We start from the raw sequence: 54,024 nt of genomic DNA, 5'->3' as shown, positions 1-54,024 counted from the left end.
TCGCGTGGTGCTGAAAGATCCGCTGCTGCCGGAAGAGTTGCTGCCCGCGCACTGGGCGGGGCAAAGCGCCCGACAGCTCTGCATTAACATCTATCAGCGTGTCGCGCCGGGGGCGCTGGCGTTTGTCAGCGAGAAGGGCGAAACCTCCGTGGGCGAGCTGCCCGTGCCCGGCACGCTCTACTATCAACGCTTTGGTGGTCTTACAAGCGCATAAGGAGTGAAGATGCCAGTTTATCAAATTGACGGTCTGACGCCGGTCGTGCCGGACGAGAGCTATGTTCACCCGACGGCGGTGCTGATTGGCGACGTGATTCTGGGCAAAGGCGTTTACGTCGGTCCTAACGCCAGCCTGCGCGGTGATTTTGGCCGTATCGTGGTGAAAGACGGCGCCAACATTCAGGATAACTGCGTAATGCACGGCTTTCCGGAGCAGGACACGGTGGTGGAAGAGGACGGGCATATCGGCCACAGCGCTATTCTTCACGGCTGCGTGATCCGCCGCAATGCGCTGGTGGGCATGAACGCGGTGGTGATGGACGGGGCGGTCATCGGTGAAAACAGCATCGTCGGCGCGGCGGCGTTCGTGAAAGCGAAAGCGGAGATGCCCGCCAACCATTTGATTATCGGCAGCCCGGCCAAAGCGATTCGCGAACTCAGCGAACAGGAGCTGGCGTGGAAGCAGCAGGGCACGCGGGAGTATCAGGTGCTGGTGGAGCGCTGCAAGCTAACTATGCACCAGGTGGAGCCGCTGCGCGAGGCTGAGCCTGACCGGAAACGGCTGGCGTTTGATGAGAACTTAAGGCCGAAGTCGGCGGTGTAGGGCTCAGACCGTCTTTTTTCGCCATATCCATCAACAGCGCGATGCCGATGTAATTACTCCAGTTAAAGGTATTTTGCAGCACCACCACCGCATTGCCTTTTTCTTTGTCATAGCCGATAAAGCTGGAGTAGCCGCCGATATAGCCGACCTGATAGGTGATTTTTTCCAGACCGATAAAGTCGGTGGTCCAGGCAATACCCTGCACTCCGTCGGGACGTTGAATATCGGTATTTCTGACTTCGGCAAAGACATTGTCCAGCAGGGGACTGTGGGTCGTCGAGACGTGATAGCGGGCATAGGCCGCCAGATCTTCGGCGTTGCTGTACAAGCTCGCTGCCGCCACCATGTTGTTGGAAAAATGCCAGTCCGGGGTGAGCTGCCCGCGCGGGATGAATTTAGGCTGATCGCCCGCGTGGCCGAGCGCACGCTGCGGGTAGCCTTTGAGCTGCTGGGGAATAAAGCTGCTGTTAGCCATTTGCAGCGGACGGAAAATATAGCGCGAGGCTAAACTCTGGATATCTTCGCCGGTCTTGTGCTTCAGGATATAGCCGATCAGGGCGTAGCCGGTATTGGAATATTGCGGCACTTTATTCTTTGGCGCCCGCCAGTCGGCGAGGTAGCGCAGCACGTTATCGCTGTCCAGCTCGCTATAGAAATTTTCGCCCGTGCTTAAATAGCCGATGAATTTCCCAAGCATCGGAACATCCATATTCTGACGCGGCAGGCCGGAGGTGTGGGTTACCAGTTCAAGCAGGGTGATTTTTTGTGCATCCGCGCTAAGCGGCGTCCCCGGCGGAAGCAATGTCGCCAGGTTATCGTTCCAGTTCAATTGCCCTTCATTGACCAGACAAGCCACCACTTCCGCCGTGATCCCTTTGCTGAGCGAGCCGAGCGCAAACAGGGTGTCGGGCCTGACCGGATAGCGATTGACCGCATCGGTTACGCCCCAGGTGTAAAACTGCGGCGAGCCGTGATTATGGATCACCGCGACCGTCATCCCGGGAACGGATTTTTGCGCCATATAGTGACGCACCACGCTGTCAACGTCGCCATCCAGCGAATCATGGGTGAGAAGTTCCTGAGTACCTTCCGGGGAGGACATCTGTGAGAGCGTGCCACAACCGCTGAGGAGTGGGAGAGTAAGCAGAAGCCAGCGAATTTTTTTTGTTATGTTCTGCATACCTGATAGCGAGTGTGGGGGTCATTGGCGCGCCAGGAATGTATCACAAATAGCCTGCCTGAATGTAAACTTTCTAAACGGCGGCGGCCCTGTTGATGGTCACCGTGAATTTTTCGGCCAGCCTTGAGGGATTTCAGTATGACTCGCTTTTATCAACTTACCGCCACCCGCCTGGATGGCCGCCTTATCTCAATGGACGACTATGCGGGAAAGGTGGTTTTGGTCGTCAATACCGCCAGCCAGTGCGGCTTTACGCCGCAATATGCTGGCCTTGAAGCACTATACAAGAAATACGCCGATCGAGGATTAGTGGTGCTGGGCTTCCCCTGCAACCAGTTCGGTAAACAGGAACCCGGCGGCGCCGACGAAATCTCGAAAACCTGTTACATCAACTACGGCGTGAGTTTCCCGATGTTTGAGAAGGTTGAAGTTAACGGTAGCGCAGCGCACCCGCTGTTTCGTTATCTGAAAAACGAATTGCCCGGCGTGCTGGGAGGGCGGATCAAGTGGAACTTTACTAAGTTTCTGATCGGCCGCGACGGTAAACCACTCAAGCGTTTTGCACCGATGACCACGCCAGAGAAAATGGAGAGGGTGATTGTCGAGGCTTTGGGGAGGTGAGAGTTTTGGTGAATGGAATTAACCATGAGTCGGGCACTTCCGGAATACCCGATGTCCGCTTTGTGCCAGGAGCGGACTTTTAGTTCGCTATAGTACCGTTTATAACCGTATGAGATGGAAAATAAAGAAGCCGCCAACTGGCGGCTTTTGTGCAGGAAGGTAAATTTAGCAGTATTCGATAATATCAAACCCTTCATCAGCCGTTGGCTCTTCGAAATAGCGCGTTATGATATCAAATTGTTGATCTGAGGCAGAAAATTCATGCACGCCTTCTGCATTACGGGCGCGCAAGCGGGATTTACATACTTCATCAGAAACTTTCAGATAGTGCAGCTGATTACTGGCACCTGACTCCTTAATAATGCTCATCATCCATTCACGATTTGTTTGTGTGTTTGCCGGGAAATCAAGAACTACTGATAAACCAGCTTTGAGTAGTGAAACCAGATGAGGCTTCATGGCATTTCTTAGTCTTAATGAATACTGCACATAATCAGATATGGATTGCATTTCATTGGTAAAGAGGGCAGCCAGCCAGCGATCCTCGCTGACAATTACAGTCCCAGGTGATGATCCTAATTTTGCTGACAATGTGGATTTTCCTGATGCAATTTTTCCACATAACAAGTGCAAGACAGGTTTTTCAGGCGTCGCTACTGCATTTGTGTCCATTCTTTACCTCACTGAATTGTTACCGGTAAGGCCCGCCTTACCGGCGGGAAAATGGCGAACGTTATCCCACCTGAGTCAGACAGGTGATAATAATCATTGAATAGGTTAGGACTGAGTGTGTTTTCATCGTCATTCAACTTAACAGGGCCTGAATGCAAAATCAGCAATTATTTCACTTATATACTGAGTGTCCGCTCCGAGCTCAAAACTGCTTCAGCAACTATGAAACAACTGCGTTATTTAACAATTTGCGGTAGTAACCTTTATTGATATAGCTTTATTGCTTTTGTGTTAATTTAAATTGGTACTATTTGCTTAAGGAGATATGCGTGAACATCACCATCTGCAAGCCAGACGAATATCCTGATTTGGTTGATATTTTTATCGAGATGGAAAACTATTATAACCAGGATGTTTGCTTGTCCAGGAGTGACATGACCGCATATCTGAGGGATAAGGTCCTTGCAGTCGACTCTCATACTGAAGTTCACAAAGTGGTTTGTGAAGGAGTAATAGCTGCGTTTTCATGTGTCTCAGTGATGTACCCTTCACCACGTTTCAGCGGGCAAATGTTTATCAAAGAGCTTTTTGTTTCAGCACCTTTCAGGAGGGCTGGAGTGGGTAGAAAGCTGATGAGTTTTATAGCCAGCCGGGCTCAAGAGCGGGGATGTTTACAACTCGATTGGTTATCTGTGGCAGCAGACCCATTGGCACAAAAGTTTTATGAGTCTTTCGGTGCTCAGGTTATCAAGAGTGTTAACTATCATCGGGTTTTTGGCACAAAAATAGATGAGCTTGCCCGCAGTGCCGGCTGAAGTACCCAGAAATAGAGTCACACCGTTGGTGAAAATAGCATAAGGGTACGCCCACTGTTCGCTCAAAGCAGGCGTTTCCCACTACAATGCTGCTTTCCAATAACCCATTTACCCCCGCAGCCACGGCGTAATCGTCAGCCCGGTAAGCAAGCCTTCCGGGCTGAGCAGGCGAGTGACGGTTTGCCCCCACGGTTCCAAACGGTTAGCCACCAGCATCCGATAGCCTTTTTCGCTCAGAACGCGTGTAGCCGAGTCCAAATCCTGTACCTCATACTCAACCCATCCCTGCGGTATCGGGTGCTCAACTGGCCACTGTTCCTCTCCAAAACAGGATGCTGCCGCCTGTGCGAGCGGCCAGACGGCGAAATGCTTCACGCCTTCCAGCTGATCCTCCTCAGTGAGCAGATAATCGGTGTTTCCCTCCATCGGCTTCAGCGGAAGGCCGAGTGTCTGGACATAAAACGCGGTGCTGGACTCCGTATCCCGCGAAATGGGCCCGAACCCGGCGACGAACAAGACATCAATTTCCGGTAACGTCTGCGGCATATCCACTCCTGAATGAGGTGAAATTCACCCTGAATTTATCTTACGATCGGCGGAAATACGACTCTCAAAACTGGTATCGCGTTCACCGTGCCTGCACGTCCACGACGGGATTAAAATTTAGCGCGATAACGATCAGCAGCACGACTCCCGCACTCATGATCAGCCATGCGCTGGTCAGCGAGACCGAACTGTCGCGAACGATCCCCGCAATTAACGGCATAAGCGCGGCGATCGTGTATCCGCCTCCCTGAACTTTAGACAGCAACTTCCCGGCCTGTGCGGGCGTTCGCGCATGATCGAACGTGACGATGAGCGACAGCGGGAAGAGGGCGCCGATCCCGGTACCAAGCAGCAACGTGGATAATACCGGCGTCGTACCCGGCGCAAAGACCAGACACAGTAATCCTGCCAGCAGCAACAGCAATACGGCGATCAGCGGCACGCGACGATCGGGGAATTTACCGATCAGCGCGGAGACGGCAAACCCGGCGACAACCTCGGTTAACGTCAGCCAGGCCAGCATGTAGCCGCTGCTGCGTGCGGACCATCCCGCCTGAATATAGAGCGGGGGCAGCCAGGCCAATACCAGCGTGTAGGCGCCCGTTCCCACGCCGAAAAAGAGCAGCAGTAACGCTGTCCGGGAGGACGAGAGCGTAACGGTTTCGCGTGCTGTTTTTTCCCCTTGAGGATGCTTAACCAGGGTTAACCACAGTATCAGCGCAAGCAGCGCTAACAGCCCGGCCATTGCCAGCGCGGGCTTCAGCGTCAGCCATGAAAACAACGGCTCGGCGCTGGCGGCGGCGACTGCCGCACCGGCCATAATGCCCGTGCTGAAAAGCGACATTACCGTGCTGGACGTTTGCGTATATTCCTTTTTAATCAGGGCAGGCATTAACGCCTGGATCGTGCCTATGCTGGCCCCGCCCAGTAGCGCGGTGCCCATAAGACTCTCCGGTGAGGCGCTAAAACCGCGCAGCAAACAGGCCGCAAGCAGGATAAAGAGCCCAAACATAATTCCCCGTACGGCGCCGACTCGGGCTAAAAGCCAGGGGCCACACAGGGCGGCAAGCCCCATCATCGCGACCGGCAGGGTGGTTAGCAGGCTGAATTGCGTAGCGGTCAGCCCCGCTTCGCGCTGCAGCACGGAAAACAGCGGTCCGACAGAAGCCAGAATGGGGCGCAGGTTCAGCCCGACGATAAAAGCGATAACGGCGAAGAGTAAAGGCGACGTGCGTTTCAACATGGAGTCCTTTTCGGTTGTGAATGGCCCGGACAAATTGCCACGAGCATTTATCTTAACGTTAAGATAAAATATGTTTTTGCGTAAGATGTACCGCACAACAGGATAAATTCGCACGCCATCAGGGGTGAAAATGCAAGATCACGTAGACTTCGTTGTCGGCCAGTGGAGCCGCGCCATGCCGGAGCTGGACGCCTCGTCGATGAAAATTTTTGGCCGAATGCTCAGGCTGATGAAGCATCTGGGAAAAGAATGGGCGCAGGCGATGGCGCAGTTTGGCTTTCGCGAGGGCGAGTTTGACGTGCTCGCCACGCTGCGTCGCGCCGGTGAGCCGTACCGCCTTTCCCCCACGCAGCTCTATAAATCGCTGTTGGTAACCTCAGGGGCGATGACGAACCGGCTCAGCCATCTCGAACAGCTTGGGCTTATCAGGCGAATTGCCGATCCGGATGACAAGCGCAGCACCCTCGTAAGCCTGACACCGCACGGGCAGGAGCGCATCGAACAGGCGCTGATCGTCCATACGCAAACGCAAAATGCGCTGCTGAGCAACTTGTCTGACGCGCAGCGCGCGCAGCTTGAGTCCCTGCTCAGGGAGCTGCTGATGACGTTCCCGTCTGAGGACCTGAGCGACAAGTCACCGAGTGCCGATAATACAAAAACTGCATAGCTAAACCTCACAGAAAGGGAATGTATGTCTTTACCACCACTGTATGCGCTGCGCGCTTTTGAAGTTGCCGCGCGGCTGAACTCCTTCAGCAAAGCGGCTGAAGCACTGAATATCACGCCGGGCGCGGTCAGCAGGCATGTCCGGACGCTTGAACAGTGGTTCGACTGTGAGCTCTTTAAACGCCAGGGGCCGCGAGTGGAGGTCAGTGATGCCGGACGTATTCTGGCCGGACAGCTCAGCGAAAGTTTCTCGAATATTGAGTGGGCCTGTCGCGCATTCAGAAGCGAAAACCACCTTCTGCGCCTCAAAGCCCCCAGCACCCTGACGATGCGGTGGCTGCTGAATGTGCTTAAATCCTTTCGCGAGAACCACGCGAAGCCAAAAATTGAAATTGCCAGCGTCTGGATGGACTTCGACACCGTTGACTTCAGCCGTGAGCCCTACGATTGTGCGATCCTGCTCGGTAATGGCTATTTCGGCGAGTCTACGGAAAGCCGGCTGCTCTTCAGTGAATGGCTCATTCCGGTTTGTACCCCGTCGCTGCTTGAGTCTGCCCGGCATCAGCTCCCAGAGTGCGATCTTATCCATCCCTCTCCGGACAGACGGGACTGGAAGCGATGGCTGAAAAGAACCGGGTCATTCCCCGGGCTCGACGTGAGTCGTGGAATCGTGTTCGACACCCTGGAGCAGGGAAGCCTGGCCGCCATGCACGGTCACGGCGTGGCGATGGCCGACCTCCGCCTCACGCTCGACGCGCTGAAAAGCAGCCTGCTCGCGCTGCCCTTCAGGGAAGCTATCGCAACCGGCGATGGCTACTACCTCGTCTGGCCGAAAAATTCGCTCAGAAGACAGAGTATTGAACGGTTGCTGGCGTGGCTTAACCTTAATGCGCCGGTACTGCCTTCGTTGGATATCGTCTGTCTTGATTACAACGAAAAGCGGGTTTAGTAAATAGCGGAATATTTAGTGAAGGATATTCCGCATATAGAACATATTTATGCGTAGGGAATATTTGCCATCTGTTTATATCGCTCCGGCAGGGCGCTGTTCAGGTTGAGTAATTTATCCAGAATATAAAGCGCAGGCGTTCCCTTTGCTCGCTCGGCGTCGATCAGCGCCGTGCGTAACAGATTGGCAGCCGAGGTCATGTCACGGAAATACTCCTGCGATTCACGCGTCTGAGCTTCGCCTGACGTGGCGTAACGCACCTTTGGCCAGTCCGCAAAGTCCAGCAGCGGAAGGATCCCACCCTCTTTTGGTAAATGCGCTGAGAGCAACTCTTCGGCGTTACCCGGATTGCTTTGGGCGAAAGCCAAAAGATGCAGTCGATGTATGAAAGGCGATAGCGCTTCTGAGCTTTCCTTTTCTGCTGAAAGTAACGTTATCAGCTCATGCACATTTGCATCAGGGCTATATTTATGAGGCGAGATAATATTCAATACAGGGAATAAAACATCGAGTGTCATAGGTGCTCCATACAGGCTTAGTATTATTTATTTTTCTATCCCAGGGGTGAATGGATGGTATTTCAGGTGCGTCACTTTTTAAAAACGATAAATAGTTGGAATCAATGTGAGTTTTACTCAACGTTGCGCTTTGGGGGCGATCGCGCGCATCCTCACGCTGCAGCGATTTGTTTCACAAATGCCATCGCTCATCGACCGTCCAGAATGGTATAACGTCGTGCGGCTAAAGGGTTGCCGTCCGCTGACTCCATTCACAAAGGTGTATATGAAACAAATTACGTTCAGTGACCTGCAGCAACAAAGCGAGCAGGCTGCCAATTCTCCTCGCTTACGCGCGCACCGCAATTTACATCCCGAGCTGAGCGACCCGGTGCAGCGCCTGGCTATCGCGATGGAGCCTGGCACCTATGTTCGCCCTCATCGCCACCCGCACACGTTTGAACTGCTGACGGCTCTGAGCGGTCGCTTTCTGGTGTTGAATTTTGATGACGGCGGTAACGTGACCCAGCGCGTGGTGTTAGGTGAAGACTGCAAAGTGCTGGAGATGGATGCCGGTACCTGGCATGCCGTGCTGTCGCTGGATAAAGGCGGCGTCATTTTCGAGGTAAAACACGGCGGCTATCAGCCTGTTCCGGAGCACGATACCGCCCCATGGTCACCGGCTGAGAACGCGCCCGGTTGCGCGGAGCTGATGAAATGGTACGCCCAGGCGCAGGTGGGTGACGGGGGTTTTACCCTGTAAACCGGTGAATTTTGATAAAAATAATCACAAAAAGGATGTGCGTATGTTGAAAAGATTAGTCGTGGGGCAGATGAGCTTACCGATGACTTTCTGGGGATGGGGATTCTGCGGAGGTTTTCTGCTGGGTATCATTGGGCTTGCTGGAGTGCATACCGGTCACCCGGCAATGGTTCCGCTTTCCTATATCCTTAAAGCCATTCTGTTCAGTGCTGTACTTTCCGGCATTACTTTCATTCTGCGTCGAAAAATCACAGTCTTGGGTGGGGTCGCTTTTTTTATTATTTTGATTCAGGTGATTATGAGCGTAGTGATGGCGATTGGCCTTTTCTCGTTATTTTTTGAATAATCGCTGGAAAGAGAGTTCCGGTTAGCCAGCAGGATTAAAAGATCGCCCCTGACGGTGGTAGGTGATAACGAGACACGCGCTTCCTTCTGGCGAAGGAGGCGCGCCTTTGCTGTGACTGGATAGCCGGGATTATTTAAGACTCTCTAGCCCCTGCAGGAAATCCTCTACCTGCTCAGGCGTCGCCGCGTCTGCCTGGTAAAGGATATCGAGCTTAACGTTCTTCAACCCGCAGAAGCCAAACACGCCTTCGATTATCTGCGTCTGAATCGCCGTCGAATAGCCGTGTTTGTCGAATCCGGTGAGATCGCTGCCGCCGGTGGCGATCAGGCGGACGGGAACGTCGCGTAAGCTGCCCACAATCCGGCCGTCGTCGGCCACCTTATACGCCCAGTTCAGGGTTAATACGCGATCGAACCAGCCTTTCAACAGCGCGGGGACCGACCACCAGTACACGGGGAAGACAAACACCAGCATATCCGCTCGCTCGACGCGCTGCTGCTCGCGCAGAATATCGTCGGGAAGGGCGTTCGGATCGCCGTGATACAAATCGAGATCGGCGCGGGTCATCGCCGGATTAAACCCTTCAGCATGCAGATCGGCAATCTCAACCTGCGTACCTTGCTCGCGTAATTTTCCGGCAATACGGGCTGCCAGCGAATGGGATAACGAATTGTCGACAGGATGAGCCGTCACGATCAGTGCGTTATTAATGGCATTTGTAGCAGACATAGCGACCTCGAATGGGTGAGAACTGACGCCTATATTACTATTGGTAACTTAGGTGTCAATCCGCCCCCAGCGATCATTTTGTGCTATTCACGTAGGTCTCCAGCACGCCGGTCATGGCGCCGCTGAGCGTATCTTCCGCCACGTTCCGGGCGAGCACGCCGTTGCCCGCGGCGGTGCTGAGCGCGTCCGCCGCGCCAATGATTGCCGTCAGTACCGCTTCTCCCTGAACGCCTTTCAGCGCGACGAACGGGGAAAGCGCGGTACGCAGGCAGTCGGCGCATTCGGCCACGCATGCCTCACGAAACGTCTGCAGCGCGTGGGATCCGGACAGCGCTGCGGCAATTGGCCCGGTTTCAGGTCCGGCACTAATGGCGCAGTCAATATAGGCGGCGCTGAAAAAGCGGATCGTCTTCTCCAGCGTTTTGCTGTCGACCGCCAGCGTCTCGCGGAACTTCGCCAGCTGCCGGTCGCTATAATCCTGGTACAGCGCCATCAGCAGCCCTTCACGATCGCCAAAGTGATCGTAGGGGATAGGCTTGGTCACGTTGGCTCGTTCGGCCAGGTAGCCAAGGGTCAGCGCCTCCGTGCCTTGCTGACGAACGATTCCGCGCGCAACCTCCAGCAGCTGCACGCGGCGGTCCTCTTTTCTTAAGCGCTTAACAACCATGCTTTCCTCAGAAGTGTTATCTACTCATGGTAGTTTACACGTTTTCTGCAGGGGGCTGCACCCGTTGTTCCGCAGGGCGGATCCGGAACCAGATCGCATACATCGCGGGCAGGAAGACGAGCGTGACGATCGTCCCACCCAGCGTTCCGCCTATCAGCGTGTAAGCCAGCGTGCCCCAGAACACCGAATGCGTCAGGGGAATAAACGCCAGCACGGCGGCCATGGCGGTCAGCAAGACCGGGCGCGCGCGCTGGACTGTCGCTTCAACCACCGCCTGGAACGGCTCGAGGCCCTGCTTCTGGTTATGATCGATTTGACCGATCAGGATCAGCGTATTGCGCATCAGAATGCCGGAAAGGGCGATCAAGCCGACCAGCGCGTTGATGCCAAACGGCTGATTGAAAATCAACAGCACGGGCACCACGCCAATCAGCCCCAGCGGCGCGGTTAAGAACACCATCACCATCGCCGAGATTGAGCGCACCTGCAAAATGATGATCAGCAGCGTCAGGGCAATCATTATCGGGAACAGCGGGATCATTGCCTGCGTGGCTTTGCCCGATTCCTCAATCGAACCCGCCATGTCGATACGGTATCCGGCCGGCAGCGCGTCAACAATCGGCTGGAGCTGCTTCATGACGGCGACCGACACATCCGGTGGCTGAAGATGGTTAGCGATATCGCCCCGCACGGTAATCGTCGGGGTGCGATCGCGGCGGCGAAGGATCGGATCTTCCATACCGATCTCAATCTTGCCGATTTGAGACAGCGGAACGCGCTGTCCCGCATTGCCGACAAGGGTGAAACCCTCGATTTTTGCCGGATCGAGACGTATGTCTCCCGCCGCACGGCCAATAACCTCTACCGAGCGAATATCCTCCCGCACGGAGGTGACGGGAACGCCTGAGAGCAGAAACTGAAGCTGATTGGCAACGGCACTGGAGGTCAAGCCGGTCGCCTGCAGGCGGTTTTGATCGAGGGTGAAATGCAGGACAGGAACGCGTGAGCCCCAGTCGGTGTTGACGGTTCTCATCATCGGGCTCGCCTGGAGCACGGCTTTCACCCTGTCAGCGATGTCATGCACCTGTTCGACATCCGGCCCCGACACGCGCCAGGCAACCGGGAAGGGCGAGTACGGGCCAAACACCAGCTGCGTTACCCGCACGCGCGCTTCGGGGGCAAGGCCGTTGGCGACAGCTTCTCTCAGCCGGAGCTTAAGCGCCTCGCGCGACGTCTCGCTGTCCGTCAGGATCACGATTTTCGCAAAAGACGGGTCGGGCAGTTCAGGCGCCATCGCCAGATAAAAGCGGGGTGAACCCTGACCAATATAGGCCGTGACAATTTTGGCTTCAGGCTGCTGGCCCAGCCACGCTTCGATTTTTGCGGTGGCGGCGCTGGTTTGCTCAATCGAGGTACCGTAGGGCATCTGCACCTCAACCAGCACTTCCGGGCGATCGGAGGTCGGGAAGAATTGTTTTTTAACCAGCCCCATGCCGAGCACGGCCAGGATGAAAATGGCGACCACCAACCCGGCCACCCGCCATTTTCTGGCGATAACGCGGGCCAGCAGCCGGCGAAAACGGTTATAGCGAGGCGTGTTATAGATGGCGGCATGACCCCCTTCGACTTTCGGGATCGCCGGCAGGATCTTCACCCCAAGATAGGGCGTGAACACCACCGCGACAAACCACGAGGCAATCAGGGCGAGGCCGACGATCCAGAACATATTGCTGGTGTATTCCCCTGCGGTCGACTGGGCAAAACCATTCGGCATAAAGCCAATGGCCGTCACCAGGGTACCGGCCAGCATGGGCGCGGCGGTATGGCTCCAGGCGAAGGCCGAGGCTTTGATTCTGTCGTAACCTTCCTCCATTTTCACCACCATCATTTCGATGGCGATGATGGCATCATCAACCAGCAGGCCGAGGGCGAGGATCAGGGAGCCCAGCGTAACGCGGTCAAAGTTTATCCCCGCGGCTTCCATCACCACGAAAACGACAGCCAGCGTCAGCGGTACCGCCGCCGCAACGACAACACCCACGCGCCAGCCCATGCTGACAAAACACACCACCATGACCACAAGCAGGGCGACGAAGAATTTGATCATGAACTCATCGACCGACGAGCGAATATTCACGGACTGGTCGGTAACTTTGGTCAGGGACATGCCAAGCGGCAGGCTATCATTTATTTTTGCCGTTTCCGCATCCAGCGCTTTCCCCAGCGCCAGACCGTTCCAGCCTTCACGCATCACGATGCCCAGCAGAAGGGCGGGCTCATGCTGATTGCGTATCAGCATCGCCGGGGGATCTTCGTAGCCTCGCTCAACCGTTGCCACATCGGACAGCTTGAGCGTTTTGCCCTGAGCCACAAAAGGCGTATCGCGGATTTTCTGCAGTTCATCGAACGCGCCGTCCAGGCGGATAAAAATCTGCGCGCCTCGGGTCTCAATAGAGCCCGCTGCAGCTAACGCGTTCTGGCTGTTGAGGGCGTTGAAAATGTCCTGGGGTGAGAGCCCTATCGTCGCCAGACGGTCATGGGAGAAGGAGATGTAAATCCGCTCGGCCTGTTCGCCGATAATGTTCACTTTCTTCACGCCGGGAACGTGCAGGAGCTGCTGGCGCAGGCCTTCGGCATCGCGTACCAGCTGCCGCTGCGGTTCGCCTTTCGCTTTCAGGGCAAAGAGGGCAAAGGTGACATCCGAGAATTCGTCATTGATCATCGGGCCGATGACGCCCGCCGGAAGACGCTGAGATTCATCTCCAAGCTTCTTCCGCGCCTGATAGAACTCCTCCTGCACTTCGGCTGGCGGGGTCTTGTCCTGCAATGACAACGTGATAAACGCCATGCCGGGACGGGTATAGGTTTCGGTACGGTCATACCATTTGAGTTCCTGCAGGCGCTTTTCCAGCGGCTCGGCGACCTGATCCTGAATTTCCTGCGCGGTCGCGCCCGGCCAGACGGTTATCACCGTCATTTGCTTTACCGTGAAGGGCGGATCTTCCGCGCGCCCGAGCCCAAAGAAGGCGTAAATTCCGGCAATCGTGACCAGAACGATCAGAAACAGCGTGACGGAACGTTCGCGTACGGCCAGCGCCGACAGGTTAAAGCGGCTTCCGCTCATGGTGTGTTCTCCGCCAGGGCGGCATTGCGCTGCTTAGCAAGCCTGACGACCTCACCTTCGTGCAGAAGATGGGCGCCTAACGCAACAATCTTCTCACCGGGCTTCACGCCGCCCGTGACCTGCGCCGCATCTTCACCCACGCTCAGCACCCTGACGGGCGTCCATGCGACCTTTGCCGGCTGGGCGGAAATGCGCCAGACGCCGGGACCTTTTCCTGCATCATAGAGTGAGGCCAGCGGGACCTGCATGACCTGACCTTCCGCTTTATTGTCCTGAACGTTCAGCGTGACGGTCGCCCCCAGCGGCGCGTTCGCCAGCAGGCCATCCAGCACGTAGCGGGCTTCATAAGTGCGGGTCGCGGCATCGGCCGAATCAGACAGCAGGCGCAGCGTTGCGGTGACAGGATGTTTTTCATTGCCATACAGCGTGGCCTGCGCTTCGCTGCCGACGGCAGGGCGCAGCGTTTCCGGAAGCTGGACGAGCGCTTCACGCTGCCCGGCTCTGGCGAGCCTGATCGCCACCTGTCCGGCACTGACGACCTGGCCCGGCTCGGCGAGCGTCTCCATGACCACGCCGTCTGAATCCGCCAGCAGCACGGCATAGCCCGTGGCGTTTTGCGCCACGCTGGCCTGCGCCCGGGCGGCGCTGAGATCGGCCCTGGCCGTATCGGCCGCCGCTTTGATCTGGTCATACTCCGAGGCAGACACCGCGCCGGACGCCACAAGTCCACGATAGCGCGCCTCATCGCTGGAGGCTTTGCGCGCGCGCGCCTGAGCCGCATCCACCGCGCGCTGCTGCGCCTGAGCCTGTAACTTCAGGTCAACCGGATCCAGGCGCAGCAGGGGCTGGCCCTGTTTGACGGTCTGGCCCGTATCGACCAGCCGCTCAAGGATTTTTCCCTGAACCCTGAAACCTAAATCGCTTTGCGTTCTTGCGACCACCACGCCCGTGAAGGCGCGGGCGCTATTGTTCGCTAGCTCGACGGAGACGGATCTGACGAGCGGTGGCTTTGTGCGCGGATCGTCACTCGCGGAAATATCGCCGCACGCCACCAGGGCAAACGGCAGGAGACAAACGGCAACGCGGGCTGAAGTGAGCCTGATCATGGGAAACCTTTTTGACGTAACAGGACGGTATCCGCATTCTCTGACTAGTGACCAAAATTGTCAATGGTCACAAATTAGGGGGCCAGGCTTCTTAAAATCAGTGAAGAGAGAAGCACCGCCGCGGTGGGGGCCATTTCGAGGTTGTACTGAAGCTGAACGGGGTTAATGTAAGGGCACATCACCATGTAGACGGCACAGGTGACTTCATCCAGCGGCGTTTTTCTTTCAAACTCGCCGGCCTGCCTGCCTTCGATAATGATGCTCTCAATCAGCTTCATCAGGCTTTCGCTGTACTTTTGCGTGGAAGGCCACTGCTCCTGCGCGGCGACGGCGGCGATGTCGTATAGCTTACGGTCGTGGAAAAACAGCTCGCTTCCCGCCTCGGTGAGCGCTTTGAAAAGGCGGCGTAATTTTTCGCTTGCCGACGGCGCACCCTCGATGGCGGAAAGCACTGCCGCCATGATCAGCTCCAGGCGGTTAGCGCAGATCACCTCGCCGATAGCCTGTTTGGAATCGAAAAACTTATAAATGTAGGACTTTGAAAAACCAATGGATTTAGCCAGTTCGGCAACGGTGGTTTTTTCATAGCCGTAGTGGCCGAAGTGCTCAAAAGCCGCTTCGACGATTTGCTCTCTGACAGCGTGGTCAAGGGGACCACGTGATGATGGGGGATTCATATTTTTAGTCATTATTTAAGCTTAGCGTGACAGGCTACGATTAACAACGAGTGACCATTTTGAGATTTGGTTACCGTCATTCATCATGCGCCGTTCAGACGGGACGATCAACCAGGTGCGGTAAGTGTATCACTGTTTTTCGTGCACTATGGCATCTATCTGCCTGCGATAAGCGTGGATTTCAGCGCAACTCCCTTGCGCTGAACGGAGCCGTTTTTGCTCAGGCCGAGCGCGGACGCAATATTTTTTCAACGATAAGCACCAGACGCCTGCGCGTCACGAACCGGTGTAGCTGCCCCAGAAGCCAGTTACCGCATCCGGTAATCAGGTAGTTACGGTTACTCTCCACGGCCTTCAACGCCAGGGTGACCACCTTGTCAGCGGGCATTCGTTTACCGACCGAGGCTTCCTCAGCATTCACCACATCAAAAAAGGCCGTATCCGTTGCGCCGGGGCAAAGCGCCAGGACGCGGATGCCCTTTGAGCGATACTCTCCCCACAACGCGTTCGAAAACGAGAGCAGGAAGGCTTTGGTTGCGCCATAAATCGCCATATAGGGATCCGGCTGCATCGCGGCCGTTGAGGCAACGTTAATAATTACCCCGGAGCCCTGCTGCAGCATTCCCGGCAGCAAGGCGTGAGTCAGCTCCACGGGGGCCATGCAGTTTACGTTTATCTCATCACGCTGCCTGTCGATGGACAGCTTTTCGAATGGCCCGTAGGTGGCGAAGCCGGCGCAATTGATCAGAATGTCGGGGACACGTCTTAAGGTTTCAAGCCGTTCCACAATGTGGGGAATGGCTTCCGGCTTCACTAAATCCTGCACGATAATCGTGATGGAGACGCCGTGCTTTCTGACTAACTCTACGGCAAGCGCCTGCAGCTTTGGCTCGCTGCGGGCGACCAGGATCAAGGCCACGCCGCGGGCGGCGAGCTGCCGGGCAAAATCACGGCCTATGCCCGACGACGCTCCGGTAATCAGCGCTGTTTTACCTGTATAATCAAAAGAATTCATATGTTTAATCCCGTTTCCCTAATGTATGCTGCACAGCATAAACCGTGCACTTAGGTACACGGTCAAGCGTGATTTTTACAAGGTGAGGGCGACGCGATGCGAATTGGTGAACTGTGTGCGAAAACGGGATTGTCGAAAGAGACGGTGCGTTACTATGAGCGACAGGGGCTGTTAGAGAATATCCCGCAGCCCAATCGCAGCAATAACTATAAAGTCTATTCCGCCGTCGATTTACAGCGTTTAAACATGATCAAGCATGCCAAAATGCTGGGTTTTACCTTAGCTGAAATTTCAGAGGTTTTGGCTGTCTGGGTTGACGACAAATTTACCGCTGAGCAAAAACAGGCTTCACTGCGCCGCAAGCTGCAGCAGCTTGAAGAGAAAGAAGCGGCGTTAATTGAACTCAGAGCCAGGTTGAAAAACGCCCTTAATAAGGTCGGCCAGCCTTGTGTCGACACGTTTTGAACGCCGGGTGAGAGGAGGCCGCAAAACCGATGCGGCCTTATCTGTCAGGCAGCCAGTTCAGGCATCTGCTCCTTCACGAAATTCAATACTTTCCTCGCGTCGAGAGAGGCATAGGGCAGGCTCTCAATAATGGCGATTGAACGCGTATTGCCCACCGTTTCTTTTATCTCATCGAGTTTGTACTGAATGTGCGGCGCGATGAGGAAACCATCGAAAGCGGGAGCGACGCTGGCGAAGTTATCCAGCCCAACAGCGCTAATCATCAGCGGATAGCCTTCGCGTTCTGCCAGAGACTGCATTTTTTTGGCGAGAGAGTTTGCGGTATTACCAAACAAACAACAGATCAGAAGCTTTTTCATATTTTGTACCTCCTGAAAACCGCACACAGAGTAGTCCTGAGGTTGTCACCGAAATGCGCGCCATCTCTTATTTTGGCGAGAAATTAACCGCAGATGCCTGACGCGATTTAATTTTACTGTTTTTTTAGCCAGTCGAGAAAAAACTGGCTAAACGCCGTGACCTGAAGCGGCTGCAGTTTGCGCTGGGGGTAAACAAGCTGCAGGCCGACATCTTTGCGATCGTATCGGCTAAAGCCGGTGAAGCTGTCGGCAAACAGTACCGTGAGCCTTCCGGTTTCAACATCGTCTTTGACGTCCCACCACGATTTCCCCGCGATGCCAGCCCCGCTGAGAGCCCACTGACGAAGCAAAGCCCCGTCGTCGCACACCATGGCTGGCTCTACGCGAACGACGCTTTCATCGCCATCTTTTTCAAAGCGCCATTCGTTCATCACCACACCCTGAGACTCAAGCGCCAGGCACCGGTGCTGAGCTAAATCGGCAAACGTGGCGGGGATGCCGCGTTCGTTAAGATACTCCCTGGAGGCGACCAGCACCCGATGGTTCGGGCGGATATTTCTGACGACAAGGCTGCTGTCCGGCAGGTTGCCGAAACGCACGCTCATATCCAGCCGGTTAGCGACCAGGTCCTCAACGTGTTCTCTTAGCGAGATGAAAAATTTAACGTCGGGATGGCGTCGGGAGAATTCCACGACGGCGGGGCAGAGATACTGTCTGCCAAAGTCCGAGGGCGCAGAAAGGCGAATGTTGCCGCTGAGCACGCCTTCCTTTTGCGTCAGTAACGACTCGGCGTGATGCACTTCTTCCAGCACGCGCAGCGCGGCATGGTAAAACTCTTCCCCGGCGCGGGTCAGCGCGATCGATCGCGTTGAGCGGTGAAACAGGCGCGTCTGGTAACGCTCCTCAATCGCCTTCAGCCTGGCCGTCATGGTGGCGGGAGAAAGCGACAGGCGTCGCCCGGCGGCAGAAAGACCGCCAGCCTCGGCAACTTCCACCAGTAACGCCATGTCTTCGAGTTTACCCATTATTCATATATTCCGAAAAGTGCATCTGATTTTAGCGTAATTATCAAAATAAGATGCCGACTGTAAAGTGATTTCATCCAAACCATAAGGGATGAAAACATGCAACGTACCTCACTTTTTGAACGCTACAGGCTGGGTCAGCAAGACCTGAAAAACCGTATCGTCATGGCGCCGATGACTCGCGCGCGCTCCCTGCAGCCGGGAAATATTCCCTCGGCGCTGATGGCGGAGTATTACCGGCAGCGGGCCAGCGCCGGATTAATCATCACGGAAGCCACCCAGATTTCGCCTCAGGGCCAGGGATACTCCTGGACGCCCGGCATCCATTCACCTGAGCAGGTTTCAGGATGGCAGCTCACCACGGGCGCCGTGCATCAGGCGGGCGGGGTGATTTTTTCGCAGCTCTGGCACGTCGGGCGAATGTCGCACGCCAGCTTTCATAAGGATGGTCAGCCGGTCGCCCCGTCAGCACTGGCGCCGGACGCGCAGGTGTGGGTGGTGAATGAAAAAGGCGAAGGCCAAATGGTTGACTGCCCACAGCCGAGAACCCTCTCGCGCAAGGACATTCACAGCATCATCGCGGACTATCGTCAGGCGGCACTGAATGCCGTTCAGGCCGGGTTTGACGGCGTGGAGGTTCACGGCGGAAACGGCTATCTGATCGACCAGTTTCTTCGTCAAACCTCCAACAAACGCACGGACGAGTACGGCGGCACGCTGGCGAACCGGATCCGCTTTGCTCAGGAGGTGTTAAGCGCCATTGCCGAGGCCATTGGCAGCGAGCGTACGGGCATTCGCCTTTCCCCGTTTATTACCCAGCGCGGGATGAACGATCCGCAGGTGACGGAAGCCATACTCGCTCTCGCGGCCTGGTGTGAACAAGAAGGGATTGCGTTCATCCACCTGGCGGAGGCCGACTGGGACGATGCGCCGCAGGTGCCTGAGCCGTTCCGACAATCGCTACGCGAGACATTTAGCGGAACCCTTATCGTCGCGGGGAACTATGACCTTCAAAAAGCGGAAAAGATCCTTGCTGCCGGCTATGCCGATTTGATTGCCTTCGGACGGACGTTTATTGCCAACCCGGATTTACCCCACCGGCTGGCGCACCAGCTGCCTCTGGCCCAGGTGCGCGACCCCGCCACGCTGTTTGGCGGCACCGCCACGGGATATACCGATTACCCCATTTACACCCTGCAGGAGAAAACGTTATGACCCGTAAGACCTTAATTATCGGCGGCGCTTCCGGCATCGGTTTCGCCGTAGGCAGCCTGCTTGCCGGGCGCGGCGAGGACATTATTCTTGCGGGCCGCGACGGCGCGAAGCTGGACGCTGCGCGGCAACGGCTGAGCGCCCACGCCGCGTCTGTTCATACCCTCGTGCTGGATATCAGCCGTGAGGCAGAGTTGGTTGCACTCGGTGAAACGCTGGGTGAGGTCAATAATATCGTCGTTACGGCGGGTTCACAGGCTCCGGGAGGGCTTCTTTCCGGGCTGGATCTCCGCGCGGCAAGGCTGGCCTTTGATACAAAATTCTGGGGAAGCATCAATGTCGCCCGCTATCTCAGCGGGAACATCGCGCCCGGTGGTACGCTGACGTTCACCAGCGGGTTCGTGGCGCGACGCACCGTGGCGGGCGCCATTGTTAAAACGACGATGAATGCCGCCATCGAGGCCGCGACAAAAGTGCTGGCGAAAGAGCTTTCACCGCTGCGCGTCAACGTCGTGAGTCCGGGGCTGACCGACACGGAAGCGTACGCGGGCATGGACGCCGCCGCGCGGAAAAAAATGCTCGCTGGCGCGGCGGAAACCCTGCCAGCCAAAGCCTGGGGAAGGGCGGAGGATATCGCGCAAGGGTATCTTTTCGCCATTGATAATCCCTTTGTTACGGGGTCGGTCATTGATATTGAGGGCGGGGCGTTAATTAACTGACCCTCTCTGATTTGAACCGCAGGAAATCGTCTGCGGGTAATGTAATACTCTATTGAGAGATATCATGAAATATTCTACGTATTTTCATTCTGCTGTAGCGATGGTTATTTTTGCAGGTCTGTCGGGCAATGCGATTTCCGCGCAGGGGGAATGGCTGCAGCCAAAACAGCTTATTGCAGACAACAGCCTTCCGCAGGCGAAATTAAAGGTGAATGAAGCCGTTGCCAGAGAATATGCTTCATTCTGGAACACGGGTAATGAAACCCTGGCGCGTGATGCCCTGGCGGCAGGTTTTATTGATAAAACGCCTCCGAAAGGGCGTAGGCAGGGGCCGGAAGGCGCTATTTTAGCGTCCCGCGCGTTTCGCGCAGCCGTGCCTGATTTGCGCTGTGACGTTGAGCAAATGATTATTTCAGGCGATCGCGTGGTTTCGCATTTACATTTTCACGGCACATTCACCGGAACATTTGGCAAGCTGAAAGGACAGGGGCAGAAAATAGATTTCATCGCCACGGATCTTTATAAGATTGCTGACGGTAAAATTGTGGCTAACTGGCATATTGAGGACAACCTGACGCTGATGAAACAGCTGGGCGCCCTGTAAATTCACCACTCCGGGGCGGCCCGGAGTGATGCGAAAATCCTATAAGCCAAGATCGCTCAGCGAAGGGTGATCGTCCGGACGTCTGCCCAGCGGCCAGTGGAACAGACGCTCAGAGGCTTTGATTGGCATATCGTTTACGCAGGCAAAGCGGCGCTTCATCAGTCCGTCCGGCTCAAACTCCCAGTTTTCATTGCCGTAAGAGCGGAACCAGTTGCCGGAATCATCATGCCATTCATAGGCATAGCGCACCGCGATCCGGTTCTCCGTAAATGCCCAGAGCTCTTTAATCAGACGATAGTCCAGCTCTTTTTTCCATTTCCGCTCCAGAAACGCCCGGGCTTCTTCACGGTTAGTGGCGAACTCAGCGCGGTTGCGCCATTGGGTATCCAGCGTATAGGCGAGCGCGACTTTCGCCGGGTCGCGGCTGTTCCAGCCATCTTCTGCCAGTCTGACTTTTTCGATGGCGCTTTCACGAGTGAAGGGCGGTAAAGGAGGACGTGTGTTCATTGCGATTACCTCAGTGTTATATTATGTAGACAGACCTGTCTACTTGCGTTAATCTATGCCTGTAAAATAACGCTGTCAACATTCTTTTTGAGGCTACCCAAAAGTGAAAACAGAACCTGCAGGCAACGATACAAAAATCAGCGTCAGAGATAAGATATTACTCACGGCGCACGACCTGTTTTATTCCACGGGCTTCAGGGCGACGGGGGTGGATACGCTGATTAAAGCGTCTAAAGTGACCAAGGTGACTTTCTATCGCCATTTTCCGAGTAAGAGCTTGCTTATTCTCGCCTATTTGCACTATCGGCATGAAATATGGATTAACTGGTTTGAAACCACCCTGCGTCGACATCTCGATGAAGGCGAAATACCTGCTGATGCGATATCTGCAACGCTTTACGAATGGTTTATTTCACCCGAGTTCCACGGCTGCGCGTTTATTAACGCCAGCGCAGAGGCGAAATCGGAAGATATTGAAAGCGAAATTAAAGAGATATGCCGCAGTCATAAGTCAGAAACAAAGAAAATTATTGCCTTGCTGACGAAGAGTGCTGATGAGCGCGTCGTCAATGAAATCATGCTGCTCATTGACGGCGCAATTATTCATGCACAGATGGGCATGGATACGGATGATGTCGTCACTTCGTTGAAGAGGGCATTAGCCGCAGCGTTATCAGTGGGCAAATAATGTTTACACCTGTGACGACTGACAAACGTCCACAACGCAACAACACTTAGCGTTGAATAACCTTCACACCGGGAATGAGCAAATGGCCTATAACCGTACTTTCGCCCTCGATATAAGCTGGAAAACGCTGCTGAAAGACGCGGGGCTTGAGCCAGAACGCATTCTCCGCAGGGCAGGATTACCTGACGATCCCTTTTTGCAAAAAACGCGCGGACTCGATACGGATGAATACATCCGCTTCTGGAACGCGCTGGAGGCCGAAACGAACGATCCCGCCTTTCCCGTACCACTTATTGAATCGATCTCTGCGGATATATTTGATCCGCCACTTTTTGCCGCACTCTGTAGTAGCAATATGATGCAGGCTGTCCAGCGTCTGGCCAGATATAAACAGCTTATTGCCCCCATGGTTCTGGAGACAACGGTCGACCAAAACGGCAACCTTACCGTTTCACCGCGCTGGCTTTTTGCGACGGATCTCCCGGTGTTTCTGCAGGTGGCAGAGTTGGGTTTCCTGCTCAAGCTTCTGCGGCTGGGAAGCCGCGAACGGGTTAACCCCTTACGGATCTGCGTTTCTGCGCTACCCTCAGCGGTTCAGAACAGCCACTTTTCTCGTTTCTTTGGTACTGACGTGCAATACGGAGAACAGCCCGCCATCAGCTTTTCCGCAGCCGATGCGCTTCGGCCCTTTTTAACGGTAAATGAGGGGATGTGGCAGGTATTTGAACCGGAACTGCAGCGTCGTCTCGGTCAGTTAAATGACACGGCCTCGACCGCCGAGCGCGTGCGTTCGGTACTCCTGGAACTTATTCCCGGTAACGAAGCGACAATTGAAAAAGCGGCGGAGCGCCTGGGAATGAGCAAACGCACACTCCAGCGCAGGCTTGAGCAGGAAGGGGATAATTTTCGTAACCTCGTCAACGCCTGTCGTAAACACCTGGCCCGTCATTATCTTCTCAATACGCGCCTGTCCGGGTATGAGATCGCATTTTTGCTGGGGTTCGAAGATCCTAACTCATTCTATCGCGCATTTATGGCCTGGACGGGCCAGACCCCTGAAGCGGCCAGGATGGCCATGCGTCATGAGTAAACACGGGCGTATTTATCGCTCTGATGGCGCAATTTGCGAGTCATGTGGCGCGATGCGCTAGTTAACGTTGGGCCGAAGGAGGGCAAACTAACGACAGTCTACTCACCGAGGTATTTATGTTTACTCAGGACAAGAAAACCGCGCTGGTCACCGGTGCATCGTCAGGTATGGGCAAAGTCATCGCCCGTCGTCTTATTCAGGATGGCTATCAGGTTTATGCCGCTGCCCGTAGCGTTGAGAAAATGAACGATCTCGCCCAGCTTGGCGCGCGCCCTCTGCGGATAGATATCTCACGTGATGAAGACATTTTGGCTGCAGTGGATACCATCGTGTCGCAGACGGGTGGGGTTGACGTCCTGGTCAACAATGCGGGTTTTGGGCTTTATGGACCGGTAGAAGAGATCGGTATTGATGAAGCTCGCTATCAGTTTGAGGTTAACGTGTTTGGCGCAGCCCGCCTTACGCAGCTGCTGCTCCCGGCCATGCGCGCCAGACGCAGTGGTTACATTATTAACATCACTTCTATAGGAGGGAAGATTTACACCCCTCTGGGAGCCTGGTACCACGCAACGAAACATGCGCTCGAAGGATGGTCTGACTGTCTGCGTCTTGAAGTGGCTGAATTTGGCATTAAGGTTGTGATTGTTGAACCGGGTTTAATCGAGACTGGCTTTGGTGATGTGGTCAGCGGCAATTTTGTCAAACGTTCAGCAAGTGGCCCTTACGGTCATCTGGTAGCGAACGTGGCTAACTCGGTCAAAAATGCTTATGGAAATGGCAGAGGCAGCGACCCGAAAGTGATTGCGGACGTGGTTGCCCGCGCGGTTAAAAGCCCGCATCCGCGTACACGCTATGCAGCCGGCAAGTATGCCAGGATGCTCATCGGCATGCGCGTCTGGTTGGGTGACCGTCTGTTCGATCGCATTATTCTTAGCCAGACCCGATGACCCGAGCGCCGAGGATTAAAAACCCTCGGCTCCGCATGTGCCGCTACACAACGCTGTAAACACCCGCTCCCCAGTACCCCTTACCCGTACGAGTCTGTTCTTTCCAGCCTGATGCGATCAGTTCCTTTGCAATAAACCGGTTGATGATCCCATGCCCCATGAGCAAGACGGGGCCATCGGAGCCCTTAGCCGCCGTCACGAGGATCTCAGCCGCCTTAGCGGCACGTTTTTTAGCGATGCTTACGCACTCTGCCTCGCCAGACAGGCCGCAGAGCCAAAGAACGCGAAACAGCGCCACCCAGTAAAAAGGCGAGAGCCGTAACCCGGGGATACGAAATACCGGCAGTTCCGCTTCCCGAAAAACCTCATCAATTAAGCCCGGTTCACACCCCAGCGTTTTCAACGATGAGAGGGCTCGCGGGAGAGGGCTGCTGAGAAACGTGAGCGCGCGGTACGCGAGGATTTGAGCCATTTCAGGCGGCCTGTCGCTGCCCGTTGAAGAGCGGTTATAGCTCTCGATCCACTCCGCCATTTCCCTGTAGGACACTTTTGGCTCACCTCTGTGCTGAGGTTCTCCATGCCGCATCAAAATAATTTCCATATGTTTTTTATCATCCATCCTCCCTTCATCAGAGGCAGAGTAGCGCGATCGGATGAGGTTTTTCACCCACCCGATTTGGTGTGTCTGAACCTGGAGCGGACTTAGCAGACTTATCAGTCTGTGAAATATTTTCATGCGCGCGTATTCTGTGGGAATGCGCTGAGCATAACCATTTAGGCTAAAGGAAACGAAAAATGAGAACACAGAAGCGATGCCTCGGCTGCGTGGCTATTGTGGTTGATGACTACGATCGCGCCATTGAATACTACACAGATAAGCTGGGTTTTACCCTCGTAGAGGATACGCCTCAACCGGGTAAACGCTGGGTGGTCGTCTCACCCAACCCGGAAAGTAACTGCAACATTTTGCTGGCTCGCGCTTCTAACGAGAGGCAGGAAAGCTTTATCGGCAATCAATGCGGCGGCAGAGTTTTCCTCTTCCTCCAGACGGACGATTTTTGGCGCGATTACCGTGCCATGAAAGACAAGGGCGTCCATTTCTGCGAAGAGCCTCGTGAGGAAGAGTACGGTACGGTAGTGGTGTTTGAAGATATTTACGGCAACCGCTGGGATCTCTACCAAAATGCCCAACGCGGGTGATTACCAGGGAGACTTTCCATGACGCTTCGAATTCGACAGGCCACCGGGGCCGATTCAACGCTCTTAAGCGAACTTGGATACCGCATTTACCCCGCCCATTTTCAGCATCTGTGGGTGTCAGAGGCAGAGATGAAGGACTTTCTGCACGGCGAGTACGCGCTTTCCGTACTTGGACAGAGCCTGAAAGATAACGCTGTTTCCTGGTATGTTGCCGAGACCGATCGGCCAGTGGGATTCATGAAAGTGACCTGGGAAGCCCTGCTCCCGGAAACGGACATGAAGGGCGTTCTCCTCAACAAGCTCTACCTCGATCCCGCCGAGACCGGCAAGAACTATGGCCAGGTGATGTTCAACAGCATCACCGACATGGCCCGGAGCAGGGGAAAAGACTATCTCTGGCTGGAAGTGCTTGAGCAGAACGCGGGAGCGTACCGGTTCTACCAGAAGCAGGGCATGCTCTGCGTTAAGAACGTCCTTTTCGAAACCGCATCACAGCAGAGCATAATTAGGATTATGGGGATGTCTCTTTAGGGCGAGAGCTCTCGTCGCGCTGTGCCAGCGATAGCGCGCTGGCGCTGGCGGGATCGAACAGCGAGAGGCTCTCAATCTGATTGAGTAAAATCACCTTCCGGAATGACATGGCGCTGCGGGGTTCGGAGTCGAGCGTGATGTCATGCTCCGCATACCACTTGCTGTAGTTATTCTCGATTCGAAAGTTCATCGTCTTCGCATCTCTGTACCCGCTTAACATCGGGATCAGCACGATATTGGCCGTTTTTTCATATTCCAGCGTCGCGGTGTGGATCATGCCGACGTAAATCCGCCTCGACCGCAGCGTAACCTGCGCCAGTTCCCCTTGCTCCATACACTGATACAGCAGCTGTTCAATACCGCTCGACTGCGCCAGACGTTTGTAGAGCTTTTTCCGGCTTTCGCCGTCCAGCCTGGCGCTGCCTGCCCAGTTAGAGCGGTAGAGGCAAAACAGGATGGCAAACGCCAGCATCACGACCACCGGCGCCTGAATGCCTAAAAAGCTCCAGTTCATAAAGTCGATTTGCCAGTCGGTATATTTCGGCGAGGCAAAGTGAAAAGCGTTGTTGGCTGCAGAAAGAGCGAGCAGGAGCAGCCAGAGCAGACCGGTGGCAATCACGCCCTGCAGAACGAAAATACAGCCGTACAGCGCCACAAGAAAATAGACGTCCCAGCCAAAGGAGCGCTTGATTTTAAAGCGTGTTGAGAGATCGCGGCTGGTGTACCAGTACCCGCATACCATCAGCACCATAAATATCGCCGTTCCCATGTCAGGCCCTCTTCAGCATGTTGACGTGACGCAGAAAATCCTGCCGCACCTCGTTGCTTTTGTAGTTCACCGAGGCGTTCCCATCCTGGTCGATAATGATGCGGTCGCCATCTTCGACGGCTTCTATGATTTCCTGCTGGCTCATCACCTGCAGTAAGGATTCCGGGCTTGAGAATAGGGAGAGAAAGAAACGTTTCATGCAGGCATCCTTATGAATAAAAAGGATAAGCCTGGAAGAAGACCGGCGAGTTTGCCTTAAGGAAATCCTGAAAGTTAAAGTCGGGTGGCGGCCACTCCTTACCCGGTCTACAAAACTCACTTTTTTAATTTTATTAAGTTATTGATATATAGTTAAAATAAAAAATAAACCATCACAAACTTGGACAAATAACGTTAATTGTGTAAGTTATAATTATGCGATTACGCCACGTTGTTTACAGCCAGGATGTGACCCATGAGCACTTTGCCCTCTGTCGTGAGTCGGTTTGTTGAGTACTACGCCGCACTGGATAGCCAGCCGCCGTCCGCGCTGGTGGGGCTTTACCATTCGAATGCCACGCTTATCGATCCGTTTGGCGAGCATGACGGGATTTTCGCGCTTCAGCGCTATTTCACCCATCTGCTGGCCAACGTCGAGCATTGCCGTTTTACCATCGATACGCCGCTGTGCAGCGGAAACCGGTTTGCTGTGACCTGGGTAATGCACTGGTCGCATCCGCGCATTGCCGGGGGAGAGCCGCTCGAACTGCCGGGGTGTTCGGTGGTGAACACGGAAAACGATCTCATCACGCACCAGCGCGACTACTACGATGCGGGAGAGATGATCTACGAACACCTTCCTCTGCTGGGCTGGGCGGTACGCGGCGTGAAGCGGAGGGTCAAATCATGAAAACGGTACTGATCACCGGCGCAAGCTCGGGCATTGGCGCCGGGCTGGCGAAATCCTTTGCCGCAGACGGCTACCACGTGATTGCCTGCGGACGCGATCCGGCGCGTCTCGAAGCGCTGCATCAGACCTGCCCCAATCTCACCGTTCGCCTGTTCGATATGACAGACAGGGACGCCTGTCGCCAGGCGCTGACCGGCAGCTACGCCGATCTGATTATTCTCTGCGCCGGTACCTGCGAATATCTCGATGGAGGCGTGGTGGATGCGGCGCTGGTGGAGCGGGTTATGGCGACAAATTTCCTCGGCCCGGTGAACTGTCTTGACGCGCTGCAGCCCCAGCTGACGGCTGGCAACCGCGTAGTGCTGGTGAGTTCCATGGCCCACTGGCTACCTTTCCCACGGGCAGAGGCCTACGGCGCGTCCAAAGCGGCCCTGAGCTGGTTTGCCGAGAGTTTGCGCCTGGACTGGGAGCCAAAAGGAATTGCCGTCACGGTGGTCTCGCCGGGCTTTGTTGATACGCCGCTGACGCGCAAAAACGATTTTGCCATGCCGGGCAGGGTGAGCGTCGACGAGGCGGTCAAGGCGATCCGTACCGGGCTGGCGGCAGGGAAAATGCATATCGCGTTTCCTGACGGGTTTGGCTTTATTTTGCGGTTGCTCTCCGGGCTGCCTGCGTTTCTTCAGCGCGCGCTGCTGCGCAGGATGGTGCGTTCATGAACATTGCGATTATCGGCAGCGGCATCGCCGGGCTGACCTGCGCCTGGCGCCTGGCTGGGCACCATCAGGTGACCCTGTTTGAAGCGGGCGCCACGCCCGGCGGCCATACCGCAACGGTTGACGTCCCGACGCCACAGGGCACCTACGCGATCGATACCGGGTTTATCGTTTACAACGATCGCACCTATCCGCGCTTTATGGGCCTCCTCAGCGAGCTGGGCATCAGTGGACAAAAAACGCAGATGAGCTTTTCGGTGCACAACCCGGCGACGGGGCTGGAGTACAACGGACACACCCTGACGTCGCTGTTTGCCCAGCGCCGAAACCTGGTGAATCCGGCATTCTGGCGGCTGCTCGGGGAGATCGTCCGCTTCAATCGTCTGGCGAAACAGGCGCTGGACGGGGAGGTGGACCCGAACGCCACGCTGCAAACGTTTCTGGAACAGCACGGCTTCACGCCGTTTTTTGCGCGCCACTACATTCTGCCGATGGGGGCCGCCATCTGGTCCTCGTCGCTGCAGGAGATGAAGCGTTTCCCGCTGCCGCTTTTCTTACGTTTCTTCCAGAACCACGGGCTGCTGGATATCACCCAGCGCCCGCAGTGGTACGTGGTGCCGGGCGGCTCGCGGGAGTATATCCGCGCCATGCTCGACAAGCTGGGCGACCGTCTGAATCTGCATCTCAATTCTCCGGTGCAGCGGGTGAGCCGCCACGAGCACGGGGTTACGCTTCAGCTTGAAAACGGCAGCCATACCTTCGATCGGGTGATTTTTGCCTGCCACTCCGCCAGCGCTCTGGCGATGCTTGATGACCCGACGCCCGCAGAGCGCGAGGTGCTGGGCGATATCGGCTGGCAGCGCAACGAGGTCGTTTTACACAGCGATCCGCGCTGGCTGCCGGAGCGGCGGCGCGCGTGGGCCAGCTGGAACTACCGCCTGAGCGCTCACGAGCAGGCCAGCGCCTGCGTCACCTACAACATGAACATCCTGCAGGGGCTGCCTGCGGGCAGTCCGCTATTCTGCGTCACCCTCAACCCGGACGCGCCGGTGGATGAACGCTTCGTTCTGCAACGCTTTGTCTATGAACATCCGCTGTTTAACCCGCAAAGCTGGCGGGCGCAGGCGCGGCGCGGCGAGATCAACGGTCATAACCGGAGCTGGTACTGCGGTGCCTGGTGGTACAACGGCTTTCATGAAGATGGCGTGCGCAGCGCGCTGGACGTGGTCAACGCGATAGCGGCCGGAGAGGGGAACTGAGATGAACAGCTGCCTCTACCACGGCGTATTACGCCACCGCCGCCTTCAGCCGAAAACCCATGAATTCAGCTACAGCGTCTTTATGGCCTGGCTGGATCTCGATGAACTGCCGCTGCTGCCGTCAGTCGGCGTGCGGCGCAATCGCTTTGCCGGCGCATCGTTCCACGACGCTGACTATCCGCTCGGCACGCCGCTTAAAGAGAACGTGCTCAGCAGGCTGGAGAGCCTGACCGGGGAACGTCCGGACGGGCGGGTGATGCTCCTGACGCAGCTGCGCTATTTCGGCTTTCATTTCAATCCGGTCAACTTTTACTACTGCTACGACGGGAAGGGAACGCTGCGCTGGGTGCTGGCGGAGGTCCGCAACACGCCGTGGAATGAACGTCATTACTATGCCGTCAACGGACAGGATGCGCAGCCGACGGAAAAAGCGTTTCACGTTTCCCCCTTCAACCCGATGGACATGATCTACCACTGGCGCTTTAACGACCCGGATAACACGCTGCATATGCACATTGAAAATCATCAGGAAGCGAAGGTTTTTGACGCCACGCTGGCGCTGCGCCGGGAGCCTTTGACGCGCTCCGCGCTGCGCTCGCTGTTGCTGCGCATTCCGCTCATGACCCTGAAAACCGTTTTTGCCATTTACTGGCAGGCGCTGCGCCTGTGGCTCAAGCGCGTGCCGCTGTATAACCATCCCGTCAGCAGGAGTGAACGCTCATGACCGATCCCGTCTTTGCGTTAGAACCCGATATTCCGCGCAACGTCCGCATCGCGCGATGGCTGCTGTTTCGTCTGTTAAGCGGTATCCGCGGCGGCTCGCTCACGCTGCGTGAAGGGGCGCAGACCTTTCATTTTGGCGAGACATCCTCCGCGCTGCACGCCGACGTGCAGATCCTCACGCCCGGCGTCTACTGGCGCGTGTTAACAGGCGGGAGCCTTGCTGCGGCAGAAGCCTGGATGGACGGCGAATGGGAAACTGCGCACCTTACGCCGCTTCTGGAGCTGCTCGCGCTCAACGGCGAGGTGCTTGGCCGTCTGGAAAACGGGTTCCGTCTGCTCGGCAGGCCGCTGGAGCGGATACGCCACTGGACCCGGCGTAACTCCCGCATGCAAGCGCGCGAAAATATTGCCGCCCATTACGATCTGGGCAATACCTTTTATGCCCATTTTCTGGATAAGGAGCTGCTCTATTCCAGCGCGCTGTTTACTGGTGACGAGCAGGATCTCACGGCGGCTCAGCGGGCCAAAATGGCACGGCTGTGTGATCAGCTGGCGCTAAACCCGGGTGACCACCTGCTGGAAATAGGCACCGGCTGGGGCGCGATGGCGGAATACGCGGCGCGTCATTACGGCTGTCGGGTAACGACCACCACGCTGTCGCAGGAGCAATATAGCTGGGCGACCGAGCGGATCGCCCGCGCCGGGTTGCAGGATCGCGTTGAGGTACTGCTCTGCGACTATCGCGACCTCACCGGACAGTACGACAAGCTGGTCTCAATTGAGATGATTGAAGCCGTCGGGCAACGCTATCTGCCCACGTTTTTCCGCACCTGCCAGGCGCGGCTGCGCCCCGGAGGACGGATGGCGATTCAGGCCATTACCATTCAGGACCAGCGCTATCGCGACTACAGCAAAAGCGTCGATTTTATCCAGCGCTACATTTTTCCCGGCGGCTTCCTGCCGAGCATTACCGCGATGAACGAGCTGATGACGCGCCACACCGATTTCGTGGTGCGCAATCTTTTCGACATGGGCCCCGACTACGCCCGCACGCTGGCCCACTGGCGGCAGCGCTTTGTCCACGCCTGGCAGGAGATTGAAAAGCTCGGCTTCGATGAACGGTTCCGCCGCATGTGGCTGTACTACTTTGGCTACTGTGAGGCCGGGTTTAACGCTCGCACCATCAGCGTGGTGCAGCTGACCGCCGAGCGCGTATGAGACGTTACCTTCAGGTCTTCCTGCTCGCCGTCGCGTTCGATCTCTACTGGGCGCTGGTGGTGCTCTTTCGCGAACAGGGCCTGATTATCTGGCTCGCGCTGGCGATCCTGGCGTGCCTGCTCTTGCCGCCTGCTTACCGGTTTTACGCCATTGGGCTGGCCGCGGCGGGCAGTCTGCTGGACGCACTCTGGGCCCTGACCGGGCTGATTGCCTTTACGGGCGAGTCCCTGATGCCGTTATGGATGGTGGCACTGTGGCTGATGTTTGCCACGGTCTGGACGCAGCTGACGCGCACCACCACGCTACCCGGCTGGCTGCTGACCCTGCTGGCCGCCGTGGGCGGGCCGGTGGCCTACCTGTTCGGAGAGCGGCTGGGGGGCATCACGTTTCTGGAACCGACCTTTATCGTCGTCAGCTGGATGGCGCCGGGCTGGCTGGTGTTGATGCTGTTTTTCCACCTGCTGATGGGGAGACAAAAATGAGATCTGTGGTTTTGCTGCTTTGGCTGACGCTGGTTGTTCCGGTTGCGCAGGCCGCCGACTGGCTTGCCTGGCGGAAGGTGGGTGACGCCACGCTCACCTGGGGACCTTTCACCGTCTACACCTCCCAGCTGCGCACCCCGGACGGCCGTTACAGCCGGGACCAGGATCAGGCGCTCATTATTACCTATGCGCGGGACATCGATCGCGATGAACTGGTTGAGGCGACCCGCGACCAGTGGCAGGCGCAGGGGATACTGGCCCAGGAACCGCAAAGCGAAGCCTGGCTGCGGATGCTCCGGTCCCTTTGGCCGGATGTCCGCCCGGGCTCACAGCTGGCGTTTGTTCTCAACGAAAAGCAGGGGCAGTTCTGGTATCGCGCGTCAGCGGCGCAAACATCCTTTATTCCACTCGGACCGCGCCAGTCGGAAGCGTTCAGCACCCGTTTTCTGGCCATCTGGCTCGATCCCCGCACGCAATATCCTGAGCTGCGTCAGCAGTTAATCGGAGGCCAAAAATGAAACGTATCCTGATGATGGCGCTGGCATTCACAATGCTGCTGGCGGGCTGTAGCACTGAGGTGGCCGAGTATCGCCAGCAGCAGCCGCGGCTTGATATCTTTCACTACTTCCAGGGCAAAACCGAAGCGTGGGGGATGGTGCAGGATCGCAGCGGCAAGCAGATCCGCCGTTTCCACGTTGAGATTGCCGGAGACGTTATCGGCGATACGCTGACGCTGAATGAGCACTTCGTCTACGACGATGGCGAGAAGCAGCAGCGGGTCTGGCACATCCGGCGCGTGGGGAACGACCGCTACGAGGGAACGGCAGGGGACATTGAAGGGGTTGCCATGGGGCAGGCCGCAGGCAACGCCTTTAACTGGCATTACAGCATGAACGTGAAGGCTAACGGCAGCCCCTGGCTACTGAACTTCGACGACTGGATGTATTTGCAGGATGAGACGCATCTGTTTAATAAAACCGAGATGAAGAAGCTGGGCGTCACCGTCGCCACGGTGACGCTGTTCTTTACCCGTAAAGAGTGATGATGCGAGCAGTGAACTATCCCCTCGCCCCTATGGGGAGAGGGTTAGGGTGAGGGGAACATAGGGCGGCTGTGGTCATTCGGTACACTCTATGTTCCTCAATATTTTTTAGCTTTCGGCGCGGGATTTGCTTCCCGAGTATATAAAGGCCAGGGCAATCCCCAGGCACACCACCGCGCTCAGACGGCTCGGTGAAAACGGAATGGCGGGATTGCCCAGCCAGCCAAAGTTATCAATCAACATACTCATGGCGAGCTGGCCGAATATCACCGCCACCGTGGCGACGGCGGTGCCGATGCGCTGCACCGCCACGACCATGATCACAATGTAGGGCACGCCGAACATCGCCCCGATGAGCTGCCATTTCGGCACGTCCAGCAGCGTGACCGCCTGCTTCGGTTCAAAGAAGAAAATGAGCAGGGCGGTTATCAGCGCGCCGACGGAAAACGTCAGAAACGCGCTTTTAAATACCCCGACATTGCTGCCGAGCTGCCCGTTAATCGCGGCCTGAATGCTCAGCGTTGCGCCGCCGCAGACGGCCAGGAGAATCATTATCAGCGTCATATCATCACCCCTGCGCGACCAGAACCAGTGCCGCAATAATAAAAACCAGCGCCACGATACGTTTTGCGTTTATCTTCCTGTGCGGTGTACCCAGCAGGCCAAAGTGGTCAATGATCAGGCTTTTAAAAACCTGACCAGCCAGAATGCCAATCATCGTCAGAGCGATGCCGATGGTCGGCGTGGCGATCGTCAGAATGACCACGTAAACAGGGCCAAGCACGCCGCCGAGCAGCTGCCAGCCGGGCTGGGCGAAAAACGACGGGCTGTTACGCGGGCTGAAAAACAGCATCAGCAGAAACGTCAGCGCGGCGCCGACGCCAAAAATGCTGAACGTCGCCCATAAATCGCCCACTTCTCCCCCTAATGGCCCCAGTAGCCCCGCCTCGACGGAGAGGCCCATCCCGCCGGCAATCACCAGTAAAATCAAAACAAACTGCATTACGCTTCCTCCGTTTTCAGGCGAAGAAGATTACGTCGGTAGACCCGTGAGAAAAATGCCATACTGCAGGAAACACCTTTGCAGGAAATGCATTAATGTCAGATGCCGGAAGCATAAACCTTCGCTCACTGCTGCTGTTTATTGCCGTCTATGAAACGCAGAACTTTTCCGTCGTCGCGCGACGAGAGGGAATATCCGCCTCGCAGGTGTCGCGCATTGTTCATCAGCTTGAGGACGCGCTCGGCCAGCAGCTGTTCTATCGCAATACCCGTGCGGTGATCCCCACGGAAAGCGGGCATCTGTTTATCCGCTATGCCCGGGCGATGGTCGATAACTTCGAAGAGGCGCGTCGTGAGCTGGATGAACGTTCGACCGAACCCTCCGGCACGGTCCGCATAAACGGGCCGGTATTTTTTGGACAGAGACACGTTGCGCCCGGACTGGCAGGTCTGGCCGAGCGTTATCCACGGTTAACCATTGAGCTGACGCTGACCGATGACTTTATCGACCCGCACCGGGATGCCGCCGATCTCATCTTCCGCATCGGCACGCTGACGGATTCGACGTTCCACGCCCGTGTTTTTGGGCAGCAGCGCTACCACCTCGCCGCGTCGCCTGCGTATCTGCGTCAACACGGCGTCCCGGCCGACCCGACCGAACTGAGCCAGCACAAATGTCTGGTCTACCGCGGTTCGTCCGGGCCTAACCGCTGGCTCGTGCGTCGCAAAGGGGAGAATTGGGTGCATTATCCCGTCGCGCCGCTGATGACGTCCAATAATGCGGAGTCGCTGCTCATTGCCGCGCTGGGTGGGATGGGGATCGTCCTGTTTCCGGACTGGCTGATTGGCGACAGGCTGAAGCGGGGGGAGCTGGTCGCCCTTTTGCCGGAAATGGCGTGCGCCATCAACACGGAGCAACTCAATATTGCGGCGATCTATCCTAACGCACGTCATCCGCCCCTGAACGTCAGGGCGGTGATTGATTATTACGTGGCGTTTTTCGGTACGCCGCTCTACTGGCAAACGTAAGGGATTACGCGCCGAGCTCCTTGCGGATAATCTCTGCGCCGGCGCTGAGCGCTTTCAGCTTGCCGTTAGCCACCTGACGTGAAAGCGGAGCCATGCCGCAGTTGGTTGACGGGTAAAGCTTGTCGGCATCGACGAACTGCAGCGCTTTACGCAGCGTATCGGCGACTTCCTCCGGCGTTTCAACGGCGTTGGTTGCCACATCAATCGCGCCGACCATCACCTTTTTACCGCGGATCAGCTCCAGCAGATCCATCGGCACGCGGGAGTTGTGGCACTCCAGGGAGATAATGTCGATATTAGAGGTCTGCAGCTTAGGGAAGGCCTCTTCGTACTGGCGCCACTCTGAGCCGAGCGTCTTTTTCCAGTCGGTATTGGCTTTGATGCCGTAGCCGTAGCAGATGTGTACCGCGGTTTCGCACTTCAGCCCTTCAATGGCGCGCTCCAGCGCGGCGATACCCCAGTCGTTCACCTCGTCAAAAAAGACGTTAAATGCCGGTTCATCAAACTGGATAATATCCACGCCCGCGGCCTCTAACTCACGCGCTTCCTGATTGAGGATTTTGGCGAATTCCCAGGCCAGCTTTTCGCGGCTTTTATAGTGCGCGTCGTAAAGGGTGTCGATCATGGTCATCGGCCCGGGCAGGGCCCATTTGATCGGCTTGTCCGTGAGCTGACGCAGGTATTTCGCATCGTCCACGAATACCGGTTTCTGACGCGCAACGGCTGAAACCACGGTCGGCACGCTGGCGTCGTAGCGGTTACGAATGCGCACCGTCTGGCGATTTTCAAAATCCACGCCGCTCAGGTGTTCAATAAAGGTGGTGACGAAGTGCTGGCGGGTCTGTTCTCCGTCGCTGACGATATCGATACCCGCGCGGATCTGCTCATCCAGAGACAGGCGCAGCGCGTCCTGTATACCCGCCAGGAGTTCCTGATCCTGTAATTTCCAGGGCGACCACAGCGTTTCAGGTTGTGCAAGCCAGGTCGGCTTAGGCAGGCTGCCAGCCGTAGAAGTCGGGAGCAATGTTTTCATAATAAAAGACCTTTTTTGATGAATTAAAGCGTGTAGTTATCAGACCACTGCTCAAGAATGTGTTGGTAAGGCTTAATAAAGTACGCTTCGGTAAAGCGACCCTGTTCAATCGCCAGTCGGCTACGCTCTTCCCGGTCATAAACAATTTTGGTTAAGGAGTGATCCTGCTGGTTCAGATCCGGTCGGTAGCACAGTCCCGCCGCCGAGTTTGCGTTATAAATTTCCGGGCGATAGATTTTCTGGAACGTCTCCATCGTGCTGATGGTGGCAATCAGCTCCAGATCGGTGTAGTCACTCAGCAAATCCCCTGTAAAGAAGAACGCGAAAGGCGCCACGCTGTTTTCCGGCATGAAATAGCGAACCTGCAGGCCCATCTTCGCGAAGTACTGTTCCGTTAGCGACTCGCCATCCGGCTGATACTCAACGCCCAGCACAGGATGCTGGTTACCGTTGCGGCGATAGGTGTCTTTGCTGGAGACGCTCAGGCAGATCACCGGACCCTTGCTGAAGTTCTCTTTGTATTCCGGCGAGCTCACAAAGTGGCGGAAAATATTGCCGTGCAGTTCGCCAAACTTTTCCGGAATGCTGAAGTGCTGCTGGTTCTTGTTGTGTTCCAGCAGGCGCACGCTGAAATCATAATCCCGCACGTAAGAAGAGAAGTTATTTCCGACGATGCCAGGGATACGCTTGTTATTTTTTTTGTCGACAATCGTGGTTTGCAATATCTCAATGGCCGGGAACGGTTTTTCCGCGCCAATGTTCAAATCGACAGAGATGATTTCCAGCTCAACCGCGTAGCGATCGGCGGTTGGGTTATCCCAGCGCGCCAGGGCGTTAAAGCGGTTGTTGATCATCACCAGCGTATTGCGCAGGTTTTCCTGACGCTTTTCCCCGCGCGCCAGGTTGGCAAAGTTGGTGGTCGTACGCGTATTTTCTGACGGGTTGTAATTCTCATCGAAGCAACTGCGCTTAAGGGTATATGTGAAAGCTTTGCTCATTGTGGTTATGCATCCTAAGTTCATGTTGCTAAGAAGTTACCGATGCATAATTTATGCCTGAGCCCGTGGCGCAGGGGAAGTGACTTAATTTCAATGCAACATGAGCGAAGTTCATGAACAGTGTTGCGCACAGGCTGGAGAGGGCAGTGAGAGAAGAGGTATCGGAATGCTTTCGTTATACCTCCTTATTAATGCGATCCAATAGGCTGGTTGAAAATACAACCAGCAATTGATGTTGCGGATTTCAGCTCAACGTATCAATCAGCGTGGACAACAATTCGCTGAGGTTAGCATGTGTTTCAATGGCATAATCCATTGATGCTTTATCACGGATCTCGAAACAGTCATCTGTGAAGTTGTAGGCAAACACGGTCATACCATCTTCACCAATGATTACCTTGTCAGTAAGGTTCGGATCAACATAGCTTTCGTTGTCACGTATTTCAAAGTTACGAATGTAGATATTCGACCATACGGGTACACCGTTCTCCGCCTGCACCAGGCTGTACAGCATCAAACCGTTATACTCAAGGCCATCCATGATTTCGAACATACCAGAGTAGTCCAGCCGGTTAACCATCAGGCGTTGGATATCCTCGTAAACTCTTCTCTTCTGAGCATCCCATTCAGCAGGGGCGGCTTTGTACATCAAGTCTGTCATTACGTCATGATCTACTGGGTTGGCTACCGGGAAATGATTGTCAACCAGCAGTGTTTTAAGGATACCTGGAGTGAAATAACTCTTTAGTTGAGCAGGAAGCAAAGCAGGCATTGCGATTGTTCTTCCTTCCTCATCGCAAAACTCGACAAGATAGCCACGCGTAGGGGTGTCGAAAACCATAACAATGGTACCAATAGTCCCTTTTACCAGTCCTTCATCCGGTAAATCCTCGCCTAAAACCACTACGTCTAATTCGGCTCTTTTCATTTGTATTTTCTCATTTAACGAATATGGTTGTCAGGCGAGGAACTAACGCGTCTGTTTCATACATCCAACCTGTACGCACGATCGCTGTTTCATCATTGACGCCTAAAATGGACATATCGACAGCCATTGTTTGGCCGTAATTATTTGCCTGCAACACTTTTGCTGGGGCCGATAATACGCCTTCCTGAATTCTTGCGGCTAAAACATCTGCATTAGTTGGGTTGTATCCCAGCGCTGATTCAAATACCCTGGCTTTGTGCCCCCCTGTAGGATGTGTTGAATCTAAAGCATAAGCCGCGAGTTTTTTTGGGTCGATAACGGCGTGTTCAGCATTCACTAATGTACCATTCTCAGAGGTGAAACCTTTTACATATGGGTTTTCAAGTGCTGGTATCTTACTGAGACCCGATATTTCGTCTATTTCGCTTAAAGGGTTCAACCTGCCAATTGTCAATCCTGCTGCAATGGAGGCACCCGTAATCATTAACCCTTTGTTGTTCATGATTTGATCGTAACCCGCTGGAGCATCCCCACCAAGCTGCTGTGCGGTTTCATGAAAAGCTTCAATATTGCCGTTATACACCCCACCAGCGGCGAGCAGTCGACCAACAGCTTTACTATTCAGCGTTTTCCCCGACGGTGAAGTTGTTGGCCCGTAATAATCATAATGCATCCGTTGAGTGGGAGCAGGCTTCCTGCCTTGCCGATCGGCAATAACGTGCCGGTAAGCGCTCATGATTTCGTCCTTATACCATGCATGCCACGATGAGGAAGTAGGGGTAAAAATTAGCTCGCCGTTATTGTCGATATAAAACGGGTTCCGGTCGCTGCTCCAGCGCCTGGAGGTATCTACTCCAACAAGCCAGCCAATTTGAAGTTCGCGTTCTACTTGATCATAAATGGGATCTGCGTAGCTGCATTGCCTTCGTTCATAGGGTCTTTGATGTGGAGATATTCTGTATTTTCTTTTGGGAAGACCAAAAGAGAGGCTATGACCGTTTGCTTCATAAGACAGATCATAATGTTTACACGCCTCTTTCAGTGAACCTGCTGGAGTAAGAATGTATTGAAAATCTTCAGGGTTTAATTGCCGTGTTAAATCATGTGACCGGTAGAGTCGAAACATGCGGAATCCTTATCGTTAAGCATCATTGTTCCTTTTAAGGGCATATTTTTTTTCATTCTCTTAATAAGAAAAAACAGCCTACGCCTGAAGCGATCGCAATTATTCAATCCGCATCATATTCACGAACTGCTCATTTTTTTTAAGAAAATGACCTGACAATTTTTAATCACTCTTGCGGCTATAACGTTAGAAAACGCTGAATAAATAATAAACAAGACTCAGGCGACAAAGCGCCATGCCTACTTCTCTGGCACACTTTCCGCAATTCCCGCTATAATCGCCAAAATTTCCAACCGGTTTAGAAACAATCATGACAAAACTCACCTTACAAGAGCAGATGCTGAAAGCGGGCCTGGTCAGCAGCAAAAAAGCGGCAAAAGTGCAGCGCACGGCAAAGAAATCACGCGTTCAGGCGCGTGAGGCCCGGGAAGCGGTAGAAGAGAACAAAAAGGCACAGATCGAGCGCGACAAGCTGCTGAGCGAACAGCAGAAGCAGGCCGTGCTGGCGAAAGAGTTTAAAGCACAGGTGAAGCAGCTGATTGAGATGAACCGCATCACCGTGGCGAAAGGTAATATCACCTTTAACTTCACCGACGGCAATCTGATCAAAAAAATCGACGTCGACAAGCAAACCCAGGCTCAGCTGATTAATGGCCGTCTGGCGATTGCCCGTCTGGTCATCAACGCCAGCGGCGACTGTGAATACGCGATTATTCCGGCGGTGGTGGCCGATAAAATTGCCCAGCGCGATGCCGACAGCATCGTGTTAAACAGCGCGCTAAGTCAGGAAGAGCAGGACGAAGACGATCCGTACGCGGACTTCAAAATCCCTGACGATTTGATGTGGTAAACCGCATTCAGAACGGGGCGGCGTGACGGGCGTTAACCGGCTCTCCGCTCACGGGATGAATAAAATTCAGTTCGCTTGCATGCAGCATCAGCCGGGGCGTTTCCTCCGCCCCCGGCGCTTCAAGACCGCCATACAGATCGCAGCCCAGAATCGGGTGCCCCAGCTGCTGACAGTGAATACGCAGCTGATGGGTTCGCCCGGTCTCCGGCGTAAGCATCACCCGCGTTAACGGCAGTCCCGTACCCTGATAAAACCGTTCCACCACCCGATAGCGGGAGCGGGCGGGTTTTCCGTTGAGGGCGCAGATCGACATCAGCGGGAACAGCGCCGGGTCTTTGGCAATCGGCGCGTCTATTATTCCCTCGTCGTTTTCCACATGGCCGCAAAGCAGGGCGCTGTAGACTTTCTCCACGCTGCGCTGGCTGAACTGCTGGCACAGCGCCGCGTTGATGGCCTTATTGCGCGCAACCACCATCAGCCCGGACGTGCCGAAATCCAGACGGTGTACCAGCGTGCAGCCGGGGAACGTCTGAACCAGACGATAATGGACGGAATCAAGGTTTTGCGGATTCTTGCCCGAGAGGCTGAGCAGACCGGAAGGCTTATCGATCAGCAGAAGATGTTCATCCTGCCAGAGGATCTGAATGTCGTCGTGACACGGTGGGGCTATAAAAGAATCAATAATCGCAGACATCAGGCCGCCCGGCTGGAGAGTGGGAGCGGATGATAACGAAATGCGGGGGAAAAGAAAAACCCTCCCACCAGGCGGTGAGAGGGCAAAATCTTAGGCTGCTACCAGGCTGTCGATGGCGGCTTTCGCATCGGTCTGCGCTTTGGTCGCCACTTCCGGACCGTAAGCGATACCTTCAGCGAACACGAAGTTCACGTCAGTGATGCCGATGAAGCCCAGGAACAGGCTCAGGTACGGTGCAACCAGGTCGGTTGGGGTGTCTTTATGGATACCGCCACGGCTGGTAAGTACGATCGCACGTTTACCTTTCACCAGACCTTCAGGGCCGTTCTCGGTGTAACGGAAGGTTACGCCAGCGCGCGCCACCAGGTCGAAGTAGTTCTTCAGCTGGGTAGGGATGTTGAAGTTGTACATTGGGGCGTTGATGACGATAACGTCGTGCGCCTGCAGCTCAGCAATCAGCTCGTCGGACAGGGCCAGGGCTTCCTGCTGACGTGGAGACAGCGGTGCATCGCTTGGGCGCAGCGCGCCAACCAGCTCGCCGTCCAGCACAGGAATTGGGTTTGCAGCCAGGTCACGCACGGTGATTTCGTCAGCGGAATGCTGTTCACGCCACTGTTCAACGAAGTAATCAGACAGCTGACCAGACTGAGAGTACCCTGCCAGAATACTGGATTTCAAAACTAATACTTTGCTCATGGGTGATTCCTGTTGTTGCATTTGATTGAAGGGGGTTGCCCCGTTGCTTGTTGACACTCTATTCACAATCCTGCCACAGAGATAGCGCAATATATCGAAGCCTATGTTCGAATTTTTTGAATAAGGCGCGAAAGGCGTCGATGTGGTACTCTATAGCAATCATTAAAAAGAGAGTTTATCAGGGCGTGTACTGCCCTTTAACGCTATGACAGAACAACAAAAATTAACCTTCCCGATGCTCCTGCAACAGCTTGATTCTCTGATGCTGCGCGATAAACAGCGCGTTGCCCGCCGTCTGCACGGCGTGAAGAAGGTTAAAAATCCTGATGCACAACAGGCCATTTACCAGGAGATGGCGAAAGAGATTGAACAGGCGGCAGGGAAAGTTGTGCTGCGCGAAGCCGCACGTCCGGCAATTACCTACCCGGAAAACCTGCCCGTCAGCCAGAAAAAACAGGACATCCTTGAGGCCGTCCGCGACCACCAGGTGGTGATTGTTGCGGGGGAAACCGGCTCGGGGAAAACCACCCAGTTGCCGAAAATCTGTATGGAGCTGGGACGCGGGCTAAAAGGGCTGATAGGCCACACCCAGCCGCGTCGACTGGCGGCGCGCACCGTGGCGAACCGTATTGCCGAAGAGCTGCAGACGGAGCCGGGCGGCTGCATCGGTTACAAGGTGCGATTCAGCGACCACGTTAGCGATAACACCATGGTCAAGCTGATGACCGACGGTATTCTGCTGGCGGAAATCCAGCAGGATCGCCTGCTGATGCAATACGACACCATCATCATTGACGAAGCGCACGAGCGCAGCCTGAACATTGACTTCCTGCTCGGCTACCTGAAAGAGCTGCTGCCGCGTCGCCCGGATCTGAAAATCATCATCACCTCCGCGACCATCGACCCGGAGCGCTTCTCGAAGCATTTCAACAATGCGCCGATTATCGAGGTGTCAGGACGCACGTATCCGGTGGAAGTGCGCTATCGCCCGATTGTGGAAGAGGCGGACGATACCGAGCGCGACCAGCTGCAGGCCATCTTCGACGCCGTTGACGAGCTGGGCAACGAAAGCGCGGGCGACATTCTGATCTTCATGAGCGGCGAGCGCGAAATCCGCGACACCGCCGATGCGCTCAGCAAGCGCGACCTGCGCCACACGGAGATCCTGCCGCTTTACGCGCGCCTGTCAAACAGCGAGCAGAACCGCGTATTCCAGCCGCACGGCGGGCGACGCATCGTTCTGGCGACCAACGTGGCGGAAACCTCGCTGACCGTGCCGGGGATTAAATACGTTATCGACCCGGGCACGGCGCGCATCAGCCGCTACAGCTACCGCACGAAGGTTCAGCGGCTGCCGATTGAGCCGGTCTCCCAGGCGTCCGCGAACCAGCGTAAGGGCCGCTGCGGCCGCGTGTCGGAAGGGATCTGTATTCGTCTCTATTCGGAAGATGATTTCCTGTCGCGTCCGGAGTTTACCGACCCGGAAATTCTCCGCACCAACCTGGCGTCCGTTATCCTGCAGATGACCGCGCTGGGGCTGGGCGACATCGCGGCGTTCCCGTTCGTCGAAGCGCCGGATAAACGCAACATTCAGGACGGCGTGCGTCTGCTGGAAGAGCTCGGCGCCATTACCACCGACGAGCAGGCGACGGTCTACAAGCTAACGCCGCTGGGCCGCCAGCTCAGCCAGCTGCCGGTGGATCCGCGCCTGGCCCGTATGGTGCTGGAAGCGCAAAAGCACGGCTGCGTGCGCGAGGCGATGATCATTACCTCGGCGCTCTCCATTCAGGATCCGCGCGAGCGTCCGATGGACAAGCAGCAGGCGTCTGACGAAAAGCACCGTCGCTTCCACGACAAAGAGTCCGACTTCCTCGCCTTCGTGAACCTGTGGAACTATCTCGGCGAGCAGCAGAAAGCGCTCTCCTCGAACCAGTTCCGCCGCCAGTGCCGCGTGGATTTCCTCAACTACCTGCGCGTGCGCGAGTGGCAGGATATCTACACCCAGCTGCGCCAGGTGGTGAAAGAGCTGGGCATTCCGGTCAACAGCGAGCCTGCGGAGTACCGCGAGATTCATATCGCGCTGCTGACCGGCCTGCTGTCCCACATTGGGATGAAGGACGCCGAAAAGCAGGAATATACCGGCGCGCGCAACGCCCGTTTCTCCATCTTCCCCGGTTCCGGCCTGTTCAAGAAGCCGCCGAAATGGACCATGGTCGCCGAGCTGGTGGAAACCAGCCGCCTGTGGGGGCGCATTGCCGCGCGTATCGATCCGGAATGGGTCGAGCCGGTGGCGCAGCACCTGCTGAAACGCTCGTACAGCGAACCGCACTGGGAGCGCGCGCAGGGCGCGGTAATGGCGACCGAGAAAGTGACCGTTTACGGCCTGCCGGTGGTCGCCGCGCGTAAGGTCAACTACAGCCAGATTGACCCGGCGCTCAGCCGCGAGCTGTTTATCCGCCATGCGCTGGTGGAGGGTGACTGGCAGACGCGCCACGCCTTCTTCCGCGAAAACCTGAAGCTGCGCGCGGAAGTGGAGGAGCTTGAGCACAAGTCCCGCCGCCGCGATATTCTGGTGGACGACGAGGCGCTGTTTGAGTTTTACGACCAGCGCATCAGCCACGATGTTATCTCCGCCCGCCACTTCGACAGCTGGTGGAAGAAGGCCAGCAAAGAGACGCCTGACCTGCTCAACTTCGAAAAGAGCATGCTGATTAAAGAGGGGGCGGAGTCGGTCAGCAAGCTCGACTACCCGAACTTCTGGCATCAGGGCAACCTCAAGCTGCGTCTGACCTATCAGTTTGAACCGGGTGCCGACGCGGACGGCGTGACCGTTCATATTCCGCTGCCGCTGCTAAACCAGGTCGATGAGGGCGGTTTTGAATGGCAAATCCCCGGCCTGCGCCGCGAGCTGGTGATTGCGCTGATCAAATCCCTGCCGAAACCGGTGCGCCGTAACTTTGTGCCTGCGCCAAACTATGCGGAAGCGTTTTTAGGCCGCGTCACGCCGCTGGAGCTGCCGCTGCTGGACGCGCTGGAGCGTGAATTCCGCCGCATGACCGGCACCACCATCGACCGCGAAGACTGGAACTGGGATCAGGTGCCCGATCACCTGAAAATCAGCTTCCGCGTAGTGGATGATAAAAACAAAAAGCTGCTGGAAGGACGTTCGCTGAGCGAGCTGAAAGAGTCGCTGAAAGGGAAAGTTCAGGAGACGCTGTCTGCGGTGGCGGACGACGGTATCGAGCAGAGCGGGCTGCACATCTGGAGCTTTGGTCAGCTTCCGGAAAGCTACGAACAGAAGCGCGGTAACTATAAGGTCAAAGCCTGGCCGGCGCTGGTGGACGAGCGCGACAGCGTGGCGATCAAGCTGTTTGATAATCCGCAGGAACAGCAGCAGATGATGTGGCGCGGGCTGCGTCGCCTGCTGCTGCTCAACATCCCGTCGCCGATCAAGTATCTGCACGAGAAGCTGCCGAACAAAGCCAAGCTCGGGCTGTACTTTAACCCGTACGGCAAGGTGCTGGATCTGATTGACGACTGCATCTCCTGCGGCGTGGACAAGCTGATCCACGAGGCGGGCGGTCCGGTCTGGACGGAAGAGGGCTTTGCTCAGCTTCATGAAAAGGTGCGCGCCGAGCTGAACGACACCGTGGTGGAGATAGCCAAACAGGTCGAGCAGATCCTCACCGCCGTGTTCAATATCAACAAGCGCCTGAAGGGGCGCGTGGATATGACCATGGCGCTGGGGCTGTCGGACGTGAAGGCGCAGATGGCGGGGCTGGTCTATCGCGGCTTTGTCACCGGCAACAGCTTTAAGCGTCTGGGCGATACGCTGCGCTATCTGCAGGCGATTGAAAAACGTCTGGAAAAAATGGCTATCGACCCGCACCGCGATCGCGCGCAGATGCTGAAAGTGGAGAGCGTGCAGCAGGCGTGGCAGCAGTGGTTAAACAAGCTGCCGCCGGCGCGCCGCGACGATGAAGACGTGCAGGCGATCCGCTGGATGATCGAGGAGCTGCGCGTCAGCTTCTTTGCCCAGCAGCTCGGTACGCCGTATCCGATTTCGGATAAACGTATTCTGCAGGCGATGGAGCAGATTTCCGCTTAAAACCCTTGCCCGGTTTTCTCCCTCTCCCTGTGGGAGAGGGTCGGGGTGAGGGCATCAGGCCGCACAATTTTCACCCGTTCACCATTGCCAGCGTAAACCCATCCCATCCCTTAACCCCCACCGTTTGCAGCGCGGTGGCGGTTAGGCGCGGGTTATCCCCAATCATTTCGATAAAACGCCGCACCCCCAGCACGCGCGCGTCGTCGCTTTGCCCGTTAATCACTTCGCCATCGCGCACCACGTTATCGCCAATGATTATCGTGCCGGGACGTGAATAGTGCAGCGCCCACTCCAGATAGCCGGGATTGTTTGGCTTATCGGCATCAATAAAGATCAGGTCGAACGGCGGAACGTCACCGAAATTCTCCAGCGAGCTCAGCGCCGGGCCTTCAATCAGTTCAATGCGATCGTTCAGCCCCGCGAGGTGAATATTCTGGCGGGCCACATCGGCATGCGTCGGGTCAGCCTCGAGCGTAATCAGCTTTCCGTCCGGCGGCAGGGCGCGCGCCATCCAGATTGAGCTATAGGCGCCCAGCGTCCCGATCTCAAGAATGCGTCTTGCCTGGGTCATGCGCACGAACAGCGCCAGCAGCTGCCCCTGATTGGCCGCAACATCGTGTTCGGGTAGCCCGGAGCGCTTGTTGTTTTCCAGTACCTGACTCAGCACGTCATCGTCAGGGATAAGCGAAGAAATCATGTAATTATCTACTGCAGACCATTGTTGTTGCATAGATTGACTCCCTGGATTTTTCTCCCTCTCCCTGTGGGAGAGGGTCGGGGTGAGGGCATCAGCGCGCAAGGCGGTTCATGCGTTCTTCCAGCCGCCGCCCAGCGCCCTGTACAAATCGATCTGCGCCAGCAGCAGGTTATTTTTCACCTGCACGACGCTGGTCTGAACCGAGTACAGCGTGCGCTGCGCGTCCAGCACGTCAAGATAAGAGGAGTAGCCGTTGCGATTACGATTCTGCGCAATGCGCAGCGTCTCCTGCGCCACATCCTGCTGGGCAAGCAGCTCCGTCAGCTGTTCCTGATAGCGCGTAATAGCATCAAGGCTGTTGTTCACTTCGGCAAACGCGTTACGCACGGTTTTTTCATAGGCATACAGCGCCTGGTTCCGCTGGGACTGGGAAATATCCACCTGCGCATTCAGCGCCTGGCGGTTCAGCAGCGGGGCAAGAATACTGCCCCCGACGCTCCAGAGCTGAAGCGGGTTGTCCAGCAGGCCGGACAGGGTGCGATCCTGTATCGATCCTGTTGCGGTCAGGTTGATCGACGGCAGCAGGCTCGCGCGCGACGCGGCAAGCGAGGCGTCTGCCGCAACCAGCTGGCGTTCGGCCTGAACGATATCCGGGCGACGGTTCAGGAGCGTAGAAGGCAGCTGTGACGGCAGGGTCAGCGGCGTTAGCGACTCAAAGCTTTCGCTGCGCGCTACCGCGCCGGGATTGCTTCCCAGCAGCAGGCTGAGGGCGTTCTCCTGCTGTGCAATCTGATGCTGCAGCACGGGAACCTGCGCTCGCGTCGAGCGGAGTTCGGAATCCGACTGCATCAGCTCCAGACGCGAGCTGTAGCCCGTTTCAAACTGACGTTTCGTGAGGTTAAATGCCTCTTCGCGCGATTTCAGCGTGGATTCGGTCACCCGCAGCTGTTCGTCAAGCGAGAGCAGGGTGACATACCCGGACGCAACCGAAGACGCGACGGTCAAATCCGCGGCGGCAGCGGCGGCTTTTTGCGCCTCCAGCGAGGCTTCGGCGGCACCGGCAGTGCTGCGGTTGACGCCCCAGATATCCACATCGTAGCTCGCCGTCAGGCTACCTCTGTACAGCGTGCCGTAGACCGGCAGCCCGGTCGCGGCGGATTGCGAACGGGCGCGCGTCCCCGTTACGCCCGCGTCAAGCGACGGAAACAGGCTGCCGTCGGCCGCAAAGACCCGCGCCTGATACTCGTTAATCCGTTCGCGGGCGATCAGCACGTCGCTGTTGTTCTTTAGCGCCCGATCCACGTAGCGGTTGAGGTTGTTGTCATGAAAATTGCGCCACCAGAGCTGCTCCGCCGGGCTGGCAGGACCGGCGTCAGCACGCCACTGGGCGGGGATTTGCAGCGTCGGCTGCGCAGGTTTTACGTCGACGGACTGGCATCCGGCGAGCATTACCGCCAGCACCAGACCGGCTATCGGGCGAAGGGGCATTGTTTGCCCTCCCGCGTATCAATGGTCACCTGCACCGACATGCCCGGACGCAGCAGGGCGGACTCCTCAGGCTTGCCGAGCACCTCGATGCGCACCGGAATACGCTGGGCGATTTTGACAAAGTTGCCGGTGGCGTTGTCCGGCGTGATGGCGCTGAATTCAACCCCGGTTGCCGGCGAGATGCTCTCCACGCGGCCCTGATACGCTTTGTTGTTCAGGGCATCGACGGTGAATTTTACCGGCTGGCCGACGCGCAGCTCCGCAAGCTGCGTCTCTTTGATATTGGCGATCACCCAGTGCTGCGGCGGAACCAGCGTGGTGAGATGGGTCCCGGCAGTCACGTAGGCCCCGAGACGCACGGCAATCTGGCCGAGCTGGCCGTCGCGCGGGGCGATGATGCGGGTGTTTTGCAGGTCAATTTGCGCCAGCTCCAGTGCCGCTTTCGCATTTTCGACATCCGCCTCCAGCGCGCCGCGGTTCACAATTACCGTCTGCAGATCCTGACGCGACATCTCAAGCAAGGCTTTGGCCTGCTCGATGTCGGCGCTGCCCTGGGCCGCGCTGGCCAGCGCCGCGTCGCGCTCGCGAATGGAAAGCGAGCCGTCCGCCGTCAAATCCTTCACGCGCTTTAAATCCGCCTGGGTTTTCAGGCTCTGGGCGCGGGCATTTTTCAGCGCCGCGTCGTTTTTGGCGATCGTCGCTTCGGCGCTTTTACGCTGCTGCAGGTTGTTATTAAGCGCGGCAATTTTCATCGCCAGCTGTGCCTCGGCCTGATGCACGCGCTGACGATAGATACGGTCATCAATCTGCAGCAGCAGGTCGCCTTTTTTAACCTGCACAAAGTCCTGAACCTTCACCTCGGTGATATAGCCATTCACCTGAGGACTGATGAACGTCGTCTGACCGCGCACGTAGGCGTTGTCGGTAAACTGCGCGTGGCGGGTGAACGGCGGCAGCTGCCACGCGTAAAGGATCACCAGCACGCCGACAATACCGATGGCAGCGGCGGTGAAAACGGAAACAATGCGCACATTTTTGCGGGTGTTGGCCTGCTCTTTAGCGGCATCCTGCTGACTCATAAACTCTCCAGAAATATTTCAATTATTTGTTGCCGGTGGCGTTCTTAAGCGCCATACGGGCAGTGATGCGCAGGCGCAGCAAGCGCCATAAAATCCAGACCAGCGTGGCGGCAGCGATGCCCGCCGTCAGCAGATAAGTATCGTTGTAAGCCAGAATATTCGCCTCAAGCGTCGTCACCGTTTGCAGCTGCGTGATCGCCTGCGTTCCCAGCAGCGAACTGTCGCCAATCAGGCTCCGGTACATCTGGGTGTAAATCTGGATACGCTCGTTGACCAGCGGATTGAGCGTGGTGAGCTGGTCCGCCAGCAGGCTGGAGTGGTACTTTTCGCGCCAGGTCTGGAAGGTTCCGAGGATCGCGGAGCCCAGCAGGCCGCCGAGGTTCTGACTCATGCCGAACATCACCGAGAAGCTGACCAGGTTGCGCGGGTCGGCGATCACCCCGCCAATGGCGGCCAGCATGGCGGGCGCCAGGAAGAAGGCGCTGCCGAAGCCCAGCAGAAACTGGCTTAGCATCAGCTGATCCGGCCGGGTCAGGTTGTTGGACTGGCTGTCCAGCAGCGAGGCAACAATCATCAGCGCCAGGGAGGTGATAATCGGCCACGCCAGTTTGGTCGGCTTAATCGTGAGGCAACTGGTGACAATCCCGCAGACGATCCCGGCGAAAATGGACCACGCCAGGTGGGTCATCTGCTCGTTCTGTAACCCCACGTACTGCAGCCAGCCGATGACCCCGGTGTTTTGCTCTGCCAGCACGATACGGATCAGCAGCATGATGAGCCCAAGACGGACGATGCTGCCGCTCGACAGCCAGCGGGTGTTCAGCAGCGGGTTGGCGCGGTTATGTTCAAAGACGATGGCAGCCACAATTAATACAAGCGACAGCGCCAGCGACCAGCCGATCCACGGCGCCTCGAACCACCAGTCTAGGCGGCCCAACGAGAGCACGGCGCAGAGCAGGGCCATTCCGGGGGCCATTAAAAAGAAGGTGATGAAGTCTTTCTTCTCAAAAACCTTGCGCCTGTCGCCCGGGGGCAGTTTTAAGGCTATTACGCAGGCCAGGGAGATCAGCGCCAGCCCCAGCTCGAAGAAATAGAGCCCGCGCCACTCGTCCAGCTGCAGCAGTTCGGTGGAAAACAGGCGGGCAAGTGGGATAGCGAGCGACGACCCGGTAATCCCGATGGTGAGCGCCTTCAGGCGGTGCTTCGCAGGCCAGGCCTGGATCTGATAGTAAATCCCCAGCGAGCTGAGCGCGGCGGCCACCATCCCGTGCGCGGCGCGCACCATCAGCGCCGAGCTGAGATCGTTAACGAACAGGTGGAAAAAGGTCACCAGCACGTACAGCACCAGAAAACCTTCCGTGAAGGCGCGCAGACCGTACTGCTGGCGGAACTTTACCAGCAGCAGGTTGATAGAGATGTTGGTCATGACGTAGACCGCGGGAAGCCAGGCGATCTCGGTCGACCAGGCCCCAAAGGTCCCCTGCAGGTTTTGCAGGTTGGCGGTCACCACCGCATTTCCCAGCGCCCCCGTCAGGCACACCAGCAGGCCAACGACGCCGTAGGCAATGCGTTTTGGCGTACTGTGCTCGGGTGTGGAAGGCGAACCCAGCAGGGCGGGTTTCTCATGTGGCTGCCACTCGCGAGGAGCATAAGGGTCGCGTTCGGGCAGGCGCATAACGTCGTTTACCTTAGAAATAATTGAATAATTAGCGGGCTAGCGATTCTACGTCTGCCGCAAATGATAATTCAAGTGAATATGATTTACGCATGTTAATCAAATGTAGAAGGGAAGTTTAAGGAAAAAGAGCGGCCCGATGTCGCCGTTGTGTTGAGAACCTGAAGTCGCTACCCTGAAGGGATAGAGAGAAGGAGTTCATCATGGAACAGCCCCATTTTCCCATCCTGCCGGATGCCACGCTGGCGGCTATCAATACTGTCGGTGAATGGCTGGCGCAGGACGACCTGAGCGACAGCCGCCAGCCCCCGGACGTCGATGCGGTGATCCTGGCAGGAAACGCGGTGATCCCGACCATTGAGGCGGCCTGCCGTATTGCCGCGCAGAGAGACATCCCGCTCCTGATTAGCGGCGGTATTGGTCATTCAACCGCGTTTTTATATTCAGCTATCGGCAGTCATCCGCGTTATCACACCTTGCCCGTCGAAGGGCGGGCGGAAGCGAGCATTCTTGCCGACATTGCGCGGGAGTTCTGGCAGATCCCCGATGCGCGCCTGTGGATTGAAGATCGCTCCACCAACTGCGGTGAGAACGCGCTCTTTAGCTGGAACATGCTGAAACAGCATCAGCGAGCGACCGGGCGGGTGCTGGTGGTGCAGGACCCGACGATGCAGCGCCGTACGATGGCGACGTTTGCCCGCGTTTGTCGGGATGAGCCCGTGTCACCGCAGTGGATAAGCCATCCCGGGTTTACGCCAACGCTGCACAATGGCAAAGAGGGCGTGGAGTTTAGCGCGGGCAATAGCGGACTGTGGCCCGTTGACCGCTACCTGTCACTGGTTCTGGGGGAGCTGCCGCGTTTGTATGATGACGTTAACGGCTATGGTCCGGCCGGGCGGGATTTTATCGCGCACGTTGAATTCCCGGATGCTGTGATTGCCGCATGGGAACAGTTACAGCAGGACCCGGTTCTGAAGGGGGCGCGTAAAATAATCTAAGCACGGAACCATTCCCTCGCCCCATTGGGGAGAGGGTTAGGGTGAGGGGAAAATCACAGCGCCGCAAACTTATCCAGCGTCCGCACCATCTGCGTCACGAAACCATATTCGTTGTCATACCAGGCTACCGCTTTCACCAGCTGCAGCTCTCCCGCTTCTGACACCTCCGTCTGCGTGGCGTCAAACACCGAACCATAATGCGAGCCAATCACATCGGACGACACAATCTCTTCGTCGGTATACCCGAACGATTTATTGCCCTGCGTCGCCTTTTTCAGCGCGGCGTTGATCTCCTCAACGGTCACTTTCTTGCCCAGAATCGCCACCAGCTCGGTGACTGAACCCGTCTTTACCGGCACGCGCTGCGCGTGGCCCTTCAGCTTGCCGCTGAGCGCAGGGATCACCAGACCGATGGCCTTTGCCGCACCGGTGGTGTGGGGAATGATATTCTCTGCCGCCGCCCGCGAGGCGCGAAGGTCTTTCCCGCGCGGGCCATCCACCAGCGCCTGCGTACCGGTATAGGCATGGATGGTGGTCATGGTGCCCACTTTTATTTCAAACGCATCGTTCAGGGCTTTTGCCAGCGGGGCGAGGCAGTTGGTGGTGCAGGATGCGACGGAAATAATGGTGTCACTGGCGTCAATGGTGTCGTCATTCACGCTGTAGACGATGGTTTTCATCTCGCCCGCAGGCGCAGAGATCAGCACTTTCTTCGCCCCGGCGTCCAGGTGCGCCCGTGATTTCTCTTCAGAGGTATAAAAGCCGGTGCACTCCACGACGATATCCACGCCTGCGGCTTTCCACGGAATGTGCTTCGCCTCTTTTTCGGCGTACACCGCAATGGTTTTACCGTCGACAATCAGCGCATCCTCGGTGAAATCGACGCTCCACGGGAAGCCACCGTAGTTGGAATCATGCCTGAGCAGGTAGGCCAGCACTTTCGGTGAGGTGAGGTCGTTGATGGCGACGACGGTATTGCTGTCCTGGGTTTCAAGAAGGCGACGCAGTACAAGGCGCCCAATGCGTCCAAAGCCGTTAATGCCAATTTTACTCATGGTGTTCTCCTGTAAACGTGTCGATGCGACAGTTTGAACTCATCCAGGCTTAGAACATCACGGGCAGGGCGGCAATTGAAGATGCTTCATGCGGGAGGAAGTATTTGAAAAACCATACAGAAAAGTTAATGAATTTTTAAGGAAAGGAGATTATGTTGGCGCGGTAACTGTTTTTAATCGGGAAATCACATGCGCACTAAATATACAAGCCTGCAAATCGGCATCCACTGGCTGGTGTTTCTGTTAATCATCGTCGCCTACTGCGCCATGGAGTTCAAAGGTTTCTTCCCGCGCACCGCGCGTCCAGCGATCAATATGATCCACGTCTCGTGCGGTATCAGTATCCTGGTGCTGATGGTGACGCGTCTGCTGGTTCGCCTGAAATTCCGCGCGCCGCCGATTCAGCCAAAGCCAAAAGCGATGGTGACGGGGATGTCCCATCTGGGGCACCTGGTGGTGTATCTGCTGTTTATTGCGCTGCCGCTGATTGGCATTGTGATGATGTATAACAGGGGCAGCGACTGGTTTGCTTTCGGCCTGGCGATGCCGCATGCGGCGGAGTCCAATTTCGACCTGGTTGATATGTTGAAAGAGTGGCACGAGACGCTGGCGAACCTGGGCTACTTTGTGATTGGCCTGCACGCGGCGGCGGCGCTGATGCATCACTATTTCTGGAAAGATAATACTCTTCTGCGCATGATGCCGAAAAAGCGTCAGTAGTGCTGAAACATTGTCGTCGCCTTTCTTGCCCGGCGGCGCTTCGCTTGCACGGGCCTACAAACGGCTCTGAATCGTAGGCCGGGTAAGCGCAGCGCCACCCGGCTTATTTTTTAACCCAGCAGCGCACGCTCTTCGGCAGTTAACGCCAGCGCCTGCGTTGATCCCGTCTCCGACGACTTCACCGCCGCTTCCAGCACGGCCATGACCGCCAGTGCCTCAACAGGGTGGACAGGATTGGTGATTTTCCCGAGCAGCGCATCACGTACGTTGACGTAATACTGGCGCTGATCGCCTTTCGGGGTAGGGATCGTCTGCGGTGCGCCGTCGGCCCCAAAGAACACCATGCTGTCGTCGTCTTCGCCCCAGGTTTCACTGCCGGGGATCACCCCTGCGAGCAGCTGCGCTTCCTGCTGGTCAATTCTGGCTTTCACCACGCTGCCCTTGTCCCCGTGGACGCTAAAGCGCGCCGTACCGCCAGCAACCAGCATGCTGGCGTGCAGAATGACCTTATGCTCCGGGTAGTTTAAGACCACGTGCGCCCAGTCGTTAATTTCTGCGCCGTCGCGCAGCGTCGCGATATTCCCCTGAACCGACTCCGGCAGGCCAAAGAGCTGAAGCGTCTGGTCAATCAGGTGAGGGCCCAGATCAAACCACAGACCGCTCCCGGGGACGTTCTGCTCGCGCCAGCGCACGCGCACTTCCGGGCGGAAGCGGTCGATGTGCGATTCCAGGTGTTTAACCTTGCCGAGCGTGCCTTGCTCAATAATCTGCTTAATGCCGAGGAAATCGCTGTCCCAGCGGCGGTTGTGGAAGACGGAGAGCAGCAGCTGCTTTTCATCCGCCAGCGCAATGAGGTCGCGGGCTTCCTGCATATCGAGGGTAAAAGGCTTGTCCACGACCACGTGTTTCCCCGAGTTCAGGGCCAGCGTCGCCAGCGGGGCGTGCGTGGCGTTGGGGGAGGCAATCACCA

Annotated in this window: 61 protein-coding genes (2 of these 61 running past the window's edge); 30 read left to right on the top strand and 31 right to left on the bottom strand. The window is 56.3% G+C overall.

Annotation, left to right across the window (positions count from 1 at the left end; translation table 11 throughout):
* A protein-coding gene (gene paaX, locus QMN93_RS08275) for a phenylacetic acid degradation operon negative regulatory protein PaaX (RefSeq protein ID WP_033145431.1) crosses the window boundary here: on the top strand, positions 1-214 show its end. It extends 722 nt beyond the left edge of the window; the window shows 214 of its 936 coding nt (coding positions 723-936); the start codon falls outside the window, past its left edge; its stop codon occupies positions 212-214.
* 9 nt (positions 215-223) lie between these two features.
* On the top strand, positions 224-820 hold the full coding sequence (gene paaY, locus QMN93_RS08270; protein WP_023335575.1) for a phenylacetic acid degradation protein PaaY: 597 nt from the start codon (positions 224-226) through the stop codon (positions 818-820).
* Here paaY and QMN93_RS08265 read toward each other — a convergent pair.
* A complete protein-coding gene (locus QMN93_RS08265) occupies positions 729-2,000 on the bottom strand; it encodes a serine hydrolase (protein WP_193139200.1) in 1,272 nt (423 codons plus the stop codon). The genes paaY and QMN93_RS08265 overlap by 92 nt on opposite strands.
* Before the next feature lie 138 nt (positions 2,001-2,138).
* On the opposite strand from QMN93_RS08265, the gene QMN93_RS08260 reads away from it, so the two are divergent.
* Entirely contained in the window at positions 2,139-2,621 is a 483-nt protein-coding gene (locus tag QMN93_RS08260) for a glutathione peroxidase (protein WP_193139201.1), read from the top strand.
* A gap of 165 nt (positions 2,622-2,786) precedes the next feature.
* Here QMN93_RS08260 and QMN93_RS08255 read toward each other — a convergent pair whose 3' ends face one another.
* Entirely contained in the window at positions 2,787-3,293 is a 507-nt protein-coding gene (locus QMN93_RS08255; RefSeq protein WP_069302768.1) for an ATP-binding protein, read from the bottom strand.
* Positions 3,294-3,622: 329 nt separating this feature from the next.
* On the opposite strand from QMN93_RS08255, the gene QMN93_RS08250 reads away from it, so the two are divergent.
* Complete coding sequence (locus QMN93_RS08250) at positions 3,623-4,108, top strand: N-acetyltransferase (RefSeq protein WP_193139202.1); 486 nt, start codon at positions 3,623-3,625, stop codon at positions 4,106-4,108.
* Between the two features lie 108 nt (positions 4,109-4,216).
* Here the strand turns inward: QMN93_RS08250 and QMN93_RS08245 are convergent, their stop codons facing one another.
* Together QMN93_RS08245 and QMN93_RS08240 are read right to left on the bottom strand one after the other, a co-directional pair.
* On the bottom strand, positions 4,217-4,654 hold the full coding sequence (locus QMN93_RS08245; protein ID WP_193139203.1) for a VOC family protein: 438 nt from the start codon (positions 4,652-4,654) through the stop codon (positions 4,217-4,219).
* Between the two features lie 82 nt (positions 4,655-4,736).
* Complete coding sequence (locus tag QMN93_RS08240) at positions 4,737-5,897, bottom strand: MFS transporter (protein ID WP_033145437.1); 1,161 nt, start codon at positions 5,895-5,897, stop codon at positions 4,737-4,739.
* A 130-nt stretch (positions 5,898-6,027) separates the two neighbouring features.
* Here QMN93_RS08240 and QMN93_RS08235 point away from each other — a divergent pair, with 130 nt between their 5' ends.
* The gene (locus tag QMN93_RS08235) at positions 6,028-6,564 is read left to right on the top strand and encodes a MarR family winged helix-turn-helix transcriptional regulator (RefSeq protein WP_182383495.1); all 537 of its coding nucleotides are present in this window, start codon (positions 6,028-6,030) and stop codon (positions 6,562-6,564) included.
* A gap of 24 nt (positions 6,565-6,588) precedes the next feature.
* Positions 6,589-7,512 (top strand): LysR substrate-binding domain-containing protein, encoded by a 924-nt coding sequence (locus QMN93_RS08230; protein WP_182383496.1) that lies wholly within the window; start codon positions 6,589-6,591, stop codon positions 7,510-7,512.
* A gap of 47 nt (positions 7,513-7,559) precedes the next feature.
* Here QMN93_RS08230 and QMN93_RS08225 read toward each other — a convergent pair whose 3' ends face one another.
* The gene (locus QMN93_RS08225) at positions 7,560-8,030 is read right to left on the bottom strand and encodes a hypothetical protein (RefSeq protein ID WP_182383497.1); all 471 of its coding nucleotides are present in this window, start codon (positions 8,028-8,030) and stop codon (positions 7,560-7,562) included.
* A 265-nt stretch (positions 8,031-8,295) separates the two neighbouring features.
* Here QMN93_RS08225 and QMN93_RS08220 point away from each other — a divergent pair, with 265 nt between their 5' ends.
* Complete coding sequence (locus QMN93_RS08220; RefSeq protein ID WP_182383498.1) at positions 8,296-8,772, top strand: WbuC family cupin fold metalloprotein; 477 nt, start codon at positions 8,296-8,298, stop codon at positions 8,770-8,772.
* A 43-nt stretch (positions 8,773-8,815) separates the two neighbouring features.
* Complete coding sequence (locus QMN93_RS08215; RefSeq protein ID WP_182383499.1) at positions 8,816-9,118, top strand: hypothetical protein; 303 nt, start codon at positions 8,816-8,818, stop codon at positions 9,116-9,118.
* Positions 9,119-9,247: 129 nt separating this feature from the next.
* Here the strand turns inward: QMN93_RS08215 and QMN93_RS08210 are convergent, their stop codons facing one another.
* From QMN93_RS08210 to QMN93_RS08185, 6 genes are all read right to left on the bottom strand, one after another.
* Complete coding sequence (locus tag QMN93_RS08210) at positions 9,248-9,847, bottom strand: NAD(P)H-dependent oxidoreductase (RefSeq protein WP_182383500.1); 600 nt, start codon at positions 9,845-9,847, stop codon at positions 9,248-9,250.
* A gap of 73 nt (positions 9,848-9,920) precedes the next feature.
* The gene (locus tag QMN93_RS08205; RefSeq protein ID WP_023335591.1) at positions 9,921-10,514 is read right to left on the bottom strand and encodes a TetR/AcrR family transcriptional regulator; all 594 of its coding nucleotides are present in this window, start codon (positions 10,512-10,514) and stop codon (positions 9,921-9,923) included.
* Positions 10,515-10,548: 34 nt separating this feature from the next.
* Complete coding sequence (locus tag QMN93_RS08200; protein WP_182410820.1) at positions 10,549-13,638, bottom strand: efflux RND transporter permease subunit; 3,090 nt, start codon at positions 13,636-13,638, stop codon at positions 10,549-10,551.
* Positions 13,635-14,744 carry an efflux RND transporter periplasmic adaptor subunit gene (locus tag QMN93_RS08195; protein WP_064672442.1) on the bottom strand — a complete coding sequence of 370 codons (1,110 nt, stop codon included), beginning with the start codon at positions 14,742-14,744 and terminating at the stop codon, positions 13,635-13,637. Before QMN93_RS08195 ends, QMN93_RS08200 begins: the two co-directional genes overlap by 4 nt.
* 74 nt (positions 14,745-14,818) lie before the next feature.
* Positions 14,819-15,433 carry a TetR/AcrR family transcriptional regulator gene (locus tag QMN93_RS08190; protein ID WP_064672443.1) on the bottom strand — a complete coding sequence of 205 codons (615 nt, stop codon included), beginning with the start codon at positions 15,431-15,433 and terminating at the stop codon, positions 14,819-14,821.
* Between the two features lie 208 nt (positions 15,434-15,641).
* Positions 15,642-16,436 (bottom strand): SDR family oxidoreductase, encoded by a 795-nt coding sequence (locus tag QMN93_RS08185; RefSeq protein ID WP_182383502.1) that lies wholly within the window; start codon positions 16,434-16,436, stop codon positions 15,642-15,644.
* 96 nt (positions 16,437-16,532) lie between these two features.
* On the opposite strand from QMN93_RS08185, the gene QMN93_RS08180 reads away from it, so the two are divergent.
* Positions 16,533-16,901: a MerR family transcriptional regulator gene (locus tag QMN93_RS08180; protein WP_048981118.1), complete on the top strand. Its 369-nt coding sequence runs from the start codon at positions 16,533-16,535 to the stop codon at positions 16,899-16,901.
* A 44-nt stretch (positions 16,902-16,945) separates the two neighbouring features.
* On the opposite strand, the gene QMN93_RS08175 is transcribed toward QMN93_RS08180, so the two are convergent.
* The gene (locus QMN93_RS08175; protein ID WP_033145449.1) at positions 16,946-17,260 is read right to left on the bottom strand and encodes a PTS sugar transporter subunit IIB; all 315 of its coding nucleotides are present in this window, start codon (positions 17,258-17,260) and stop codon (positions 16,946-16,948) included.
* 113 nt (positions 17,261-17,373) lie between these two features.
* Positions 17,374-18,285 (bottom strand): LysR family transcriptional regulator, encoded by a 912-nt coding sequence (locus QMN93_RS08170; RefSeq protein WP_182383504.1) that lies wholly within the window; start codon positions 18,283-18,285, stop codon positions 17,374-17,376.
* 99 nt (positions 18,286-18,384) lie between these two features.
* Between QMN93_RS08170 and QMN93_RS08165 the strand changes: the two genes are divergently transcribed.
* The 3 genes from QMN93_RS08165 to QMN93_RS08155 all read left to right on the top strand — a co-directional run bounded on the left by QMN93_RS08165 (position 18,385) and on the right by QMN93_RS08155 (position 20,820).
* Positions 18,385-19,500 (top strand): alkene reductase, encoded by a 1,116-nt coding sequence (locus QMN93_RS08165; RefSeq protein WP_264884948.1) that lies wholly within the window; start codon positions 18,385-18,387, stop codon positions 19,498-19,500.
* The gene (locus QMN93_RS08160; protein ID WP_182383506.1) at positions 19,497-20,216 is read left to right on the top strand and encodes an SDR family oxidoreductase; all 720 of its coding nucleotides are present in this window, start codon (positions 19,497-19,499) and stop codon (positions 20,214-20,216) included. The genes QMN93_RS08165 and QMN93_RS08160 overlap by 4 nt, the downstream gene beginning before the upstream one ends.
* A 64-nt stretch (positions 20,217-20,280) precedes the next feature.
* Positions 20,281-20,820: an ester cyclase gene (locus QMN93_RS08155; RefSeq protein WP_182383507.1), complete on the top strand. Its 540-nt coding sequence runs from the start codon at positions 20,281-20,283 to the stop codon at positions 20,818-20,820.
* A gap of 39 nt (positions 20,821-20,859) precedes the next feature.
* Here the strand turns inward: QMN93_RS08155 and QMN93_RS08150 are convergent, their stop codons facing one another.
* Positions 20,860-21,327 (bottom strand): DUF1348 family protein, encoded by a 468-nt coding sequence (locus tag QMN93_RS08150; RefSeq protein ID WP_182383508.1) that lies wholly within the window; start codon positions 21,325-21,327, stop codon positions 20,860-20,862.
* Positions 21,328-21,430: 103 nt separating this feature from the next.
* Between QMN93_RS08150 and QMN93_RS08145 the strand changes: the two genes are divergently transcribed.
* From QMN93_RS08145 to QMN93_RS08135, 3 genes are all read left to right on the top strand, one after another.
* A complete protein-coding gene (locus QMN93_RS08145) occupies positions 21,431-22,015 on the top strand; it encodes a TetR/AcrR family transcriptional regulator (RefSeq protein WP_182383509.1) in 585 nt (194 codons plus the stop codon).
* A gap of 82 nt (positions 22,016-22,097) precedes the next feature.
* On the top strand, positions 22,098-23,105 hold the full coding sequence (locus QMN93_RS08140) for an AraC family transcriptional regulator (protein WP_182383510.1): 1,008 nt from the start codon (positions 22,098-22,100) through the stop codon (positions 23,103-23,105).
* Positions 23,106-23,221: 116 nt separating this feature from the next.
* On the top strand, positions 23,222-24,052 hold the full coding sequence (locus QMN93_RS08135) for an oxidoreductase (protein ID WP_048977872.1): 831 nt from the start codon (positions 23,222-23,224) through the stop codon (positions 24,050-24,052).
* 43 nt (positions 24,053-24,095) lie between these two features.
* Here the strand turns inward: QMN93_RS08135 and QMN93_RS08130 are convergent, their stop codons facing one another.
* The gene (locus tag QMN93_RS08130) at positions 24,096-24,671 is read right to left on the bottom strand and encodes a histidine phosphatase family protein (protein ID WP_226852637.1); all 576 of its coding nucleotides are present in this window, start codon (positions 24,669-24,671) and stop codon (positions 24,096-24,098) included.
* Between the two features lie 176 nt (positions 24,672-24,847).
* Here QMN93_RS08130 and QMN93_RS08125 point away from each other — a divergent pair, with 176 nt between their 5' ends.
* Both QMN93_RS08125 and QMN93_RS08120 read left to right on the top strand, forming a co-directional pair.
* Positions 24,848-25,252, top strand: a complete 405-nt coding sequence (locus QMN93_RS08125; protein ID WP_069302784.1) for a VOC family protein — start codon at positions 24,848-24,850, stop codon at positions 25,250-25,252.
* A gap of 18 nt (positions 25,253-25,270) precedes the next feature.
* On the top strand, positions 25,271-25,783 hold the full coding sequence (locus QMN93_RS08120; protein WP_182383511.1) for a GNAT family N-acetyltransferase: 513 nt from the start codon (positions 25,271-25,273) through the stop codon (positions 25,781-25,783).
* Here the strand turns inward: QMN93_RS08120 and QMN93_RS08115 are convergent.
* Positions 25,764-26,552, bottom strand: a complete 789-nt coding sequence (locus QMN93_RS08115) for a hypothetical protein (RefSeq protein WP_029740578.1) — start codon at positions 26,550-26,552, stop codon at positions 25,764-25,766. The two genes, QMN93_RS08120 and QMN93_RS08115, sit on opposite strands and share 20 nt — an antisense overlap.
* A 1-nt stretch (position 26,553) precedes the next feature.
* On the bottom strand, positions 26,554-26,751 hold the full coding sequence (locus QMN93_RS08110; RefSeq protein WP_023311615.1) for a hypothetical protein: 198 nt from the start codon (positions 26,749-26,751) through the stop codon (positions 26,554-26,556).
* 255 nt (positions 26,752-27,006) lie between these two features.
* Between QMN93_RS08110 and QMN93_RS08105 the strand changes: the two genes are divergently transcribed.
* From QMN93_RS08105 to QMN93_RS08070, 8 genes are read left to right on the top strand one after another with little or no spacing between them, the layout of a single operon-like run.
* The gene (locus tag QMN93_RS08105) at positions 27,007-27,441 is read left to right on the top strand and encodes a nuclear transport factor 2 family protein (RefSeq protein WP_048981095.1); all 435 of its coding nucleotides are present in this window, start codon (positions 27,007-27,009) and stop codon (positions 27,439-27,441) included.
* Positions 27,438-28,157 (top strand): SDR family NAD(P)-dependent oxidoreductase, encoded by a 720-nt coding sequence (locus QMN93_RS08100; RefSeq protein WP_032657315.1) that lies wholly within the window; start codon positions 27,438-27,440, stop codon positions 28,155-28,157. The genes QMN93_RS08105 and QMN93_RS08100 overlap by 4 nt, the downstream gene beginning before the upstream one ends.
* Positions 28,154-29,413 (top strand): NAD(P)/FAD-dependent oxidoreductase, encoded by a 1,260-nt coding sequence (locus tag QMN93_RS08095; RefSeq protein WP_048981093.1) that lies wholly within the window; start codon positions 28,154-28,156, stop codon positions 29,411-29,413. The genes QMN93_RS08100 and QMN93_RS08095 overlap by 4 nt, the downstream gene beginning before the upstream one ends.
* A 1-nt stretch (position 29,414) precedes the next feature.
* Positions 29,415-30,137, top strand: a complete 723-nt coding sequence (locus tag QMN93_RS08090) for a DUF1365 domain-containing protein (protein ID WP_048981092.1) — start codon at positions 29,415-29,417, stop codon at positions 30,135-30,137.
* Positions 30,134-31,354, top strand: coding sequence for a cyclopropane-fatty-acyl-phospholipid synthase family protein (locus tag QMN93_RS08085; RefSeq protein ID WP_069302786.1), 1,221 nt, complete (start codon positions 30,134-30,136; stop codon positions 31,352-31,354). Before QMN93_RS08090 ends, QMN93_RS08085 begins: the two co-directional genes overlap by 4 nt.
* Positions 31,351-31,836: a DUF2878 domain-containing protein gene (locus QMN93_RS08080; protein WP_032657304.1), complete on the top strand. Its 486-nt coding sequence runs from the start codon at positions 31,351-31,353 to the stop codon at positions 31,834-31,836. Before QMN93_RS08085 ends, QMN93_RS08080 begins: the two co-directional genes overlap by 4 nt.
* Positions 31,833-32,354: a hypothetical protein gene (locus QMN93_RS08075; RefSeq protein ID WP_182383512.1), complete on the top strand. Its 522-nt coding sequence runs from the start codon at positions 31,833-31,835 to the stop codon at positions 32,352-32,354. The genes QMN93_RS08080 and QMN93_RS08075 overlap by 4 nt, the downstream gene beginning before the upstream one ends.
* Positions 32,351-32,878 (top strand): DUF3833 domain-containing protein, encoded by a 528-nt coding sequence (locus tag QMN93_RS08070; protein WP_182383513.1) that lies wholly within the window; start codon positions 32,351-32,353, stop codon positions 32,876-32,878. Before QMN93_RS08075 ends, QMN93_RS08070 begins: the two co-directional genes overlap by 4 nt.
* A gap of 108 nt (positions 32,879-32,986) precedes the next feature.
* Here QMN93_RS08070 and QMN93_RS08065 read toward each other — a convergent pair whose 3' ends face one another.
* Together QMN93_RS08065 and QMN93_RS08060 are read right to left on the bottom strand one after the other, a co-directional pair.
* Positions 32,987-33,442 carry a DMT family transporter gene (locus QMN93_RS08065; RefSeq protein WP_096151586.1) on the bottom strand — a complete coding sequence of 152 codons (456 nt, stop codon included), beginning with the start codon at positions 33,440-33,442 and terminating at the stop codon, positions 32,987-32,989.
* A 4-nt stretch (positions 33,443-33,446) separates the two neighbouring features.
* A complete protein-coding gene (locus tag QMN93_RS08060; protein ID WP_032657293.1) occupies positions 33,447-33,881 on the bottom strand; it encodes a DMT family transporter in 435 nt (144 codons plus the stop codon).
* A gap of 95 nt (positions 33,882-33,976) precedes the next feature.
* Here QMN93_RS08060 and QMN93_RS08055 point away from each other — a divergent pair, with 95 nt between their 5' ends.
* On the top strand, positions 33,977-34,909 hold the full coding sequence (locus tag QMN93_RS08055; RefSeq protein WP_182383514.1) for a LysR family transcriptional regulator: 933 nt from the start codon (positions 33,977-33,979) through the stop codon (positions 34,907-34,909).
* Between the two features lie 4 nt (positions 34,910-34,913).
* On the opposite strand, the gene QMN93_RS08050 is transcribed toward QMN93_RS08055, so the two are convergent.
* The 4 genes from QMN93_RS08050 to QMN93_RS08035 all read right to left on the bottom strand — a co-directional run bounded on the left by QMN93_RS08050 (position 34,914) and on the right by QMN93_RS08035 (position 38,994).
* Positions 34,914-35,942 carry a methionine synthase gene (locus tag QMN93_RS08050; protein WP_193139206.1) on the bottom strand — a complete coding sequence of 343 codons (1,029 nt, stop codon included), beginning with the start codon at positions 35,940-35,942 and terminating at the stop codon, positions 34,914-34,916.
* A 23-nt stretch (positions 35,943-35,965) separates the two neighbouring features.
* On the bottom strand, positions 35,966-36,940 hold the full coding sequence (locus tag QMN93_RS08045; protein WP_193139207.1) for a DUF1852 domain-containing protein: 975 nt from the start codon (positions 36,938-36,940) through the stop codon (positions 35,966-35,968).
* Between the two features lie 244 nt (positions 36,941-37,184).
* Complete coding sequence (locus QMN93_RS08040) at positions 37,185-37,868, bottom strand: YrhA family protein (RefSeq protein ID WP_193139209.1); 684 nt, start codon at positions 37,866-37,868, stop codon at positions 37,185-37,187.
* 10 nt (positions 37,869-37,878) lie between these two features.
* Positions 37,879-38,994 (bottom strand): DUF6883 domain-containing protein, encoded by a 1,116-nt coding sequence (locus QMN93_RS08035; RefSeq protein WP_193139211.1) that lies wholly within the window; start codon positions 38,992-38,994, stop codon positions 37,879-37,881.
* A 310-nt stretch (positions 38,995-39,304) separates the two neighbouring features.
* Between QMN93_RS08035 and QMN93_RS08030 the strand changes: the two genes are divergently transcribed.
* Positions 39,305-39,844: a DUF2058 domain-containing protein gene (locus QMN93_RS08030; protein ID WP_023311631.1), complete on the top strand. Its 540-nt coding sequence runs from the start codon at positions 39,305-39,307 to the stop codon at positions 39,842-39,844.
* 7 nt (positions 39,845-39,851) lie between these two features.
* On the opposite strand, the gene QMN93_RS08025 is transcribed toward QMN93_RS08030, so the two are convergent.
* Together QMN93_RS08025 and azoR are read right to left on the bottom strand one after the other, a co-directional pair.
* Entirely contained in the window at positions 39,852-40,538 is a 687-nt protein-coding gene (locus QMN93_RS08025) for an RluA family pseudouridine synthase (RefSeq protein ID WP_193139213.1), read from the bottom strand.
* Between the two features lie 90 nt (positions 40,539-40,628).
* Complete coding sequence (gene azoR, locus QMN93_RS08020; protein ID WP_008502313.1) at positions 40,629-41,234, bottom strand: FMN-dependent NADH-azoreductase; 606 nt, start codon at positions 41,232-41,234, stop codon at positions 40,629-40,631.
* A gap of 205 nt (positions 41,235-41,439) precedes the next feature.
* Here azoR and hrpA point away from each other — a divergent pair, with 205 nt between their 5' ends.
* Complete coding sequence (gene hrpA / locus QMN93_RS08015) at positions 41,440-45,342, top strand: ATP-dependent RNA helicase HrpA (protein WP_193139215.1); 3,903 nt, start codon at positions 41,440-41,442, stop codon at positions 45,340-45,342.
* Positions 45,343-45,412: 70 nt separating this feature from the next.
* Here hrpA and QMN93_RS08010 read toward each other — a convergent pair whose 3' ends face one another.
* From QMN93_RS08010 to QMN93_RS07995, 4 genes are all read right to left on the bottom strand, one after another.
* Positions 45,413-46,072 carry an O-methyltransferase gene (locus QMN93_RS08010; RefSeq protein ID WP_182383519.1) on the bottom strand — a complete coding sequence of 220 codons (660 nt, stop codon included), beginning with the start codon at positions 46,070-46,072 and terminating at the stop codon, positions 45,413-45,415.
* 75 nt (positions 46,073-46,147) lie between these two features.
* Positions 46,148-47,527 carry an efflux transporter outer membrane subunit gene (locus tag QMN93_RS08005; protein WP_193139217.1) on the bottom strand — a complete coding sequence of 460 codons (1,380 nt, stop codon included), beginning with the start codon at positions 47,525-47,527 and terminating at the stop codon, positions 46,148-46,150.
* Positions 47,509-48,606 carry an HlyD family secretion protein gene (locus tag QMN93_RS08000; RefSeq protein WP_193139218.1) on the bottom strand — a complete coding sequence of 366 codons (1,098 nt, stop codon included), beginning with the start codon at positions 48,604-48,606 and terminating at the stop codon, positions 47,509-47,511. Before QMN93_RS08000 ends, QMN93_RS08005 begins: the two co-directional genes overlap by 19 nt.
* 22 nt (positions 48,607-48,628) lie before the next feature.
* Entirely contained in the window at positions 48,629-50,281 is a 1,653-nt protein-coding gene (locus QMN93_RS07995) for an MFS transporter (protein WP_047061824.1), read from the bottom strand.
* Between the two features lie 203 nt (positions 50,282-50,484).
* Here QMN93_RS07995 and QMN93_RS07990 point away from each other — a divergent pair, with 203 nt between their 5' ends.
* A complete protein-coding gene (locus tag QMN93_RS07990) occupies positions 50,485-51,279 on the top strand; it encodes a YdcF family protein (protein ID WP_193139220.1) in 795 nt (264 codons plus the stop codon).
* Positions 51,280-51,332: 53 nt separating this feature from the next.
* On the opposite strand, the gene gap is transcribed toward QMN93_RS07990, so the two are convergent.
* Complete coding sequence (gene gap / locus QMN93_RS07985; protein WP_069302795.1) at positions 51,333-52,334, bottom strand: type I glyceraldehyde-3-phosphate dehydrogenase; 1,002 nt, start codon at positions 52,332-52,334, stop codon at positions 51,333-51,335.
* Positions 52,335-52,523: 189 nt separating this feature from the next.
* On the opposite strand from gap, the gene cybB reads away from it, so the two are divergent.
* The gene (gene cybB, locus QMN93_RS07980) at positions 52,524-53,054 is read left to right on the top strand and encodes a cytochrome b561 (RefSeq protein ID WP_069302796.1); all 531 of its coding nucleotides are present in this window, start codon (positions 52,524-52,526) and stop codon (positions 53,052-53,054) included.
* A gap of 110 nt (positions 53,055-53,164) precedes the next feature.
* On the opposite strand, the gene QMN93_RS07975 is transcribed toward cybB, so the two are convergent.
* On the bottom strand, positions 53,165-54,024 hold the 3' portion of the coding sequence (locus tag QMN93_RS07975) for an oxidoreductase (protein ID WP_193139222.1). It continues 208 nt past the right edge of the window; 860 of the gene's 1,068 nt are visible here — the last part of the coding sequence; its start codon lies off the right edge, out of view — the gene reads right to left on this strand; its stop codon occupies positions 53,165-53,167.

The organism is Enterobacter sp. R-1.6.2 (assembly GCF_035064085.1).
Classification (GTDB): Bacteria; Pseudomonadota; Gammaproteobacteria; order Enterobacterales; family Enterobacteriaceae; genus Enterobacter; species Enterobacter asburiae_B.
The sequence above is the reverse complement of the archived record's forward strand: the minus strand, read 5'-3'. Positions and strand labels throughout refer to the sequence as shown.

What these genes read in the sequence shown, in the direction of transcription:
- QMN93_RS08205 (WP_023335591.1), bottom strand. Translation starts at nt 10,514, where the DNA reads ATGGTTGTTAAGCGCTTAAGAAAAGAGGACCGCCGCGTGCAGCTGCTG.
- QMN93_RS08235 (WP_182383495.1), top strand. Translation starts at nt 6,028, where the DNA reads ATGCAAGATCACGTAGACTTCGTTGTCGGCCAGTGGAGCCGCGCCATG.
- QMN93_RS08230 (WP_182383496.1), top strand. Translation starts at nt 6,589, where the DNA reads ATGTCTTTACCACCACTGTATGCGCTGCGCGCTTTTGAAGTTGCCGCG.
- QMN93_RS07990 (WP_193139220.1), top strand. Translation starts at nt 50,485, where the DNA reads ATGGAACAGCCCCATTTTCCCATCCTGCCGGATGCCACGCTGGCGGCT.
- QMN93_RS08060 (WP_032657293.1), bottom strand. Translation starts at nt 33,881, where the DNA reads ATGCAGTTTGTTTTGATTTTACTGGTGATTGCCGGCGGGATGGGCCTC.
- QMN93_RS08110 (WP_023311615.1), bottom strand. Translation starts at nt 26,751, where the DNA reads ATGAAACGTTTCTTTCTCTCCCTATTCTCAAGCCCGGAATCCTTACTG.
- QMN93_RS08160 (WP_182383506.1), top strand. Translation starts at nt 19,497, where the DNA reads ATGACCCGTAAGACCTTAATTATCGGCGGCGCTTCCGGCATCGGTTTC.
- QMN93_RS08130 (WP_226852637.1), bottom strand. Translation starts at nt 24,671, where the DNA reads ATGGATGATAAAAAACATATGGAAATTATTTTGATGCGGCATGGAGAA.
- QMN93_RS08215 (WP_182383499.1), top strand. Translation starts at nt 8,816, where the DNA reads ATGTTGAAAAGATTAGTCGTGGGGCAGATGAGCTTACCGATGACTTTC.
- QMN93_RS08175 (WP_033145449.1), bottom strand. Translation starts at nt 17,260, where the DNA reads ATGAAAAAGCTTCTGATCTGTTGTTTGTTTGGTAATACCGCAAACTCT.
- QMN93_RS08195 (WP_064672442.1), bottom strand. Translation starts at nt 14,744, where the DNA reads ATGATCAGGCTCACTTCAGCCCGCGTTGCCGTTTGTCTCCTGCCGTTT.
- QMN93_RS08050 (WP_193139206.1), bottom strand. Translation starts at nt 35,942, where the DNA reads ATGAAAACATTGCTCCCGACTTCTACGGCTGGCAGCCTGCCTAAGCCG.
- QMN93_RS08065 (WP_096151586.1), bottom strand. Translation starts at nt 33,442, where the DNA reads ATGACGCTGATAATGATTCTCCTGGCCGTCTGCGGCGGCGCAACGCTG.
- QMN93_RS08210 (WP_182383500.1), bottom strand. Translation starts at nt 9,847, where the DNA reads ATGTCTGCTACAAATGCCATTAATAACGCACTGATCGTGACGGCTCAT.
- QMN93_RS07995 (WP_047061824.1), bottom strand. Translation starts at nt 50,281, where the DNA reads ATGCGCCTGCCCGAACGCGACCCTTATGCTCCTCGCGAGTGGCAGCCA.
- QMN93_RS08025 (WP_193139213.1), bottom strand. Translation starts at nt 40,538, where the DNA reads ATGTCTGCGATTATTGATTCTTTTATAGCCCCACCGTGTCACGACGAC.
- QMN93_RS08260 (WP_193139201.1), top strand. Translation starts at nt 2,139, where the DNA reads ATGACTCGCTTTTATCAACTTACCGCCACCCGCCTGGATGGCCGCCTT.
- QMN93_RS08245 (WP_193139203.1), bottom strand. Translation starts at nt 4,654, where the DNA reads ATGCCGCAGACGTTACCGGAAATTGATGTCTTGTTCGTCGCCGGGTTC.
- QMN93_RS08085 (WP_069302786.1), top strand. Translation starts at nt 30,134, where the DNA reads ATGACCGATCCCGTCTTTGCGTTAGAACCCGATATTCCGCGCAACGTC.
- QMN93_RS08035 (WP_193139211.1), bottom strand. Translation starts at nt 38,994, where the DNA reads ATGTTTCGACTCTACCGGTCACATGATTTAACACGGCAATTAAACCCT.
- QMN93_RS08000 (WP_193139218.1), bottom strand. Translation starts at nt 48,606, where the DNA reads ATGAGTCAGCAGGATGCCGCTAAAGAGCAGGCCAACACCCGCAAAAAT.
- QMN93_RS08010 (WP_182383519.1), bottom strand. Translation starts at nt 46,072, where the DNA reads ATGCAACAACAATGGTCTGCAGTAGATAATTACATGATTTCTTCGCTT.
- QMN93_RS08070 (WP_182383513.1), top strand. Translation starts at nt 32,351, where the DNA reads ATGAAACGTATCCTGATGATGGCGCTGGCATTCACAATGCTGCTGGCG.
- QMN93_RS08115 (WP_029740578.1), bottom strand. Translation starts at nt 26,552, where the DNA reads ATGGGAACGGCGATATTTATGGTGCTGATGGTATGCGGGTACTGGTAC.
- QMN93_RS08075 (WP_182383512.1), top strand. Translation starts at nt 31,833, where the DNA reads ATGAGATCTGTGGTTTTGCTGCTTTGGCTGACGCTGGTTGTTCCGGTT.
- QMN93_RS08200 (WP_182410820.1), bottom strand. Translation starts at nt 13,638, where the DNA reads ATGAGCGGAAGCCGCTTTAACCTGTCGGCGCTGGCCGTACGCGAACGT.
- QMN93_RS08120 (WP_182383511.1), top strand. Translation starts at nt 25,271, where the DNA reads ATGACGCTTCGAATTCGACAGGCCACCGGGGCCGATTCAACGCTCTTA.
- cybB (WP_069302796.1), top strand. Translation starts at nt 52,524, where the DNA reads ATGCGCACTAAATATACAAGCCTGCAAATCGGCATCCACTGGCTGGTG.
- QMN93_RS08265 (WP_193139200.1), bottom strand. Translation starts at nt 2,000, where the DNA reads ATGCAGAACATAACAAAAAAAATTCGCTGGCTTCTGCTTACTCTCCCA.
- QMN93_RS08140 (WP_182383510.1), top strand. Translation starts at nt 22,098, where the DNA reads ATGGCCTATAACCGTACTTTCGCCCTCGATATAAGCTGGAAAACGCTG.
- gap (WP_069302795.1), bottom strand. Translation starts at nt 52,334, where the DNA reads ATGAGTAAAATTGGCATTAACGGCTTTGGACGCATTGGGCGCCTTGTA.
- QMN93_RS08135 (WP_048977872.1), top strand. Translation starts at nt 23,222, where the DNA reads ATGTTTACTCAGGACAAGAAAACCGCGCTGGTCACCGGTGCATCGTCA.
- QMN93_RS08105 (WP_048981095.1), top strand. Translation starts at nt 27,007, where the DNA reads ATGAGCACTTTGCCCTCTGTCGTGAGTCGGTTTGTTGAGTACTACGCC.
- QMN93_RS08030 (WP_023311631.1), top strand. Translation starts at nt 39,305, where the DNA reads ATGACAAAACTCACCTTACAAGAGCAGATGCTGAAAGCGGGCCTGGTC.
- QMN93_RS08150 (WP_182383508.1), bottom strand. Translation starts at nt 21,327, where the DNA reads ATGAACACACGTCCTCCTTTACCGCCCTTCACTCGTGAAAGCGCCATC.
- QMN93_RS08225 (WP_182383497.1), bottom strand. Translation starts at nt 8,030, where the DNA reads ATGACACTCGATGTTTTATTCCCTGTATTGAATATTATCTCGCCTCAT.
- paaY (WP_023335575.1), top strand. Translation starts at nt 224, where the DNA reads ATGCCAGTTTATCAAATTGACGGTCTGACGCCGGTCGTGCCGGACGAG.
- QMN93_RS08255 (WP_069302768.1), bottom strand. Translation starts at nt 3,293, where the DNA reads ATGGACACAAATGCAGTAGCGACGCCTGAAAAACCTGTCTTGCACTTG.
- QMN93_RS08180 (WP_048981118.1), top strand. Translation starts at nt 16,533, where the DNA reads ATGCGAATTGGTGAACTGTGTGCGAAAACGGGATTGTCGAAAGAGACG.
- QMN93_RS08090 (WP_048981092.1), top strand. Translation starts at nt 29,415, where the DNA reads ATGAACAGCTGCCTCTACCACGGCGTATTACGCCACCGCCGCCTTCAG.
- QMN93_RS08185 (WP_182383502.1), bottom strand. Translation starts at nt 16,436, where the DNA reads ATGAATTCTTTTGATTATACAGGTAAAACAGCGCTGATTACCGGAGCG.
- QMN93_RS08005 (WP_193139217.1), bottom strand. Translation starts at nt 47,527, where the DNA reads ATGCCCCTTCGCCCGATAGCCGGTCTGGTGCTGGCGGTAATGCTCGCC.
- QMN93_RS08165 (WP_264884948.1), top strand. Translation starts at nt 18,385, where the DNA reads ATGCAACGTACCTCACTTTTTGAACGCTACAGGCTGGGTCAGCAAGAC.
- QMN93_RS08045 (WP_193139207.1), bottom strand. Translation starts at nt 36,940, where the DNA reads ATGAGCAAAGCTTTCACATATACCCTTAAGCGCAGTTGCTTCGATGAG.
- QMN93_RS08240 (WP_033145437.1), bottom strand. Translation starts at nt 5,897, where the DNA reads ATGTTGAAACGCACGTCGCCTTTACTCTTCGCCGTTATCGCTTTTATC.
- QMN93_RS08080 (WP_032657304.1), top strand. Translation starts at nt 31,351, where the DNA reads ATGAGACGTTACCTTCAGGTCTTCCTGCTCGCCGTCGCGTTCGATCTC.
- azoR (WP_008502313.1), bottom strand. Translation starts at nt 41,234, where the DNA reads ATGAGCAAAGTATTAGTTTTGAAATCCAGTATTCTGGCAGGGTACTCT.
- QMN93_RS08125 (WP_069302784.1), top strand. Translation starts at nt 24,848, where the DNA reads ATGAGAACACAGAAGCGATGCCTCGGCTGCGTGGCTATTGTGGTTGAT.
- QMN93_RS08055 (WP_182383514.1), top strand. Translation starts at nt 33,977, where the DNA reads ATGTCAGATGCCGGAAGCATAAACCTTCGCTCACTGCTGCTGTTTATT.
- QMN93_RS08040 (WP_193139209.1), bottom strand. Translation starts at nt 37,868, where the DNA reads ATGAAAAGAGCCGAATTAGACGTAGTGGTTTTAGGCGAGGATTTACCG.
- QMN93_RS08155 (WP_182383507.1), top strand. Translation starts at nt 20,281, where the DNA reads ATGAAATATTCTACGTATTTTCATTCTGCTGTAGCGATGGTTATTTTT.
- hrpA (WP_193139215.1), top strand. Translation starts at nt 41,440, where the DNA reads ATGACAGAACAACAAAAATTAACCTTCCCGATGCTCCTGCAACAGCTT.
- QMN93_RS08095 (WP_048981093.1), top strand. Translation starts at nt 28,154, where the DNA reads ATGAACATTGCGATTATCGGCAGCGGCATCGCCGGGCTGACCTGCGCC.
- QMN93_RS08190 (WP_064672443.1), bottom strand. Translation starts at nt 15,433, where the DNA reads ATGACTAAAAATATGAATCCCCCATCATCACGTGGTCCCCTTGACCAC.
- QMN93_RS08170 (WP_182383504.1), bottom strand. Translation starts at nt 18,285, where the DNA reads ATGGGTAAACTCGAAGACATGGCGTTACTGGTGGAAGTTGCCGAGGCT.
- QMN93_RS08100 (WP_032657315.1), top strand. Translation starts at nt 27,438, where the DNA reads ATGAAAACGGTACTGATCACCGGCGCAAGCTCGGGCATTGGCGCCGGG.
- QMN93_RS08220 (WP_182383498.1), top strand. Translation starts at nt 8,296, where the DNA reads ATGAAACAAATTACGTTCAGTGACCTGCAGCAACAAAGCGAGCAGGCT.